We start from the raw sequence: 57,671 nt of genomic DNA, 5'->3' as shown, positions 1-57,671 counted from the left end.
CGCGCATTTCAAGATATTCCTGGTCATTAATGGTAAAAACCTGGGAAGAGTCACTTACTTGTTGAGCATAAGTGCTTAAAAAACAAAGAAAAATAAAGCTTTGTAAAACTGTTTTCATATTTCTAAAAATTTAGTGAATAAAACTATGGTAATGGCTAATGGAATGCTTAATACTTTTTTATCATTTTCGTATAGGAAATGATCAGAGGCATAAATAATGTCCTTATTATCCTATCTTTATTCTGAAAAATGAAATATATGAAATTTACGGCTTTTTTTGTTGTGGCGCTACTATCAATTTCAACTTGTGCCGCTCAGGAACAGGAAAAAAAAATAAATGATGAGCGCCTGATTAAAGGACTACGTTATGCGGCAAAAGAACAGCTTCTTGAAAAGTGGTACCCTTTAACTCTGGACAGGGAAGATGGTGGGTACTACAGTGAGATCACCCATAATTTTAAAGTGGGGGAGGAGCATAATAAAATGATTGTAACGCAGGCCCGTCATGTATGGACAAATGCCAGAGCTTCGGAAATTTTTTTAGAAAAAGAAAGATACCTGGAATATGCCAGGCATGGTTTTGAGTTTCTAAGGGATGTAATGTGGGATGCCGAAAATGGCGGTTTTCATCAATTGGTTACCAAGACCGGAGAACCTATTTTACAACAAGGGCAGGAGAAAACGGCTTACGGTAATTCTTTCGCAATTTATGGACTCGCAGCTTATTACAGAGCTTCAGGTAATGAAGAAGCTTTAGAATTGGCAAAAAGGGCGTTTCACTGGCTGGAGGAACATAGCCACGATCCTGAATATAAGGGATATTACCAGTCTTTGAACCTAAATGGTACACCAATTAAGCGTACACCTGATTTTCCGTCGACTTCAGATGTTGGTTATAAAGATCAAAACAGTTCTATTCATTTACTTGAAGCTTTTACCGAATTGTACCAGGTTTGGCCGGACGAATTACTGGCAGAACGCGTGGAGGAAATGCTGGTGCTCATTCGGGACACCATCACCACAGAAAAAGGATATATGAACCTGTTTTTTGAACCCGACTGGACGCCGGTGAGTTTCAGAAACAAGTCCAGGGAAGAAATTCAGCAGCATTATTACCTGGATCACGTTTCTTTTGGGCATGATGTTGAAACTGCTTATTTAATGCTGGAAGCTACCCACGCCCTGGGGCTGGATGAAGAATTAACACTTCGGAAAGGGAAAAAGATGGTAGATCACGCCCTAAGTACAGGTTGGGATAATGAAATTGGTGGTTTTTATGATGGTGGTTATTATTTTGAAGATGCTACAGAATTGGAAATTGTTAATGATGAAAAGAACTGGTGGTCGCAGGCTGAAGGTTTAAATACTTTATTAATTATGGAACACTATTTTCCAGAAGATGCTGTAGACTACAGAAAGTACTTTGATAAATTATGGGTCTACACTCAGCTTTTCTTTATGGATGAGCTTTATGGCGGCTGGTATGAGTGGGGGCTGGATGCTCAACCCGAAGTATGGGATGATTCTAAGGGGCATATCTGGAAAGCCGCGTACCATAACTTTAGGGCACTTACCAATTGCTTTTTAAAATTAGAAGAGGAGGAATAAAAAGAAAGGCGGTTCAAAAATGACCATTATCGTACCCTTAGTGCCGATAATTGTCTTTTTTGAACCGCCTCTTAAATAGTAATACCTGTGGGTGTTATTAACTCTTTTTGAGCCTTAATGTAAGCACATCGTGTGGTGCTACAGTAGCCTTTAATGTTTTTTTGGTATTTTTGAGTTCCTTTTCATTCCAAATATCCTCTATACTGTAAGTAACTTCACTAAAATCTACTGCATAGTCAAAATGAGGATCTTCAATTTTCTTTTCTTCCCAATCAAAACTTACTTTTCCTGGCTCATCTGAACGATTGAGGAAAGTAACGGCCCATTCCCCATTGCTTAGAGGCTTGAACCATGTTTCCAGTCCGTCTTCCGAATTATATTTAAAAGCCTGAACACCCAGAGAATCCTGGTTTATAGCGATCATTTTCTCATTGGTAAGAATTTCTACGGTTTCCGGAGTCATATTTCGTACATCGTTACCGGCAATAAGGGGAGCGGCCAACATGCTCCACATGGTAAAATGGGCACGATCCTCATTTTGGCTCATTCCGTTACCAACTTCCATCATATCGGGATCATTCCAGTGACCGGGACCGGCATATTCTCTTAGCCCATCCTGCATATCCAGAATTCTAAGAACACCCCAGGATGACCAGCTGCCGTGATCTTCTTCGCAATTCCAACAGTTATAAATGTCGCCGGTAGTTCTCCACATATGGGCAACATCTTCTGCCCACTCCCAGGGCTGATTGTCTCCCCATTCACACATTGCAAAAAGAACGGGCCTGCCGGCGCTGTATAGTGCATCACGCATGGTACTGTAAGCTCCAATGGGATTGATATTTTCAGTGTTGCACCAGTCGTATTTTAAATAATCAATACCCCATTCGGCGTACCGGATAGCGTCCTGATATTCATATCCGCGGCTTCCTGGTTCACCGGCACAGGTTTGGGTTCCTGCATCAGAATAAATGCCAATTTTCAGACCTTTGGAATGTACATAATCTGCAAGGGCTTTCATACCGGAAGGGAATCGTTCAGGATCTACCTGGATAAAGCCTTTTTCGTCACGTTCCCCGTGCCAGCAATCGTCAATAATAACATATTCATATCCGGCTTCTTTCATGCCGCTTGCCACTATGGCATCGGCTGTTTCTTTTATGAGGTCTTCATTAATATCACAGGCGAAGGTATTCCATGTATTCCAGCCCATAGGCGGAGTATCTGCCAGTCCTTCAAATTTCTGTGAATAACCGCTCATACCTATAAGGAGGCAGAGTAGTAGTAATATCTTATTCTTCATTTGGTTTTTTTTAATTAATTGGATATTTAATCTTTCATCTAAAAAATATTCCCTGTAAAAAAATAAATTTTTACAGGGAATATATTCTAGTGATTGGATCAAAAAGATTATTTCTCTTCGAACCTAACGTTATCTATTGCAAAGTTAAGCAGAACATCTGCATCCTGGAATGCCATTCCAAATTCAGCATTTACCTCGCTAAAATCAGGTTGACCTATTTCTGATAAGGGAATAGTAATCGTTACCCATTCACCTTCAGTATCAAAAGGTTCGCCTGTTTCCTGCCATGGAGCCCAGTCGTAAAAAGCGTCAACTCCGTTTGTTGTAGAATTGAACCTAAGCCTGAACCTTCCTTCAGATATCGGCTCTAAGGTCAAAATGTCGAATTTAAGAACGTAATCCTCAAGGTTGGATCCTACAACGTCTGCACCGTGGAAGGTACTGGCATCATTTCTCCAGAAGAGATCTGTAAAACCTGTTCCTCCGGTTTGGAAATTTGCTCTTCCGTAGCTGCTTCCGTCCAGTGATATTTCATCATTATTTTCTGGCGTTACATTACCCCACCATTGGAGATTTTCATCCCAATCGAAGAAGACCATTTCAGGATCTGCCACAGGATCTGGACCACCACAGCCGGGTGTGTCAAATCGTACGTTATCTATTGCAAAGTTAAGTAGTACATCTGCATCCTGAAATGCCATTCCAAACTCAGCATCAACAATACTAAAATCCGGAACACCAAGCTCAGTAAGTGGGATTTCTATTGTTTCCCAACCATCTGTTGAAAAAGGTTCTCCTGTTTCTTCCCACGGAGCCCAGTCGTAGAATACATCCTGACCAGTTGTGGCATTGAACCTTAACCTAAACCTACCTTCACTTATAGGTTCTACTATGTTAATGTCAAACTTAAGGGAATATCCTTCAAGATTGTCACCAACAACTTGAGCGCCACTAAAAGTAGAAGCATCATTCCTCCAGAAAAGATCTGTAAAACCTGTTCCACCTGTTTGGAAATTTGCTCTACCATAGCTACTACCATCAAGGCTTAGAGCTCCATCTTCAGGAGTTACATTACCCCACCATTGGTTTTTTCCGTCCCAATCGAAGAATACCAGAGATTCGTCTTTTACAGGACAAACGCCACCTTCATTGCTTTCTACAACAATACCAAGCGGTTCAACTAAATCTGCAGGGACAAGCACCCTGTTGATCGCATGTAAGATTCCGTTGCTGGCACCAACATTGGCATTAACAAACTGAGATGGTAATGCTTCTGGGAAAGTAGGCCTTAACCTTGCATTTTCACCACTTAGATCGGCAGTAATGTCATCACCATAAACAGTAGAGATAGTGCCACCATCTGTTAACTGGCTGGACATTATAATTCCCTCATGTAGGTGATAATTCAGAACACTCCTTAAAAGTTCTAACTCCTCCTCTGTTTCAAAATCACTCAAGCTTTCGAAATTAGTGATCAGGCTGAAAAAGCTTTCAAAAGCAGCATTATCTGGTACAAATACAGATAGTTCTTCTGCAGATGTTAGCTGGTCGCCTAAACCAACCATTTCTACAGCAGCAATAAAAGAAGTATAACCTCTGTCTTCAATTCTTTCTTTCAGGTTTAGTGTTTCGTCCAGAATGCTCTGGAAAACAGCATCAGGAAGAATAACTTTATCCACCCCATGAATAACACCGTTTGTAGCCTGAATATCCTGTATGGTAACATTACCATCTGTATAACTGGCGTCAGAAACCACACCTTGTGCACTTATAGAAAATACTTCTCCGGAAACCGGGGTCTGCTCGGTTCCAAAAGTTTCTGCAGAAAGTAGGTTGGATCCTGTTATCACGTGCTGTTCAAGAACGCTCCTTAGAACATCTGTTGGAATATCGGCTAAAGTAGACCATCCAAAAGCACCGTTTAAGTCGCCAAGGAAATTCTCAAATGCGGCATTAGTAGGAGCAAAAACTGTAAACGGGTAGTTAGGATTCTCAGCGTCTGTAGCTTCAGATACAGATAACATCTCTGTTAGTCCGGCCAGCTCAACTGCTTCCATAAACGTAGAAAACTGGTTATTTGCCTCTACGTGGTCCAGAATAGCAGGAGGAGTTAAAATTCCATCTACAACATGTAATACTCCGTTGGTAGCTCCTTTGTTTGAGGATTCGGTAACGAGAGATACCTCACCATTTAGAGTGGTTTCGCCTTCAGTATTAATATATAAGCTAAGGAAATTTCCGTTAGGTCCTGTAGCCATTGTAGGGCGATAACCTGTTGATAGGGTAGAAGCAAAATCTGCCGTAACCGTGCTCAACACATGGTTGCTTAACAGGTTTTCCATTTCTTCCTCATCTAATCCTGAAAGATCTGCTTGGTCAAAAGCTGCATTTCTGGGAGCAAAAACAGTGTAAGTCGTGGTTTCCCTCAAAAGCGAGTCCATCTCGGCCTCGACCAAAGACTGGTACAAGACTGATAAATCTGCAGTTTCAGCAAGGACCTCATTTATATTCCTGGGATCCTCACCCAATTGCGGATATAGATCGTCATCGTCCTCGCAGGAGCAAAGGCTCGTAATTACTGCGAGCACTAACAAGTAATATATTTTATTTAATTTCATCTGTTTTTCTTTTATTTATAATTGAGCATATCGATCTATAGAAAACCGAAATCGTCAACATAGAATATATACTGTGCCTTTCCTGTGTTGGATGCTTCCTGGAAATCTATTCTGTTGATTACCGCCGGCGCGCCACCGGTTGGAAAGAAACTACCCATTGGGATCACTACTTTATTCCATTGACCAGGTATAAGTTCCACACCTACTGTTCCGGCAAAGTCGTTTATTGCCACGTTTACCATGTCTCCGGGTTCTCCTGTACCGTATAGGGATACAGTAATAGCTTCATACTGGTTAAATGGTATTCCTGTTTCTGGAGTAAATGTTAATCCAGACCAGGCCTCCCTAACGCTTTGGATGGAGTATTGCCCCAAAGCAGGATCTGTTGCTTCTACGTCAAAAGTTCCACCCCACTGGCTCATTGACCACTCTGGGTTTAGCTGATCAATATAAACAGAATAAGTAAATCCATAGGAATCAGATCGGGCACTGGCACCCCGGGATGTTGTAAGGTCGATATAAGCCTGCTCCACTCCATCTGGTACTACCACTGTAACTTCTGTTTCAGAAACAGAAAGAATTTCAGCCGGACGCTCTACAAGGTTTCCTTCTTCTTCACTACCGGAAGTAAAAATAACTTCTGATGCATCTGTGAAATCCCCGCCTATAAGCGTCACGGTTTTGACTCCGTCCTCAGTAGTTCCTTCTGTAAAGTCCTCAATAGTTAAAAGAGAAAAATCGTAGGTTGTAGAACCATAAAGGTTTTCTAGCCTTAGAATATTGTCCTGCCCTACGTAAGGTGCGAATTCAGGAACTGATACAAAAGTCAGGTTATCTGTCGTTAAAGCTGGGTTAAAGCTAGTTCGGTAGCCGTTAAAATAGACAGCGACTAAACTGGCTAAATTTTCTCCTCTTATAATATAGGTATTTTGTAGTACCCCCTGGGTAACAGGAGCATCCTCCCTTGCCTCGCTTACACTATGTATCACTGGAGGAGCCACTGCGGTTCCGGGAGTTTTCACGTCAAAATCACTATCACAGGAGACTAAAGAGACTACTGTAAAGAGGATTAACAAGAACTGAGGTACAGCCTTTGTTTTAAAGTTTGTTCTTTTCATAATTAAATTTTTTAAATTAATTTTATTCACCGCTGTTAGCATCAAAATCATAAGGTACCGGGTCCTCTAACAATGCCGGGTTACTCTGGATCTCACTGGTAGGATAAGGGTAGAGTAAATCCTCTACAGTAGGAACATATATCTCTGAACTGACTGTAGGAGGGGTTGTGTCGTTATTGTATGGTCCCCTTTCCACGTTGCCAAGGAATTCTATGGCAAACTCAGGTCCGCGTCTAACTATGTCATACCAAAATTCCAGTTCCAACGCCAGTTCAATTCTTCTTTCGTGGAAAATGTCTTCGATATCCGGATTTTGAATTGGATCCAAACCTGCCCTTGTACGAACCTGGTTGAAAGATTCAACACCTTCACTAACCGGGCCTCCACCCATAATGGCTGCTTCAGCATTTATTAGTAATACTTCAGCATAACGTAAGATGTAGGTGTTGTTAGGATAACTCTGAGAAGCTCCGTTAGATGGATTTCCAATAACATACTTTTTAATACCTACATTGGTTCCCTGGTGGTTAATAGTTTCCGGAACCGTATATCCTCCGTTGATGCTAGGATAAAACGCTCCTGGTTCCATAATTGTCGCATAATAGCGTTCATCTCCAGTCTCATACGATTCCTGTAGGTCGATTGATGGCCCTAAAGCTGACCAACCGTCGGAAAATCCTGTAATCCCTGCTGAAGCATAAAATGATTGTAAGGCATTTCCTTCAGCATAAATCCCCGTGTTAGCCCATTGTAAAGCAAATACTGATTCGACATTGTTATCATTTTCTTCTAAAAACAACTCATTGTAATTTTCCAAAAGTGCGAACTCACCAGATTGAATTACTTCGTTGGAAAGCTGGTATGCCATTGACCAATTCTCTTCGTATAAATAGATTTTAGATAATGCGGCTTTAGCAGAGTTACTGGAAACCCTTCCGGCCTGGATGTCGGTATCTGTTGTCCTGTCGTATAGATTCTCAATAGCAAACTGGTAGTCACGCTTAATAAACTCATATACATCCTCTACAGGATTACGGGCTACAACAGGCTCCAAAACATAATCTGTGTTATCTGCAAGAATTGGAACAGATCCAAAGATACGTACCAGATAAAAATAAGCAGTGGCTCTTATGTAACGCGCTTCTGCTATGGAATTGTTGACTACAACTTCAGAAATATCTGGGCCTACAGCTGTTGGCAAAGTGTTTATTACTGAATTTGACTGGGCAATAACAGCATAAAGGGATTCCCAGGCCTGCGTTAAGGTACCATGAGCTCCGGTTATGGAGTAGTTTGAAAATTCCTGGTTCCTTGCATCCCATGTCCTGGCATTACCAGATGCGATTTCTCCAATTGGCCAGGCAACGTTACTGATAAAGTTAAACCACGGCTTAGAATATAAGTGGTTTGATGCAGAGGCTACCTGACGGTTAGTCTGATAAAAATTATCTACACTGTATGAATCCTCCGGTGGTCTGTCCAGGAAGTCCTCACTACAGGAAGGGAAAAATAGCACGGCTGAAAGAGCAACCAACACCAAGACCTTTGATTTAATTAAATTCTTCATTTATCTATTTTTTTATAATTCAACATTAAGTCCCAGGGTAAAGGTTCTGGGAGAAGGATAACGTCCGTTGTCAACACCCATTAAAAGAGCATTCTGATTAAATGTACCTACTTCAGGATCATATCCTGAATAGTTTGTAAAGGTAAACAGGTTCTGTACACTTCCGTAAATTTTTAACCTGTTTAATCCTATTTGATCAGCAGCGTCAGCAGGTAATGTATAACCTAAAGTAAGATTTTGAACTCTCAGGTAAGAACCATCCTCGATATACCTATCAGAAATTCTAATGTTGGGGTTACTTTCACTACCTCTCACCAATCTTGGCTGATTTCCATCCGGATTATTTACAGACCAGTAGTCCAGTACTATTGGATCCTGATTAACATAGTAACTACTTCCTGCAGTTAAAGTTCTTTTTACCCCATTAAAGATGTCATTACCATAAGAGCCCTGTAAGAATACAGAAAGATCAAATGCTTTATAGGTGAACGTATTCTGAAAACCAAAAGTGAAATCCGGATGTGGATTACCAATTTGTGTTCTGTCCTCAGTGTTTATCACACCGTCTCCGTTCACATCTCTATACTTAATATCTCCTAACCAGTTGGAGTCAAAAAGAGCATCTTCAAAAGGTCTTCCAAACTGAATTGGAGCACCCTGAATATCCGCTGTGGTCCTGAAAAGTCCCTCAACTTCATAACCATAGAACATACCAACCGGTTGGCCTACTTCTGTTCTTGTTATATTCTCATTGGAATCACTAATGTACAACTGGCCGTTAATTACAAGATCCCCCAGCAGTTCGGTCACTTCGTTTTGGTAGTGTGAAAAAGTTAACGTTGAGTTCCAGTTAAAATCATTATCTCCTAAAGTACGATAATTTAAAGTAACATCGACCCCTCTGTTTACCATCTCTCCAAGGTTAACCCATGGAGCGGCAATAGCTCCGGGAGAATTTCCACCGGTAACAAAATCTGTAACTGCGAGTTGGTATAAGAAATCTCTTGACACTTTGTTATATACTTCAATTGTGGCGCCTAATCTCCTGTTTAGCAAGGAAAAGTCAAGTCCCAGGTTTGTCTGTGTTGAAGATTCCCAGGTAAGGTCCGGATTTTCAAAGTTAGCATACTCAAATCCTGTACCTAAATCTGTATTCATCGTATTAAGTCGTACTCCATATGCGAAGTTTGGAATATTCTGGTTACCTACTTCTCCATAACCACCGTAAATTTTTATGTTCTGTAAAACATCAAAATCTTCCATAAAAGCTTCATTCGATAACCTCCATGATGCAGATATAGAAGGGAAATAACCCCATCTGTTTCCTTCTGCAAACTTTGAAGAACCATCTGCCCTGAATGAGGCAGTAACGTTGAACCTGTTATCAAATGAATAAATAGCCCGTCCAAAATAAGATTCCAAAGCAGAACTTGCCATATATTGATCTGCAATATCGGCTGCGTCCCCTGTACCTAGGATTGGTACTTCGTTACCTACAAAATCCCCGTCCTGTGCACTTATTCCTTGCCATGAAGATTCCTGAACTTCCTGCCCAAGCAACACTGTAAGGTCGTGATTATCGTCGTCTCCAAAGGAGTTATTATAAGTTAAAAGGTTTTTTATGATCCAGAAATCGTTGTTTTCCCTGCCTGAGTTTAAACGGTTTTGCCCTCTTTCCAGTACACCATAAGTAAAGGTAGGTTGAAACTGGTCCCGTAGGTTGTTTCCAAAGTCCCCACCAAATTCACTTCTGAAGTTAAGATTGTCATGAAGGGAAAATTCAACAAAGAGGTTACCAAAAACCCTGTTTCTTTGAATTGTATTCTGAATATTTAAAGCTTCAGCAATAGGGTTTCTTGTACCGAAGGCAATCTCATCAGCAGTAACGGGTCCCGCAAAAGATCCATCAGGATTGTAAACCGCAGTAGCCGGGTTGTTCAGTAACGACAGTGAAATAATACCATTGCTGGCGTTGTTTAAAGTTACCTGGTCATTAGTTCTACTGGCAGAAATGTTAATACCTGTTTTGATCCAGTCATTAACTTCGCCGTTTACGTTTGCACGAACTGTCATACGATCAAAACCGGAACCAATTACTGTACCTTCCTGGTCTGTGTAAGATGAGGAGATAAAATAGTTTATCTTTTCAGTTGCTCCGGAAAAAGATAATTCATGGTTTTGCTGAAGGGCATCATCAAATATTTGTGCCTGCCAGTCAGTTCCCGGGCCTAAAAGGTTTGGAAATAAAAATTCCATTTGCTCATTAAGACCATAGATCTCTGCAACATTGTTCTGGTGGATTGCATATTGCTGCAGGTTCATTACATCAATTTTGTTTGTAGGACGCTGAATTGCAGTGTACGTGTTGTAAGCTAACCTTCCCTGGCCAATTTTACCTTTTTTGGTGGTGATTAATACAACACCGTTAGATCCCCTGGACCCATAAATTGCAGTGGCTGAGGCATCTTTAAGAATGTTAATGTCTGCAATGTCGTTGGGGTTAAGTGCCGCTAAAGGACTTAAACCTTCTGCCCCTGCTTCACCGGAAACAGGTACACCATCAATAATATAAAGAGGTTCACTGGAACCGGTAATGGTGTTTACCCCACGAATCCTAACAGAAACAGCAGCACCCGGTTGCCCGGAGTTTTTGGTTACCATTACCCCGGAAGCACGACCCTGCATAAGCTGGTCCACACTTACCTGAGGGACATTCTCAAAAGCTTCTGAACCTATCTTAGATACAGATCCCGTAATATTTTCTTCTAATTGGGCTCCATACCCAATAACCACTACCTCCTGGAGACTTTGAGAATCTTCATCCAGAGTAACACTTATTTGTTCGCCTCCCTGAACCGTAATTTCCTGGGTCAGGAATCCAACAAAACTAAAAACGATTACACCACTTTCCCCAATGGTAAGCTCAAATTCACCATCAAAATTTGTGGTGGTTCCGTTATTGGTTCCTTTTTCAATAACGTTTACACCTAACAAAGGCATTCCCTGGGCGTCTGTTACATTCCCTGAAACAGTTTCCTGGGCAAAGCCTAGTTGGGTGATTAGACAAAATGCTGCGAATAGGAGCATCCTGCCTCTTCTGATTAAACAGCCTTTACTTTTAAGTAATTTAGTGTGCATAAGAATAAAATTGCTTGATTTGATTTAAACAATTATGGGTTTAGGATTTTTCTTGTTCCTATTTAAGAACATACTTGAAATACAGCCCCTTTTTTTAATAGTCTTCAAATTTAGTCGGAAAGTTAAGCGTTGGTTAATATTATTTTATCATTTAGTTGTGTTATTTTTCCGCTCTCTTTAGTGAATCTAAGGGTAATAAAATTTTAAGATACTGTTTTGTAGCGGGTTATATCTATAAATGTCGATAACTGTAATTTTCACACTAATTATGTTAAAATTTTTGCACTTGGCTATCAGGTCTTGTTAAATTTTCCGTCTATGCGCTGTGTTCCTTTTGCGTGCCTTATTGGTTTTTTAATGCTGCTTTAACCAATTTTCCCGACTCAGTTAATACTTCATCATTTTTAAGTTGATTGGCTGTTGTTCCGGGTTTTATAGCTGCAGACATCTCATCTTTGTCTGCAATAGACCAGTTACACCAGGAGATATTATTTTCTTCTGCAAAATCCCACCATTTATGGGCTTCTTCAGCGTTTATTTCGTCATCGCCATTAGCAAGGGTGGTTCCAAATTCTGTAATAAAGAGCGGTAGGTTCTTATCTAAGGCTTTTCTGGCAATAGCTCTCAGCTCTTCCTTGTGCGTGGCTGCATAATAATGGAGTGTGTAGGCAATATTATTTTCTTCTATAGGGTCTTCAGCTGCAAGGTCTACTCTTTGTGACCATCGCGGAGTTCCGCATATAATTATATTGTCAGGATCCTTTTCCCGTATTTCTGAAATTATTGTTTCATGATAAGGCTTTAAGACATTGCTCCAGGACACTTCCAGGGGTTCGTTGTAAATTTCATAGAGAAGATTTGGTTGATCTCCGTACTTAGTTGCCAGCTCCTTAAAAAATGTTTTTGATTCTTCGGTATGATCTTCGGCGTGGTGGTCGTGCCAGTCTACAATAACATAAATACCCAACTCGATAGCGGCATCGATAACCCGGTAAACTTTTTGTTTTTCCCTTTCAGGGTTCTGTAAATAGCCATCATGTTCAATAGCCATTGCTGCTCTTATTACATTTACATTCCAGCCCTCTTTCAGGTTTTTTACAGTTTCAAAATTATAAAATTCCGGTTCCCACTGGCTCCAGAAAAGCGACATTCCTCTTAGCTGAACGTTTTCGCCATTTTGGTTTACCAGGTTTTTTCCTTGTATGATGAGTTGCCCATGCAGTGCCACAGGTGTTTCATTCTCAATGTCCTCCTCAGCTTCTTCTTCTGTTTCTTCCTCTTGTTCCTCTTCAGGATTGGTGTCTTCTTCTGTTTCTGTTTCCTCACTGTCTAATGGGGCTTCTTCTTCCACGACGTTTTCTTCATCTTTAACAGGTTCCTGTGTTGGAGTGCAGTTAGTGAAGAGGGAAAATTGAATTAATAGTAGGAGTAAAAACGTTGTTTTCTTAATTGTCATGATAAAATAGTATAATAAAGGTTAAAGTACCCGCTTAATTCCGCTAAATTCTTCGCGGTATTGACTGGGTGTGCAACTTTTGGTTTTCTTAAAAACCCGGTTAAAATTGGCAATATTATTAAATCCGCAGTTAAACGCAATTTCAGCAATACTCATATCTTTTTCTATAAGCCATCTTGCTGCGTATCCTATTCTCGTGTCATTTACGTATTCAATAAAAGTTTTTCCGGTTCTCTTTTTTATAAAACGGTTAAAGGAGACCTGGCTCATGTTTACCAATTGCGACATTTCTTCCAGGCTTATTTTATTCTGATAGTTTTCCTGTACAAATTCATAAATTGTTTTTATTTTTTCGCTATTCTCAAAGTTTTTGTTCTCCGAAATGTATGTCGATAATAGCCTTTGCTTTCTGGAATTTGCCAGGTCGTGTAACACCGAAATAAATTCCAGGAAATAATCGATACTGTCAATTTTCGATAAGCGTTGGATCTTCGGTTTTATTTCTTCTGAAATCTTAGCTGAAAACAATATCCCATGAGCAGATCTTTCAAACATATCCTTTATAGGCTTCATTATTCTGCGACTCAATAGCTTGCTATCTAAAAGATCATTGTGGAAGTGAATGGTAACCTCGTGTATTGCTTTACTCTTGCAGTTATGCAGCTCCCAGCCATGCTGGAGGTTTGGTCCAACCAAAACCAGTTCGATTTCCTCAATTTCTTCCATGCTGTCACCAACGATTCTTCTCACCCCTTTACCGTTGGCGATAAAATTTAATTCAAATTCCGGATGAAAATGAATAGGAAAATCAAAATCGTCTTTTACTCTATCGAAAACCAGGAAGCTGTCTTCTGGTGAGAGTTGAGTAATTTCTCTGTGAATGTCTTTATGCATAATAAAATTGATAACAGTCAATTAGTAAATTTTAATTACAAAATGACAAAATGATATTGATATAATAGTCTCAATCGTTTTAATTTTGGGTTAACATAAATGTTAGCTTGTAAAAGTAATTTTTGGTGAAAAACGGAAAGGTTAAAGATACTATAAGCTTTTCTTAAAATGAAAATTATTTATCACTTCTATGCAGATTTAGAACAATAACATGAAAAATTTTGTCAGATTAGTTACAGTTTTTACATTTTCAACGTTCATATCATGTGGTCCGTTACGTAATTTTGATGCAGACACCATTGTTTTGGCCGATACAGATGCAACGAGGGAAACTAAAATTCTTTACCGGCGCGTTAGTGAAATTGGGAAGGAAGGAATTGCATTTGGACACCAGGATGCGACAGCTTATGGTATAGGTTGGAAGCATGAAGATAATCCACAGGAAATAAGAAGTGATATTAAGGACGTTACGGGAAAATTTCCTGCAGTTCATGGTTTTGACCTGGGGCATATAGAACTTGGTAAAAGTTATAACCTGGATACTGTCTCTTTTGCTCTTATGAAAGATCATATTCGGGAGATGCATAAAAAAGGGGCTGTTATTACTTTTAGCTGGCACCTGGATAATCCTGTAACAAATAAGAGTTCCTGGGACCCGTCTTCCGCTGTTTCAGAAATATTGACCGGTGGTTCGCAGCGGGAAAAATATGAGCTTTGGGTAAAGAGGATCTCTAACTTCTTTCTTTCTCTAAAGGACGATAATGGTAAATTTATACCTGTGATCTTTAGACCATATCACGAAATGAATGGCGGATGGTTCTGGTGGGGTGAAGGCAATGTTTCAAATTCAGATTATAAGCAGTTATGGAAGGAAACCCTGGAGCTCTTGCAATTTAATGGTGTTCACAACCTGCTTTATGCTTATTCTCCAAATATAGTTTCCAGTGAGGAGGAGTACGAGAAGTATTATCCCGGGGATGCGTATGTGGATATTCTTGGTGTGGATATCTACAATCACGGGGGAGACGAAGTATTTGTTAAAAATTTAAAGTCGAACCTGGAGATTGTAAAGAGAAAGGCAGGACTAACAAATAAGCCATATGCTCTTTCAGAAACAGGAAACAATAATTTTGGTAAAGGAGAGGACTGGTGGACACAGGTTCTTTATCCCGGAATAAAAAACTCCGGTATTTCCTGGGTTCTGCTTTGGAGAAATGATAGTCCTTCCCATTATTTTTCTACGTACAAAGGAGAAATTTCTGAAGAGGATTTTAAAGAATTTGAGTCTTTGGAAGAAATCCTATTTCTTGATGAAGTAGAAGACATTTTTAACTAAAAAAAGCATTAATGCTACAAGGTTTAGACATTGCCATAATTCTGGCATATCTCGTAGGAACTATATTAATAGGACTGGCATTACGAAAAAAAGCACAAAAGAGTAAAGATGATTACTTGCTTGGGGGGAAAAGTCTTCCCTGGTACATGCTGGGACTTTCTAATGCTTCCGGTATGTTTGATATCTCTGGTACGATGTGGCTGGTTACCTTAACCTTTGTCTATGGCTTTAAAAGTATATGGATCCCATGGCTTTGGCCGGTTTTTAACCAGGTTTTTCTTATGATATATTTGTCAGCCTGGCTTAGACGATCCAATGTGACCACAGGTGCCGAGTGGATTCTTTTTCGTTTTAGTAGTGGGAAAGGAGGGAGACGTTCTCACGCCATAATAGTAGTTTTTGCAATACTTAGTTGTCTCGGTTTCCTGGCGTATGGATTTATCGGGCTGGGGAAATTTGTAGAAATCTTTATTCCTTGGGAAATAGTTTCTGCATACATTCCTTTCGATATACCACCCGCTTACATACCACACTTTTATGGTACTATTTTTACATTATTTGCTGTATTTTATTCTGTTTTGGGGGGTATGTCTGGTATTGTATGGACAGACTTGCTTCAATATACAATAATGACCGTTTCTTCTATTGCTATTGCCGTAATCGCATGGCTTGCGGTAGGGGAGAACACGCTTAATGTTCCCGATGGTTGGCTTAATCCGTTTTTTAACTGGGAACTTAACCTGGATTGGAGCGGAATTATAGATGAAGTGAATACAAAAATTGTTTCTGATGGATATTCACTCTTCGGAATCTTTTTTATGCTCATGGTTTTTAAAGGAATACTGGCAAGCATCGCAGGGCCGGCACCTAATTATGATATGCAGAAGATACTTTCTACCAAATCTCCTCTTGAAGCTGCAAAAATGAGTGCTTTTTCAATTTTTGCCCTCATGCCTACCAGGTACTTAATGGTAGGTGGTTTCTCAATTTTGGCTGTTCTCTTCTATGATAGACTGGACCTTACAACTGCAGGGCTTCTTGATTTTGAAAAAGTCCTTCCTGCGTCCATAGAACAATTTGTGCCGGTAGGATTACTGGGTCTGCTTCTCGCAGGTCTGTTGGCCGCATTCATGTCTACCTTTGCAGGGACTTTAAACGCTGCCCAGGCTTATCTCGTAAACGACATCTATTTAAAATATAAAAATCCGCAGGCTTCGTCCTCGAAGGTTAAGATGATGAACTATAGTAGCGGGATCGTAGTGGTTATTATTAGTATTATTCTGGGGTTCTTTGTTCAGGATGTAAATTCCATATTGCAATGGATCGTCTCAGCATTATATGGAAGTTACGTGGTGTCTAATGTCTTAAAATGGCACTGGTGGAGGTTTAACGGTGAAGGCTACTTTTGGGGAATGCTATCGGGGATTATACCGGCCTTAGTTTTTCCAATTTTTACAGATACGCTGGACCTTTATTATTTCCCGGTGATTTTACTAATTTCAATTGCGGGTAGTATAATAGGAACTTATACTGCCGGACCAACAGATGATGATACGCTTATGGAATTTTATAAGAGAACAAGACCCTGGGGCTTTTGGAAGCCCATAAAAGAAAAAGTAAAGCAGGAGGATCCCGCATTTGAAGAAAATAATGCGTTTGGCAGAGATATGTTTAATGTGCTTATAGGTACTATAGCCCAAACCCTTCTTGTTGTAATCCCGTTTTACATAATTCTCAGAGAAAATGTACCTCTTATAATCTCATGTGTGATCTTGATCATCACTGTAGTTATTCTAAAGAAAAACTGGTGGGATAAAATTAAAACCGAACCAAATATTACCAGAAAAAATTAAGGAAGAATGGATTTTAAAGATGAAAATAAAACTATAAAGAAGCTTCCCGGCTTTCAGGAAGTTTTGGAAAGCCATCAAAAGCTAATTGAAAGAAAAAACAGCCCTGAGGAAATATCCAATGGGATCTATGAGAGGTATCAACATCCGGTTGTTACTGCGGCACATGCACCGCTGGAGTGGAGATATGACTTTAACCTTAAAACAAATCCGCTGGGTCTTGAGCGAATTGGGATTAACGCCACCTTTAATCCGGGTGCCATGAAATGGAAAGATGCTTATGTGCTGGCTGTAAGGGTGGAAGGGAATGACAGGAAATCCTTTTTTGCCATTGCAGAAAGTCCTAATGGTGTAGATAATTTTAAGTTTTGGGAAAAACCTGTAGTTCTTCCGCAAACAGACGAGCCCGATACTAACGTTTATGATATGCGGCTTACGCGTCATGAAGATGGTTGGATTTATGGAGTATTCTGTACAGAAAGAAAAGATAAAAGCCGTCCTGAAGATACTACTGCGGCGGTAGCCAATGCAGGGATTGCCCGTACTAAGGACCTTATAAACTGGGAACGTTTGCCCGATTTAATTTCGAATTCGGGACAACAGCGTAACGTTGTCCTGCATCCTGAATTTGTAGATGGAAAATATGCGCTGTACACCCGTCCGCAGGATGGATTTATAGAAGTGGGTAAAGGAGGGGGAATTGGTCTTGGGTACGTGAAGGACCTGAAGAACCCTGTGCTGGAAGACGAAAAAATCATTAATCATAAGGCATATCATACCATTTATGAGATGAAGAATGGTCTGGGGCCGGCACCTATTAAAACAAAAGAAGGCTGGCTGCACCTGGCACATGGTGTGCGTAACACGGCAGGAGGTCTAAGATATACGCTTTATATTTTTATGACGGCCCTGGAGGATATTTCTAAGGTGATCCACCAACCTGCAGGTTATTTTATGGCTCCAAATTATACAGAAACAGTAGGGGACGTTCCTAACGTTCTCTTCGGAAATGGCTGGATAAAAGATGAAGATGGTAAGATTTTTATCTACTATGCATCTTCAGATACACGCTCGCATGTGGCTGTATCTTCGGTAGAAAAACTTCTGGATTATGTAAAGAACACTCCTGAAGATGATTTCACCTCGGCTGCTTCTGTAGAAAAAATTATACAGCAGGCAGATAAAAATAAATCACTTTAAAATGCAGCTTAACTCCCGCAACATCTTAAAAAACGAATTATCGGCAGAACTGGACAATATCCTGGACTACTGGAAAACGTTTAGTAAGGATAATGAATACGGTGGCTTTGTAGGCCGGCGGGATCACTTCAATACGCTTGTTCCTGAAGCAAACAAAGGGATTATTTTAAACACCCGTCTTCTCTGGACATTCTCGGCAACAGGAAATTTCCGGCAGGACAAAAGTACTGTTGAAATTGCAACAAGAGCTTACGATTACCTAAAGGAATTCTTTCAGGACAGGAAAAACGGAGGTGTCTTTTGGGAGCTGGATTACCTCGGGAACCCGGTAAATACAAGGAAGCAGATTTACGCCCAGGCTTTTGCTGTTTATGCCTTGTCTGAATATTATAAACTAACTCAGAAAGAGGAAGCGAAAAATTGGGCTGTTTCCCTTTTCGAGCTTATTGAAAAACATGGAAGGGACAGAGAGAATAATGGATATTTGGAAGCTTTTCAGCAGGATTGGTCACCAATTGAGGATATGCGTCTAAGCGAGAAAGAAGATCATTCCGCTAAAACCATGAATACACATCTTCATATTCTGGAGGCCTATACTACCTTGTATCAAATTACCAAAAAGGAAAAAGTAAAGGAAGCCTTGCAGAACCTTTCAATTCTTTTTCTTGAAAAATTTTATGCTGAAGAAATTCAGCATTTTCATCTGTTTTTCGATGTAAATTGGAACAGAACAAACAATATTGTTTCCTATGGCCACGACATCGAAGCGGTTTGGCTTATAATTGAAGCGATAAAAACCTTACAGGATCCCGATCTTCTGGAAAAGGCAAATACGGTGGCTGTTGCTGTAGCAGAAACTTTTCTGAAAGAAGGTTACGTTAAAGGCTCGGGAGTAGTAAACGAGAAAAACCTGGAATCGGGAAAGTTGGATGCCGACAGGCATTGGTGGCCACAGGTAGAGGCGATGGTAGGGCTCGATTTTGCTTTCAGATTAACTAAAGAAAATAAATTTCAGGAGGCAATATTCGATATTTGGGAGTACACTAAATCGCAAATTATAGACCGGCAAAACGGGGAATGGCATTTCCGTGTAAATGAAAAAAATGAACCTTACACAAGCGAGGATAAATTAGGAATGTGGAAAGCGCCGTATCACAATTCAAGGGCGTGCATGATGTTAGTAAAATAAAAAAATATGAAAAAGCTTAGTTACTTATTGTTATTATTTGTCTTTGTAATCACTACTGCATGTAGTGAAGACGATAGTTTTGATGAACCGGACCCGGTTGAAGAAACACCCGAAGAAGTTCCGGAAGAGCCGGAAGAACCTACAGAACCTGAAGTTCCCGAAGAAACACCCGAAGAGGGGGATCCGCAGACTTATGCTTTTGCTCCCGGGGAGACCAGGGGCTATATAGTAGATGGATCGGCTTCAGAAGAAACTGTGGCATTATTTTATCACTTGAAAGCAATTTCCGATTCCCGTTTTATCATAGGCCAGCAGGATGCTTTTAATGCTTTTTATAATAGTGATTCCGGAGAATCCGATATGAAAAAACTAACCGGAAGCGATCCCGGGATGCTCGGTTCAGATTTCATGTTTATTACAGATGATTCCAATAACGGGGAGGCCGGTAACTGGTTCTATCAGCAGGAACAACAAATTACCCAGGATGCAATTGAAGCTTATGATAAAGGTATGGTGAATGCTTTTACGTGGCATTTACGCGAACCTTATGAAGGGGATGATTTTTACACCAGTGAAATGACAGCTTTTCAAAGAGAAAACGCATTTAGAAGTATTATGCCCGGAGGTGCTAACCACGATTATTATAGAGAAAAGCTACAAAAAGTGGCAGAGGTGGTAAAAAACCTCAGAGGAAGTGACGGCACACTTATACCGGTAATTTTCAGGCCTTTTCACGAATTCGATGGGGACTTCTTTTGGTGGGGTGCACCTTATTCCACTCCGGCAGAGTTCAAGGAAGTATGGAGATTTACCGTTACTTATCTTAGGGACGAGTTAGATGTGCACAATATTTTGTACGCATTTGCGCCAGATAATAGCTATACAAGCAAAAGCGCCTATTTAAGTAGATATCCGGGAGATGAATATGTGGATATCTTAGGTATGGACAATTACGGAGATTTTTCTTCACAAAGCGGCTCTGGTGTTGCAGCAGCTAATCAGAAGCTAAAAGTGGTTTCAGATCTTGCGAAGGAAAGGAATAAAGTGGCAGCATTAACCGAGACAGGTTATTTTGTAGACGCTCAAAATCCATTGCCGTCCAATTTTTATTCAGAAAATATATACAATGTCATCACAGAAAGTGATGTGAATATAGGTTTCATAATGTTCTGGCAAAATTATGCCGATTCTTATACGGTACCTGTTCCGGGAGTAGAAGGGGAAGATGATTTTATGGAATTTATCGAAAAGGAGGAAGCACTTCTATTAGAGGACCTGCCGTCGTTGTACGACATGCCGGCCAATTAAGCTAAAATGTAATGGAAGAGTGATCTATGGGAAGTAAAATGCTTTACAGGAAGCTAACTTAATACTATTTTGCCTGGAGGTAGCTCACCTGATAGCTTCAGGAAAAGTAACTAACTCTAACTAATATTAATAACAAATGAAAAGAACAGCATGTTTTTCCCTGATAATTGTCACCGCAATGGGGATGTTAAGTTTCAGCGGTAACGACAGAAGACTAAATCAATCTATGGAAACTTTAGAAATTGACAGCATTACCCAAAAAGTAGATTCATTGTTAAACCTTATGACCCTTGAAGAAAAAGTAGGGCAAATGAACCAATATAATGGCTTTTGGGAAGTAACCGGCCCGGCTCCCGAAGGTGGTAGTGCAGAACTCAAATATGAGCATTTGCGAAGCGGTCTGGTTGGCTCCATGCTAACCGTGCGCGGGGTGGAGCAGGTTAGAGCGGTTCAGAAAATTGTAGTTGAAGAAACCAGGCTCGGGATTCCGCTCATTATTGGGTTCGATGTTATTCACGGTTATAAAACCTTAAGCCCGATTCCATTGGCAGAATCGGCAAGCTGGGATCTTGAGGCGATCAGGAAATCTGCAGAGGTAGCTGCTTCAGAAGCGGCTGCTTCCGGAATAAACTGGACCTTTGCACCCATGGTCGATATTTCCAGGGATGCACGCTGGGGCCGCGTTATGGAAGGTGGAGGTGAAGATCCCTACCTGGGCAGCAAAATTGCCGTGGCAAGGGTTAAAGGCTTCCAGGGAGAAGATTTGTCTCACCCACTTACAATCGCTGCCACCGCCAAGCATTTTGCCGGCTATGGTTTTGCTGAAGCAGGACGGGAATACAACAAAGCAGATATTGGGACACTTACGTTACACAACATCGTTTTGCCTCCTTTTAAAGCTGCGGAAGAGGCCGGAGTAAAAACCTTTATGAATGGATTCAATGAATTGAACGGGGTGCCTGTTACCGGAAATGAATATTTATTAAGAGATATTCTGAAGCAAAAGTGGGGTTTTGAAGGTTTTGTTATTTCAGATTATGCCTCTATTGAAGAAATGGCTACTCACGGCTTTGTGAAAAACGAAAAGATGGCTGCTAAAAAAGCCGTACAGGCAGGCGTAGATATGGATATGGAATCCTATTCTTATGTAAACGAACTTGTTGCACTTGTGAATGAGGGCCAGGTGGACGAAGCACTTATTGATGATGCGGTTAGAAGGATACTGCGTGTTAAGTTCGAGCTTGGATTGTTTGAAGACCCATACAGGTATTTGGATGAAGAAAGAGAGCAAAATATTATAGGAAGTAAGGAGAATCATGAAGCAGTTCTTGATATGGCCAAAAAATCCATAGTCCTGCTTAAAAATGAGAACAATATTTTACCCCTGGAGAAAAAAGGTCAGAACATCGCTCTTATCGGTCCGCTTGCAGATGATAAAAACAGTCCGTTAGGAAGCTGGAGAATAGCATCAGATGATAATACTGCTGTTTCTGTTTTAGAAGGAATGCAAAAATACGAAGGCAATAACCTTGTTTTTGAAAAAGGAGCAGACCTCGTAAACGGAAGGGTAACTTTTATTAACGAACTCGAGTTTAATACCACCGACAAGAGCGGATTTGATGCAGCTCTGGAGGCAGCAAAAGATGCAGATGTAGTGGTAATGGTTCTTGGCGAGCATGGTTTCCAGAGTGGAGAGGGCAGGAGCCGTACAAATCTTGATCTTCCCGGCGTTCAACAGGAATTAATGGAAAAAGTTTATGAAGTAAATCAGAATATCGTTCTTGTTCTTAACAATGGACGTCCTTTGGCCATTGAATGGGCAGAAGAAAATATTCCGGCAATTGTTGAAGCATGGCATTTGGGAACAGAAACCGGCAATGCAGTTGCCCAGGTTCTTTATGGAGATTATAACCCCAGCGGAAAATTACCAATGACTTTCCCACGGAATGTCGGTCAGACACCAATCTACTATAATCATGGGAATACCGGAAGACCTGAAGCAACCGAAATGGTATTCTGGTCGCATTACATGGATGTTGAAAACACGCCACTTTATCCTTTTGGTTATGGACTAAGCTATACAGATTTTAGTTATGATAACCTGAAACTGGATAAAGAAGAAGTGAGTGTTTCCGGAGAACTTAATATCTCCGTTGAAGTTACCAATACTGGTAATTACGACGGAAAAGAGGTTATTCAGCTGTACATCAGGGACATGTATGCCAGCGTGATAAGACCGGTAAAAGAACTGAAAGGTTTTGAATTAGTCGAAATATCTAAAGGAGAAACAAAAACAGTAAATTTCACACTTACTGAGAAAGAACTGGGCTTCTATAATGCACAGGGAGAATATGTTGTAGAACCCGGAGAATTCCAGATCCTTGTAGGAGGAAGTTCTGTAGAAGGACTGCAGGCTTCTTTCAATTTAGTTGAATAACAGACTGTTCTATTTTTTTAAAAATAAACTCCTGTGTCAATCTGATGCAGGAGTTTTTTTATTTTGAAGCTTTACTTCGGCAGAAAAAATAGTAACAAGATTTTCTCTGAAAAATCAGACGCTATATCAGGTTTAGCCTGTCGAAGCCCATTAGAAGACTGGTTATATTGTAAAGCGCTGAAGGTCGAAAATTGGTCAATTTAAGGCTGATCTTTAGCCTGTTATTAAAGGAATGAAAAGACTTCACAGGTTTTCAAAACCTCTGAGGTCTGATGCCGATAATTGCCAAATTTTGATGCTCATTAAAAGTTTCCGATCAGAAATTAAACTCCTGGCGCTTATTTCCTGCAGCGCAGCGCTCTTTGCTCTTTTTAGGGGTCGGTAATTGTCAAATTTTATGCTGAACTTTAGGTAGATACCGGATTTACTTGGATCTGTCCTCCAATAGCTTTTAAAACTTTCATTATTGTAGAAAACTGTGGTTTTGCTCCGTCCGACAACGCTTTGTATAAACTGGGTCTGCTTAACCCTGTTTCTTCTGATATTTTGGTCATTCCTATCGCTTTTGCGATATGTCCAATGGCATTAATTACATCTGCATTATCTCCTTCTTGTAAAACAGTGTTAAGATACTCAGCAATCATTTCTTTACTATCTAAATATTCTGCTACGTCAAATTTCGAAGTTTTCATTTTTACTACTCTTTTAATTTTTTCCAGATTTCTTTTGCTTTAGCGATATCCTTTTGTTGAGAAGACTTACCTCCACCAACCAGGAGGACAATTATTTTTGCGTTTTTTTCTTTAAAGTACAAACGATATCCTTTTGCGAAATTAATTCGCATTTCTTTAATGCCGCGACCTACAGGTTTGCAGTCTCCAAAATGTCCATCCTTTTCTAGTTTCTGAATTCGAAATAGAATTTTTGCTTTGGCTTTCAAGTCTTTTAGCTTTCTAAACCATTTATCAAATTCATCGGTTTTTTCAATAAACAACATCACTGTATCTACTTGGATACAAATTTAAAGAAATTTCTTATTTAAACTTTATTTATTAATGCTTTCTTTTTAGTCTGATAGTAGTATTTCTCGCCAATAATTGCTGAATTTCAAAGTTGATTAAAAGCTATTTGATTGAAGACTGCACTTGCATCATGCTGAGGATCTTAATTTATGTTTCCTGAAGCGCAGCGTTATTCGTTTGATTGCAGATCGATAATTGCCAAATTTTGATGCTCATTAAAAGTTTCCGATCATAAAGTTAAACTCCTGGCTCTTATTTCCTGCAGCGTAGCGCTGTTGCTCTTTTTTAGGGATCGATAATTGTCAATTTTTGTGCTGAACGACCTGCCAGGTTTTTAGAACCCGGCAGGTCTGTAACCTCTGGAATTATGGATGGAGATTCTGACGTTTCTAATTTCTGAAGGTCGAAAATTGCCAAATTTAAGGCTGAACTTTTGCGCTGTTATTAATGGAATGAAAAGACCTCACAGGTTTTCAAAACTAGTGAGGTCTGATGCCGATAATTGCCAAATTTTGATGCTCATTAAAAGTTTCAGATCAGAGAATTAAACTCCTGACTCTTATTTCCTGCAGCGTAGCGCTCTTTGCTCTTTTTTTAAGCTACAATTCTGCTCTAAAACTGGACGCAGGCAGCCCCGCTTCATTTAAAACATTGGAAGTACTCGTACTTCCCCAGGAAAATCTTACTTTTTTGGGTTCTTTTACTTTTCCTGACCTTAAAATGATCACATTATCACTAATTTTGGCGATGGCAGGATGAAAATTGCCATTTTCACCGGCAAGCTCGAATTGCGATTCCTTATTGCTCTTGTCAAAATGCAATTCTTCAGCATGTTCAAAATAGATTCTTACTTTACTGCCATCTTTTTCCGCTTTTTCGAACTGTGGGGCATAAGCACCATCTATTTCTTTTCCGTAGTGATCTGCAAGTGCAAGTCTGGCAAATCTTAGCCCTACATCCAGTTTATTGCGGGGATGGATGTCTTTAATATTGCCAATATCGCTGGTCATGACCATGCCTGTTTTTGGCAATTTTCTTACCCGGCGCTGCGCATCCCGTATTTCCACACCAGAATAATTATCACCATAATCGTAAGGTGCTATTTGGGCATAATAAAAAGGAAATTCTGTTTCCCACTCGTCACGCCAGCTTTTAATAAGTGTAGAAAATAGCTGCTCATAATAAGCCGCATTACTTGTATTGGATTCGCCCTGGTACCACAAAATCCCCTGAATTTTAAACGGAACAAGAGGAGCAATCATCGCATTATAAATCAATCCCGGCTCATTTGGTCCCCAACGCTCGGCGGGTAGCATTTTGGCTGCTTTTGCAAGGCTGTCATTACTTATAATTGCTTCGGAAGGAACCCATACTTCAGCGGGAGTTCCACCCCAACTGGAATTGATAAGTCCCACGGGCACGCCAAGTTCTTCCTGAAGTTTTTTTCCGAAGAAGTAAGCTACAGCACTAAAGTTCTTCATCGTTTCCGGAGAACTCTGTACCCAGCTACCATCCAAATCCTGCTGCCTGTTTTCAGCAGTTCGATGTGCTACAGAAAAAAACCTGATCTGGTCGTTTTCTGCTTCCGAAATGGCTTCTTCAGCATTGGTAATGCCGGCGCCGGCACTCCATTCCATATTTGACTGTCCAGAAACCAACCACACTTCACCCAATAACAGGTTTTTCAGTTTAACTTCGTTGTATCCCGAAATGGTGATTTCCTGGCTGCCGCTTACATCTGGCGTAGAAAGGGTAATTTGCCAATTTCCGTTTCTATCACCTTTGGTGTTAAGCTGCTCATCACTCCAGCTAGTACTTAGCTTGATCTCTTCACCCGGCTTGGCCCATCCCCAGATTTTCACCTCGGCATTTCGTTGTAATACCATATTATCTGAAAATATTTCCGGAAGGCTGATATTTGCAAAAATTTGAGCACTACTCAGGATTAAAAGCAGGAAAAATGCAGAATTTAATTTCATCAGGAATTGTTTTGAAGTAGTTCTTTAAAAAACGGAATAAGTTGTTCTGCCATTAGTTCATGGTCTTCAATATCTGGATGATAGCCGCAGCCGTGCGGAGTTACAGCGTCAAATTCAAAGATATTTATTTCCTTCTCAGGAAAATTTTCTTTTACATTTTGAAGCGATTCCAGCAGTATCTCGTTGTTTTCCCCACTCACCATTGGGCTGGTTAAAAGGGCAATTTTCACCCCCGGATACTTTTGAAAGATCATTTTTACAAACTTTTTATAATTGGAAGTGAACTTTTCCTGATCAAAATCTGCTCGTGCTTTTTCACCGTCGCCCAGGGAAAGATCGTTGGTGCCCAGGGCAATACTTACCACCTCGGGAGCTTCCTCAAATTTGGCTTTTTTAGAATTGTCGTTATTGAGGTAAAGATTTTCATAAACATCGGGCATCACTGGTTGGTCTTCGTCATTCCAGTTGCGGTACATTCCCATTCCCGAAACGCAGGATAATTCAAAATCTGTATTTAGAGCCCTGGCGACCCTTGGGCCGTATGCGAGATACGCGTTATGCTGAAAATACCATTCCCCGGTATCGCACGGATATTCTTCTGTGTCGGCTCCCATTCCGCAAGTAATGGAATTACCGATAAACTCAATTTTTGGGCGATCTTCAATTTCCGGAGTACTTACTTCTTCTGCCGCTATTCCGTGGAAATAGAGCGTGCCGGTAGTAGCTTCGGTAGCTTTATAAATGCCCAGAGCATTGTTGCTGACGGAATCTGGTAAATCAATTTTTATAGCTTCGTCGGTCCGAAAACGTCCAAGGTAGCTTCCGTTAAGTTCAATATTTGCAAAAAGAGGCTGTTCATTTTCCCCGCTAAGGAAAATTTGGACGCTATCTCCTGAAACCTTCATTTTTACTGAAGCTCCGGAATTTATAAGTGCAACTGCAGTATCATTTATTTTTTCGATTCTTCCGGAATACTGGTAAGCATCGTTTTGAGCAGTAAAAGTTTGAGGTTCTTTTGTAGTCTCGCTACAGCCTATGCAAACCAGCAGGAGTAGCAGCAAAAGTTTCTGAATCATGGGAATTATTGTTTATACTTACGAAACTACAGGATTTCTTCAAAAAGCGGGGATAAATCTCTCTTTTTTATTGCTGCTGAAACATTACCTTTAACCGGGTCTTTTCCAATATCGACAGAGAACAATTTGAACAGTGTTTTATAGAGTGCTACAAACTCTGACGGCATTGCAGCCAAGAGAGGTGATTGCCATTAACAGTAAAACGATTAAGGGAGACCAAGGTCAGTGGCGGAAAATCCCCCGTTCATATGGTCAGTGCCTGGGCCAATGAAAACGACCTTGTTCTAGGACAGGTCAAAGTATCTGAAAAATCTAATGAAATTGCAGCCATTCCTAAACTATTGGAAGTCCTCTTCTTAGAAGACACCTTGGTGACCATTGATGCCACGGGTTGTAAAACTGAGATTGCCATAGAAATTACCAGCAGAAAAGCAGGTTATATTTTAGCAGTCAAGGAAAACCAACCCCAACTTTATAAAGATATAGAAGATGAATTTCGATTTGCCAAACAGATAGAAAAACAGGTGTCTGAAGATTTGGGGCACGGCAGGATAGAGACAAGGGTATGCCAGGTCATTAAGGATTTTCAATTTATGTCTGCTGAAACTACCCAAAAATGGGAAGGCTTAAAAGCAGCCATTAATATAGAGAGCGTTCGTAAATTTAAAAATAGCCACAAGCCAAAGGAGATGGCTACCTGGTACTATATCACCAGCTTGGAACCCAATGCAAAGGATTTTCAAAAAGCAATCCGTTCGCAATGGGGTATTGAAAACAAACTGCGCTGGACCTTGGATGTTGCCTTTTCAGAAGATGCATCGAGAAAACGGGCAAAAAATGCTTCCCAGAATTTTTCTATCCTAAATAAAATAGCCTTGAACCTGCTTAGAAATGAAAAAACAGCTAAGGTAGGGTTCAAAGGCAAGAGATTATAGCCGGCCACAAACCCAGGACCTGATTTAATGGAAAAAGCAAAATTCCCCTGAATAGTATTTCATACCCGAGTAAATAAAAGGACCATGACAAAAAATTACTTTCTACTAATTTCTGACTCCATAAAGATTTCCTTATTTGAGGGTAAACAAGTAAATTTTCGACCTTTTTTGCATTGAAATAAACCATTGGAATTATAAAAAGTAAGAGTAAAAATGCCGCAATAAGAAATGGATATGTCTCATCCAATTTAAATATTAACCCCAGGTCATTTATCCTTAAGGTAGGTATAAAACAATAAAGACTTAAAAAAGGCAAAATACCCATACAATTCCTCCCAGGTATCGTGTAAAAAGAATGAAATTTACATGACCCTTATCTTCTCCATATTTATTTTTAAAATGAAATTGAAGCTTTTCAGATTTAAAGGTAAACCAGTAAATAAGAAAAGTTAGGAGTCCGGTTAAAATGGCAATTGAAATAGTAAGATCTTTTAAGTTAAAACTCAGATCCATAGAAATGCTGATATTTAGAGGAAAATGTATCTATCCGACTGAAGAATAACTTAAAATTTCTTTTTGAAGTTTGTTTCCAATGACATTCATCTGGGTTTGTACAGGAACTAGTTTTTGGAAAATAACACTCAATTTATTGATTTTTCCGGGAATGATAACAAATTTTTTCTTTAAAAGTCTATTTATACTTATTTCTGCAACTTCTTTCGGAGTCAAAATTGATTTCTGAATAATCCCTTTATGGGAATTTATTCTTTTTGACACCTCTGAATTCGTTGCCAGACCTCCCGGACAGGTTACTGCAACATGTATATTTAAATCTTTTACTTCTCTGGAAAGTCCCATTGAGAATGACAAAACAAAAGACTTACTGGCAGGATATACAGTTTTATATGGCATAGGGGAAAAGGCCGCCAGACTTGCTACGTTTAAGATGTAATTCTGCTGATTTTTGCAAAAGAAAGGCAGCAACTGATGGGTTAATAATACCAGGCTTTGAATATTTAAGGAAATAATATTCTGAATATAATCTACAGAGGCTTCTTTGAATTTTTTCGTTCCCCCCATACCTGCATTATTAATTAACATGTTTATTTTATAAGGAGCAAGGTTTTTCACTAATTCATTGATCCTATTTATTTTAGTTAGATCGGTTTCAAAGTATAAAACCTTAATTTTATATTCCTCCTGCAAACTCCGGGCGGTGGTTTCAAGATTTTCATTTGGCAGGGAAACCAAAATAAGATCCCTTTTCCGCATGGCGCAGGATCGGGCAAAGGCATAACCCAAACCCTGACTTGCACCAGTGATGACGGTTAATTTATTATATGTCTCCATGGATTTTCAATTTTCGTTTGTAATATCTCAAAATACCATAATAGATTATTAGGGAGCTGGATAAACCTGTCACTAAACCCCCCATGAGCAGGGATAACATAACGTCTTTACCTGCCAGGAGAATAATTTTAAAAAAGCTAAAATCAATTTGATTAGGAAAAATGAAATCATTATCAATTCCTAAAAGTGTCTTTCCTAACCAATAATTAAAGGCAAAAATGAATACTCCAGTTATAGCATTGGTATTAAAAACAGCAAGACAGGCAGCTTTTTTATTTACCCCAAGAGATGAAGAAAAAAATAAGGCTATAAAAACCTGAAACCCCGGAACGGGCATCATCCCAATGAAAGAACCTAGGGCAAATCCCTTAGCTATGCTTTCAGGACTGCCACTTAAGGTAAAGATCTTAAGGCTTTTAATCTTTGCTATTAGTGTCTTCATTTTCAGCATTTTCTTTCAATAAATTAAGAGTTTTAATCAATCTGTCCTGTATAATCGGATCGGCAACAGCTCTTGGGAACTCGGGTTTGTCATGGCTAATACTTGTATAAACAACCTGCGTAATTCCACTGTTCAGGGGGATTAATTTCCATTCTGATTGGAGACTTTCAATGCGATTTACGTTGTCCTTTTTGGAAATAGAATTTGGCGAACTTTCAGACTTTATAATAAACTGCTTGTCTCCTTCTATTATTTTATTTATTGTAATTAAATCTTTTGATTTAAAAGGCCATGGTAATCTGAATTGCAAATATGTTTGCCAGAATTCTGGTCCGAGTATCTTGATAATACTTTCTTTAGAAATTTGCCGTTTTTTGAGTTTTTCAGAATTTTGAAATTGCTCAATTATTTCCGGAGGATTGGCATTAATAAAAAACTCTGCTTTCATTTCCCGCACCTTAATACCCTCTGTTGATGTAAGCCAACGGTAACTGATTTCAATTTCATTTTCTACTTTCTTAATCTCCCAGGTGGAAATATTTTGAGAATTTCCCTGAATAAAAAAGCAGTTCAGAATTAAAATGAAACAAATGTTATCTCTGGACATACAAACTTTTACTAAATTATTTTTTTAAATAAAAACTAAATTTAGTTTTTAAATACTTCCCTATCAATACCCATAAGTGGGTAGTTTTGAGGTTATGTTAGGTATTAGGAGACGGTCGTAACTTCTGGAGGTTAGCCGTAGTAATTTATATATAAAACCTGTAGATGAAGGCAAAGAAAGTCTGGATGTATATACTATTTGATTAAAGTGCTCAGCTTAATGAAAGTTTAATGCGTTTGCCCTGGTTGACAATGCATGCTTATGGCAGGTTGGCTACAGCTTTTGTATATTTAATATTATAACCCTTGAATCGCATTTATAATACATATCTGGATCAATGTGCACATCATTGATATTTTATGAATTTTAAAAAAGTTACGATTCCAATGGTGCTGAAAACTAGACGATTACAACTTCCCATTCTTCTGAAACCATGCAATAGCATTATCTATCGCCTGATCAATCGGTTGAAAATGAACACCTAGTTCTTCCTCTGCTTTTTTAGCAGAATAATAATTTTTAACACTTAAGATCTTCATGTTGGCAGATGAAACTGAAGTTTTTATAGCCATCTTTCTTATAAAATCCCCGCCGTAGCCAGCGACTAGAAGTAACTGTGTGGGCACTTTTATCATTACCGTTTTTGTTTCTGACCGTTGCACAATCTTGGTGAAAAACTCTTGATAGCTCAGGTTTTCCCCGGCCAAAAGGTAAGTTTCCCTGTTCTTTCCTTTTTCCAGTGCCGCACTAATCCCAAGTGCAACATCCCGCACATCTACAAAATTTTTTCCGCCGGGAGGATAAAAAATGAACTTTTTACCGTAGCCCATTAAAATAATTTCCCCGGAACTGGGTTTGCCGTCATAAGGACCGAGCATAAAAGTTGGATTTACGGTTATAACATTAATTTTATCAGCATAAGAAAGGAGCTTTTCCTGGCCTTCAAGCTTGCTTTTTGCATAAAGAGATTCGGTGAAAGGAGGTTTTAAAGGGGTCTTTTCTGTTCCCGGACTTTCTAAAGTTCCAAAACCCATCGTGTTTGCGGAACTTACGTAGATAAACCTTTTAAGCTGATGCTTTATAGCGGAATTGACAAGATTCTCACTTCCCAGGACATTTACTTTATAGTAGCTATCGTAATTTGGCAAATCTGGAGAAGTGAGGGCAGCGATGTGGATCACAGCATCACAACCGTTAACAGCATTTTCTACAGCAGAAACATCGGTAATATCCCCCTGCACAAGCTCCAGGTTTTTGTGTGGTGGCAGTAAAAATTTTTCTTTGCTTCTTAAAAGCCCTTTCACACTGTGGCCAAGCTCAAGAAAATGTTTTATAGTATTGGTTGCCAGTAAGCCGTTAGCTCCGGTAATAAGCAGCTTCATTAATCAGCGTTTTCTATTTCCTTCAGTGCATTATTGCTCAAAATTGACATTTTAACAGATACGGGTAAAACATGTAGTAAGAACCAGCCAAAGCGGTGCGCCCAGTTCAGTTTTATAACGTTTTTTCCGATGAAAAGTTGATCAATCGAAAGCCTGGCGATTTCTTCCGGCGGAAGAACAAATATTTTCGTCCGCATCCCTTGCTTGTCAATTCTCGAGGAAACATCTCCGTTTGTTTTGATGGGCCCCGGATTAAGTACGCTGAAAAAGACACCTTTATCTGAAAATTCATTCTGAAGACTTCGCGTAAAACTGTGTACAAAAGCCTTGGAAGCCGGATACACTGTTTTGTAAGCAATTGGGCACATCGCTGCCATACTGGAAACGTTCAGCACATAGGATTGTTCGCTTTTAAGCAGGTTGGGAAGGAGTTGGTGGGTGATTATGGAAGTAGCTTTTACATTAAGCTCAATCATCTTGTCAATATAATCTGCACCTGCTTCCAGAAATCTTTTGTTACCTCCAAATCCTGCATTGTTAATAAGAATATCGAGGCGAAAATTGTTATTTATCCATGCGGTAAGGTCCAGGACATTCTGTTTTATAGTAAGGTCTGTTTCGTAAAAATGAGCTTCACAGCCGGCTTTCCGGACTTCTTCTGCCACCTGTTCCAGGCCTTCTCCAGGTAAACTTACCAGGATTACGTTTCTTTGCCGTTTAGCGAGATCAAATGCAAAGGCTTTTCCAAGGCCTCTGCTAGCACCGGTGATTAGCGCGAAACGTCCCGGTTTTCCGTTTCTGGTTATATTCATTATTAGTTTATTAAAAGCAACAAATTTACTTTAAAACTTATCTTTTTCATAATTCATATCCTTATTAGTGCATTTAAATTTAAATGTATTTAACGATTTTCTCTAATTTGTGTAAAAACGATAAAAGCTGCAGATATAATTTTCTGAAGTGCTTATAAATGCGCTAAAAATCTTAGTTTTGGGGCTTATTATTAAAACCTGAAGAGAGTATTCTGCATGGAAAACAATAGGAATTACGTAATAGATTTTGACAGTACATTTACCCAGGTTGAAGCCCTGGATATTTTAGGTGAAATTTCATTGTCGGGAAAGCCAAACCGTGAGCAGCTCCTTGCTGATCTAAAATCGTTAACTGACAGAGGAATGGAGGGAGGTTTATCCCTAAGGGAATCTATCCAGAAACGTCTCGAATTACTGCAGGCAGAGAAAAGCCATCTTGAACCGCTTATTGAAAGCCTAAAAGGAAAAGTTTCTTCTTCTTTTGTACGAAATGAAGATTTTTTCCAGGAAAACAAAGATCACATCTTTATTCTTTCGAATGGTTTTAAGGAATTTATTGTACCTATCGTTTCCCAATATGGGATAAAAGAGGAAAATGTATTTGCCAACAGTTTTGTATTTGATGACGAGGGTAAAATTATAGGTTTTGATAAAGACAATGTGCTCTCTTCCAATAACGGTAAAGTGGAGCAGTTAAAAGCACTGGAGCTTAAGGGTGATGTGTATGTGATTGGCGATGGATACACAGATTATGAAATAAAAGCGGCAGGTCTTGCCAATAAATTTTACGCATTTACTGAAAACGTTTCGCGGGAAAAAGTGACTGCAAAGGCAGATCATATTACCCCGAGTCTTGATGAATTTTTATATCTACATAAAATGAATAAAGCTATTTCTTACCCTAAAAACCGAATTAAAGTTTTACTTCTTGAAAACGTGCATGAAGATGCTGTAGCCATCATGAAAAAAGAAGGTTACAATGTCTCGACGTATGCCGGGGGAATGGATGAAGATGAATTAGCTGAAAAAATTAAGGACGTTTCTGTTTTGGGAATCCGTTCCAAAACTCAACTTACCAAAAAGGTGCTGGATAATGCACAACGTCTTATTGCAGTTGGTGCTTTTTGTATTGGGACCAACCAGATAGACCTGGAGGAATGTCTTAAAAAGGGAGTTGCCGTTTTTAACGCTCCTTACAGTAACACGAGATCTGTTGTAGAGTTGGCAATTGGTGAGATTATCCTTCTTATGCGAAATCTTCCAGATCGTATTGCTGAAATGCACCAGGGAAAATGGAATAAATCCGCTTCCGGAAGTTATGAAATTCGTGGTAAAAAGCTGGGAATTGTTGGCTACGGAAATATTGGAGCTCAACTTTCTGTTGTGGCAGAGGCAATAGGTTTTGATGTTTATTATTATGATCTTGTAGAAAGACTTGCTTTGGGAAATGCCACTAAATGCAGCAGCCTTCAGGAACTTCTGGAAACTGCAGAAATTGTCACGCTTCATGTAGACGGAAGAGCAGCAAATCAAAATCTTATAGGAGAAGAGCAATTTCAGCAAATGCAAGAAGGTTCTATTCTTCTTAATTTGAGTAGGGGGCAGGTTGTTGATGTGAAAGCTCTTAAGAAGCATATTTCTTCAGGAAAAATTAAAGGAGCGGGAATAGATGTATTTCCGAAGGAGCCAAAAACGAACAATGAAGAATTTGAATCTGAACTGCGCGGATTGCCAAATGTTATTTTAACTCCGCATATTGGCGGTAGTACACAGGAAGCTCAGGAAAATATCGGAAATTTTGTTCCGGGAAAAATCATCGATTACATCAATACCGGTGGAACAACAAATTCTGTTAACTTCCCTAACCTGCAGTTGCCAAGTCTTGAAAATGCACACAGGCTTATTCATATTCATCATAATAAACCGGGCATTATCGCGCATATCAATAAGATTCTTGCTGCAAACGACATTAACATTGTTGGGCAGTATCTTAAGACCAACGAGACTGTGGGTTACGTGATTACAGATATTGACAAGGCTTACGATGCCGATGTGATTAAGGAATTAAAAGGCATAGAAGGCACAATTAAATTCAGGGTGCTTTATTAAATGTTATCTTTAAGCAAAAGAGGTTGACAATCTTCAGAATATGCGATAAATTTATTCTGAAGATCGTTTAAACTTTTTTGCTGTGGATCAGAACCCGAACACTTATCCGCCTTTCGAGGAGAAACTGAATGTGATTTCCCATGCCTTCGGTTTTGGATTAAGCATCTTTGGATTAGTGCTTCTAATCCTGCGCGCCGACGATTACGGAGAAACCGTTCATTTGGTAAGTATCCTTATTTTTGGAGCAAGTATGGTGCTTTTGTATGCAGCTTCCACGCTCTATCACAGCGCAAAAAAACACAGGCTACGGGTAAGACTTAATATCCTCGACCACTCTGCCATTTACGTACTTATTGCAGGGACTTACACGCCTTTTGCACTGGTTACCTTACAGGGAACATCCGGCTGGATTATCTTTGGTGTGGTTTGGGGAATGGCTTTGGCGGGAATTATACTTAAGTTTTTTTTCACCGGAAAATACCAGACCCTTTCTACAATTATGTATGTGGTAATGGGCTGGATCATCGTTTTTGCCGTAAAACCATTGGTAGAAAACCTTAGCTTTAACGGACTAATGTGGCTCGTCGCCGGCGGAATTTCATATACTATTGGTGCAGTACTTTTTAGCCTGGACAGGATAAAATTTAACCATGCAATATTTCACATGTTCGTGCTATTCGGAACGTTTTGCCACTTTATTTCTATCTACTATTATGTACTTCCCGCGGAATAAATATAATTTTGAATGATGAATTTTAAATTCTGAAGTAAGAAGAAAGAACAGAGAGAAAAAGATTAAAAATAGCCAAAGAGGAAAAGAGTGAAGGGGGAATTCGAAGTTAAAAGTATGAAGGCGAGCTACAAAAGTGCATTGCGGGGTTTCTGCGCTTATCTGCGGGATCTGCTGGAAACTATTCTTGAGAATTATTCGTGCATTCGAGGTCCGGAAAGGGAAGAGTTAAAGAGCGAAAAAGGAAAAAGAACATTCAAAATTCAGATTTCAAAATTTAAAATATCTTTTTTCTATCGACTATGGTCTACAGCCTACCAACTAATTCACCTCCAAACTACTATATCCCTGTCCGTTTCGGGTTAATTTGATTTGAGTGGCAATTCGTTCTTTTAGCGAATCCACATGACTAATTATTCCGATAGTTTTTGAAGATTCCGCCTGCAGTTTTTCCAAAGTATCGAGTGTTTGATCGAGCGTTTCAGGATCGAGCGTTCCAAAACCTTCATCGATAAACAGGCTGTTTATTTCCACATTTTTAGAAGCAAGGTCAGAAAGCGCCAAAGCCATAGAAAGGCTCAGGATAAAAGTTTCTCCTCCTGAAAGTGTTTTTACCGAACGTCGCTGCCCGCCCATATGTTCGTCAATAGCAACGAGTCCATCGTCTTCCTCTTCTTCGGGTTTATCGATGTGGTAACGGTCGCTGAGGTCTTTAAGGCGTACGTTGGCCAGCTGCAGTAACTGACTTAGACTTAAATCCTGGGCGAAATCGTTGAAATTTTTACCTTTCGAATCACCTATTAGCTCATTCAGTAAACGCCACCTTTTGGTCTGTTTCTCTTTTTCAGCAATTTCGGACTTTAATTCTCTTAGACGCTCCAGGTTTTCATCATGATTTTTGATAATCCAGTGAATTTCTTTGCACTCGTCACTTATATTCTGAAACTTTACTTTTTGATCTTCCAGCTCCTCCAGTAAAATCGACTTTTCCTTCTCTACATCCAGTTTTTCTGAAGTTTCCAGCTGTTGATTGAGAATTTTTAGAGAGGCAACAGAATTATCTATTTGCTTCTGAATCGTTTCCCGTTTAGAACGCAACGCATTACATTCTGAATCTGTCATTACTGCTTTAAAAGCATCTTCAATAGCTGCAAAACCTTGTTCTGCGCTTTTTCCGGAAAGATTTTCTTCTGTTTTTGACTTTACAGCCGCTTTTTCTTCGGAAGTTTTCTCAAGTTCTTCATGTTTTGAAACTAAAGCTTTCTTTTCTTCCTGGTTACTTATCCAGCGATTTTGAAACTGCTGACTGTCCCGAAAAATATCGTCTCCTTTATACAATTCGTCCAGTTTTTGCTTCAGTTCTTTTCCTTCTTCCAATATTTCCTGAAGTTTTCCCAGGGCAGGAATCCCGGCAGAAATGGCCGACGTTGTTTTTTGCCATTTTTCGTACTGCTCAAGCTGTTGGAGCTGATTTTCATAAGAGTTGCAGTTGTTTTCCCATTCTGTACTGGTTTCAGCTTTAGGAAGCATTGCATACTTTTCCGAAAATTGCAATTTTTGATGACCAGCCTTTTTTTCGGCATCTTGAAGATTTTTATCCAGCTCCTGCAAACGTTCCTGCAGATTTTTAAAATTAAGGCTCGCATTATTCAGTTTCCGGTTCCATTCCTGCAATTCATGCTGAATTTTGCCAATTTCCCTGTCCAGAGAATCATCTTTTTCGGGTAAATCCTGTGCATAAGGATGTTCGAGAGCACCACAGAGCGGACAGGCTTCTCCATTTTTTAAATTTAATCGGTGTTCTTCCAAACTTGCCCGCAATAGCTGGTTTTCCTTCTTTAAATTGAGATTTTCAAGCCGATTTTTATACTTTTCTGAAGTGTTTTCTGCTTTCTCTATCTCTTCCGGAAGAGTATCAAGCTTTGGAGTAATGACTTCTTTCTCAGCAGTCAGTTTTTCTATTTCTTCTGAAATTTTTTCTATCCTGAAGAAATCTCGTGTTGCTTCACGGGCCAGTTTTAAGTGCTTTTGAATATTTTCCTTTTCTTTCTGAGGATTCTGAAGGTCCAGTGTTTTAAGGTCGTCACTCAAATTTGCCAATTTTCGATCAGCTTCAAATTTTAGCTCTTTTAATTGCTGTAAACTTTCCGGAAGATCCTTTTCATTGAGCTGAAACGGAACTTCTCTTAATTCTGATAAAAACTGAGACTTCTGATAAGAATATGCACTTAGTTTTTCCTTTTTTTGCTCCTGTAACCCTTGAATTTTCCTCGTAAATGCCTGCAGTTTTTCAGGAAGATCTTCAGTATTGACTTCAGTATGAATAAAGGTCGATACTTGTCTTTTTAGAGCATTGGCTTTTTCTGAATTTTCCTGCTTCTTCTTTTTAATGTTTTTAATTTCCTCCTGGAGATTCAGAATCTCTTTTTTAAGCTGATTCCAGCTCCTTAAATCATCAGAAAAATCCTGGACTTTTTCGTGTTGCTTTAAAGGAAAACCGTGTTCTTTTTCAAAGGTTTTTAGCTTCTCTAAAGCTTCACTTTTCTGAAATTCTAACTTTCTAATTTCCTTTTTCTGACTTTCAATATTGCCTTTTAGCTCTAATGCCTTATTTAAAGCCTCAATTTCCTTCTGAAAATTCTCGCAGGCACTCGTTTTCTCCTGAAACTGTTCCTGATGGTTTTTCAGGATTTCTTCCTTAAGCAACTTCTGCTGAATAATCTTTATTTCATTCTGCTGTTCCTGGATATCTTGGTTTACGGCACGGTTTTTTTCAAATGCTTTTATTCCCAGTTTTCGGTAAATTCCGGTGCCGGTAATTTTCTCCAGTAATTCCCCACGTTCTTCTTTCTTTGCCTTTAGAAACTGTGCAAATTCGCCCTGCGCCAGCAAAACTGACTTTATAAACTGGTTATAATTGAGCCCGATTAAATCTTCATTTTTCGCCGGAACTTCAGATTTTTTTAGGTCGATAATTTCTCCGGTTTCCGCATTGCTTAGCTGCATATCATATTCCCGAAGATTCCCGGTTCTTGCAGTAGAAATACTCCAGAGGGAGCTGAATTCCCCACTTTTACTCTGGTAAGTGACACGCGCAAAAGCTTCCTTTTGGTTGCGGGTAAGAATTGCTCCTTTGGCGATAATTTCATTTTTGGTGATCTTGCCCAATCTCGGCACCTGGTTAAATAATGCGAGGGAAATTACATCTAAAATGGTACTTTTTCCACTACCTGTTGGGCCGGTGATCGCGAACAACGAACTGGCGGTAAAAGGAGCAGCGGTAAAGTCAATTTTATGTTCGCCTTTAAGTGAATTTATATTCTGAAATTCTATTTTTAGGATCTTCATTTTTAATCGTTTTCGCTATTTTCAACTTCTTCCAAAAGTTCATCAAACGCGGCAAGAATTTCGTTCCTGGTTTCTTCGTCATAGTGATGCTCATTTATGAGTTTTGAAAAAACCTCTTTTGGCTTTAAATCTTCGAGCTGCTGAGAATTTTTGTAAAGATCACCGGCAGATTTTACCTGATTTTGGAAGGTTGCCCGGTGTTTTACAATTTCGTAACCCGGAGTTTTGAAATTGGTAACCAGTTCGTCGAGTAAATAGATTTTTGTAGCGTCGTAATGCTCTTCCTTCAGTTCTATTTCAATTAAAGAATCCAGGTGATTATGCTTTTCAAGTGCGCCAAGTTTTAATTGTAACTCTTCAATGCTGCCGCTAATTTTCAGCAATTTTCGGAAAGACGGAACAGGAATATTCTCCGGAAGCCAGTTTTTATCAGTATCTATAAGCAACACGCGTTTATCATCTTTTCTTTCGCTGAAGGAAAGCTGAAGAGGCGAACCGCTGTAATAGGTAGGCACGGCAGCAGAAACTTTTTGCGGTTTATGGATGTGTCCCAAAGCAATATAGCTGAAATAATCCCCAAACTGAAGCGCATTAAAAGCCGCCTGATTCCCAATCTGGATATCCCTTTCACTTTCTGAAGTTTCTGAACCTGCAGCAAACAAATGCCCCATGGCGAGCGCCGGAACAGCCGGGTGCTTTTTTTGGCAAATATCGGCTGCCAGATTAAATGTCCGCTGAATTCCTCTTCTGATGGCCTCAAGCCTGTCATTATAAGAATGGCCGTCGTTGGCGCTGCGTAAATCAGAATCGCGCAAATAGGGCAGGGCAGCGATTACCATTTCTGTTTTACCGTTTTTTCCGGAAACAGGAATAATTGCGTCCTCAAGATTTTCAGGTAAACCGCCAATTACGTGCATATCCAGCTCCTTCAGGATTTCCTTTGGCGCATCCAACATTGCCGGGGAATCGTGGTTGCCGCCGGTAAGGATAATTTTGCAGTCCAGTTTCCGCAGTTGCATTAAGGCTCTATAATATTGTTTACGTGCTTCGGAAGAGGGATTGGCGAGATCAAAAACGTCACCGGAAACCAACAGGACATCAACTTTATTTTCTTCAATGCAATTCGTCAGCCACTCGACAAAAAGTTCAAAGTCTGTGAAAAGTTCATGTTTATGGAGTTTTTTACCAATATGCCAGTCGGCAGTATGAAGGATTTTCATATAATTTTCAGCTTAATTCCAGGGGAAATTCAGAAGTTGAAAGATATTATTTATATGTTGTTCTGTAAAGAAATGAACTTGATTCTTCCGCGGGATTTCCCTACTATAGAAGAAAGGAAATTTAACTGCAGAACTTTTTCTTCCGAAGAAATTTCTAGTATAAGTGTAATTTAATACAATTACAACAAAGTATTATTAAGCATTTAACTGATACGGGAGTTAATCGTAGCTAATTTTACTCTGTAAGCAATAATTAAATAAATAGTTATGAAAAATCTAAAAGATTTATTTGAACACCAACTAAAAGACCTGTATAGTGCGGAAAGTCAGTTAATTGAAGCTTTGCCAAAAATGGCGAAAACTGCCAAAGATTCTAAATTGAAGAAAGCTTTTGAAAGCCATTTGGAAGAAACCAAAGAACATCAGAAACGTATTAAGGAAATTTGTGATGAGCTTGGGATCAAGCCTACCGGAGAAGAGTGTAAAGCTATGAAGGGACTTATTAAAGAAGCTGAAGAGTTTATTAAGGAAGATGCAGAGGAAGATGTAAAAGATGCGGGATTAGTAGCCGAAGCACAACGCGTTGAACATTACGAAATTTCAGGATATGGCACAGCTGTGCGGTATGCCAAAGAATTAGGCCATGATGATATTGCAAAAAAATTAAAGAAAACTTTAGACCAGGAATATGGAGCTGATCAAAAGCTAAATGAACTGGCAGAAGGACGTCTTAATAAAGAGGCAAAATAAAATCCTGATACATAATTGTATAAAACGCCTGTGAAAGCAGGCTTTTTTTCTGCCAATCCACAACGTAACTTATGTTGTGTGGAAAGCTATCATGTTGAACATAAGCCGACAACAAGTGAAGATTTTTAACAAAAATTAACTTTTTAATTATGGGTACAAAAAGCCGCTTTTTTTATTAGTAAATGCTGTAAACCCACTAAGTATTTAAGGCTTTGAGCTTTTTTGTTTCAGAAGAAACGTTGTGCCAAAAGAACGGGAGTTCCTTCAATGAGGTTAAAAAAGTTAAATCAAACTAATTCAAACCATTTCGTTATTAACTTGAACTACTGAAGAATGCATTTCCCCACCATTTAAATCACAAAAACACCTTTAAATAAAAGCCATGAACTCCCGCGAAAAAAATTTAAGAATTCTAAGATCCCTGAAGTACAAGAATCTTGCTCATCAGAAAGATTATCAGCAAATCACTCAACATGCAGATAGGTTGTTGATAAAGTCATTTTTTCTAAACCTTTCCAATCAGAAAGAAAATTTTGCTGCTAAACTTCAGCAGGAAATTGAAAGGACAGAAAAGGAATTACTACAAGATTCCATACCGGTTTTTTCAAAAGCCCCTTCAGAAGAAAAAACTATTCCTTTACTTAAAACTTCCCGGCATGAAAGGCATGGTCTTATTAAAGAGTGCTATAGAAGAGAGAAAAGAAACGTGCTATTATACAATTATGCTCTTTCTCATATAAGTGAAAGCGGTTTAAGGGAGGTTCTAACATTTCAGAAGAACAAAACAAAATCGTGGCTTAGGGAAATTAAGTGCATGGGAATAAGGGTTTACGAAGATATTGAAGGAGCGCTTGAGCCTTCTCCATTTGAATTTAATACCAAAATAAAGACTTAATCCAGGTCTGTTAAAAAAACAAATATTATTACTGGCCTGTCTCATTTTTTGGCACAGGCCATTGTAATTCCAACCAAAAAAAGAATATTACATGTTAAAAAAATCATTATGGAGTTCTTTTGCTACAGATCCTGAAAAGTATCCAAAACTCAATAAAGATATTGCTGTTGATGTGGCGATAATTGGCGGAGGCATTACCGGAATTACTACTGCGCAGGTGTTAACAGAAAGAGGCTATACAGTAGCTGTTCTGGAAGCAAGGAGTGTGGGTCACGGCACCACCGGGCATAGTACAGGAAACCTTTATATTATTATTGATGAACTTTTATCCTCTTTAAAATCTAAGTACAACAAGGATGTGGTGATTAGGGTCATCGAATCCAGAAAAGCTGCATTGGAGAAAATTGAGGAGAATGTGGAAAAATTTGGTATTGACTGTGACTTTAGCAGACAACCTCTTTTTTTATATGAAGATGTCAATAACATTAAAATCCTTGAGGAGATCAAAGCTGCGAAAGAAATCAATTTAGCATTTACAGAGCTTGCAGAAGATTTTCCGTTTGAACAGGACAACGGAATCAAGTTTGATCATCAGGCGCAATTTAATCCGTTATTGTATGTTCTGGGACTGGCAGCATCTATTGATAAAGAAAAATGTTCGATTTACGAAAATACCGCAGTACGTTCTGTAGAGGAGCAAAAAGACAGGGTGCTGGTAAATACATCTGAAGCAATTGTTGCCGCAAAATATGCAGTACACGCTACCCATACTCCAAAAGGTCTGGAGTTGCAGTACCATACCACGTTAGGACCCTACAGAGAATATGGAGTCGCGGCAAAACTTGAATCGACATCTCATCCGCAGGGAATATTTTGGGGATATTATAAAGATCAGAAATATTCTATAAGGTCCTACAGTCGTGGTGATGAGAATTATTTAATTGCTGTTGGAAGTCCGCACAAAGTGGGCCAGGCAGAAAACAACCAAAAGCATGTAGAGGATCTTGTTGCCTTTATACAGGAGCAGTTTATTGTGGGGCAGATTACCCATACCTGGGGTGGACAAAATTATAAGCCTGCAGATCTCCTACCATTTATAGGTAGAAAAACCAAGAACTCCCGGGAGTTTATCGCTACAGGTTTTTCTACAGACGGACTTATCTACGGAACACTTTCGGCGAATATAATTGCAGATAAAGTTGAAGATAAATTTAATCGCTTCGAGGATTTATATGAGGCTGCACGACACCAACCCGCTAAATCTGCTAAAAAATTCGTAAAGGAAAATGTAAACGTTGCAGGAGAGTTCTTAAAGGATCTTAGCTTTAAAGGAGATGATAAGGATTTGATGGAAATTCCACCAGGTGAGGCTGCTATAATTACAAGAGACGGAGAGAAAGTCGCTGTCTACAGAGAACCGAACGGAGAATTCAAAATTGTTTCGGCATTATGCACCCATATGGCCTGCATGGTTCATTGGAACAACGCAGAAGAGAGCTGGGATTGCCCCTGCCACGGTAGCAGATTTGACACCTCTGGAGAGGTTATAGAAGGTCCCGCTTATAATGCACTGCCGAAAAAAATTATAGAATAAGCAACAAAATATGAAGGAGGATATGAAGCAGAGTGATGATGACAAATTTATTCCTATGACTTCTTTTAGAAGTGGAAAGGGAAGTGAAGTGAGAAGTGACGTTTACTACTATACCAATCAGGTTGTAAATGTAATAATGATTGGTAAACCGGGTAGCAAAGACTGGATCCTGATAGATGCAGGAATGCCAAAATCTGGTCCTGAAATACAGGAAGTAGCCGAAAAACGGTTTGGGAAAGGTAATAAACCTGCAGCTATTATTCTGACTCATGGGCATTTTGACCATGTCGGCGGAATAGTGCACTTAATAAATGAATGGAATTGTCCGGTTTATGCACACCATTTGGAGACCTTGTACTTAACAGGAGAGAAAAAATATCCTGAACCCGATACCTCTGTAGAAGGCGGATTACTGGCAAAAATATCTTCAGTTTATCCGCATGAGCCAATAAATATAAAATGTGCTCTAAAGGAATTGCCTGAAGATGGAGAGGTGCCGGAGTTACCAGAATGGAGATGGATTCACGTCCCGGGGCATGCTCCGGGCCAGATAGCACTTTTCAGGGAAAGCGACAGGACCTTAATTGCAGCAGATGCTTTTGTTACTGTTAAGCAGGACTCTTTTTACAAGGTACTTGTTCAGAAAACAGAAATAAATGGGCCACCGGTGTATCTCACCACTAACTGGGAGCATAGTCGTGAATCTGTTCAAAAGCTTGAGGCCCTGAAACCTGAAGTTGCCGTTACGGGGCATGGTGAGGCGGTAGAAGGAGAAGAACTGAGGGAAGGGCTGGAAAAGCTTAGCAATAACTTTGATGAAGTTGCAGTTCCAGATCATGGGAAGTGGGTGCGGAATGAGGACAAAGTTTAACCGGCCTACGGAAGAAAAAGGATATTTATTAAACCAAGGGAAATGACCAATGGGAAAGGACCGGATTGCTGTGTAGATGCAGTAGGGGCTGAAGCTCATGGTGATTCCATATTGGTAAGGTAATAGACAAGACAAAAGAGGTAATGCAGTTACCTATGTCAAGACCATATGTTCTACAACAAATAATGATAAGCTGTAAAAAAGCAGGTACTGTTTCTATTCCCGGAGTATATATAGGAATATTAAATGAAGTTCCTTTTAGAGCTGCAATGAATAAGGACTTTACATTTAAAATGGAAACCGCTGTATAACGTTACCTTAAACCACTTCTCGAGAAGGTAGAAAAGGGTTTAATCGATCCGTCATTTATAATTACCCATAGACTAAAACTGGATGAAGCTCCAGAGGCTTATAAAACTTTTAAAGAGAAAAAAGACGGATGTATTAAAGTGGTACTAACACCATAAACAGCGATTGTTCTACGCAGAATGGAACGGCTGCCTGGCAGCCGTTTTTTAGTTGTTTTGATCCAAAATTACAGTTTTTACGGCGTGTATTAACAGCTATTTAACAAGCAAAAAAGGAGCTATGACTTCTGCAGCTACCGTCTACTCTGAATATTTCCTCTTAAAACCATTTCTATAACAATTACTTATATTAAGAAATGTTTATGCCGTCTTTAGGAGTATTTAGTAATCATCTGCTATAAATTTGGTTGTCATAGAAGGTTAATAAAACAGAGTACCCCAGACTCAGTTTATTCACCATTAGTCCAGAGTTCGTAAAACACTTTTTGCAACTCAAAATTTGATCGGGCGTAGCCCAGTAATTAGAAAAAATTGTGAATGCAGACTGGAAATATTTCAAGGAAAGCATTAATAACCGGCGGGACTAACGGGATTGGTCGTGCCATAGCGAAAAAATTTTCCGAAGAAAATTTTAAAACAGTTATAGCCGATGTTGATAATACTAAAAAACGGGATGAGAATATCTTTTTCTGTAGTACAGATGTTACCAGGTCTTCAGATATAGATCATCTTTTTAACTATACCACCGAGACTATAGGAAATCCAGATATTCTGGTAATCAACGCAGGAATTGGTATCCGGGAATCTTTAACAGAAGGGGATCCTGAAAAATGGCAAAAAGTGATGGACACTAATTTCATGGGTGCCTTGCGCTGCATTAGGGCATTTGTTCCTGCAATGTTGGAAAAAGGAGAAGGCAATGTTGTTTTTATTTCATCAGTTTCAGCTAACCAGCCACACCCTTCGGGAGGAATCTACAGTGCCTCAAAAACTGCTCTTGAAGTAATTGCTGAAACCCTTAGGTTGGAAACCATTCCGTATATAAATGTGACAGTAATAAGCCCCGGAATAACAGATACTAAGTTTTTTAAAAATCAAATTTCCGGACACACGAGTGTGGAGGGACTGGATATGGGATTTATTTCACCAGAAGATTTAGCCGAAGATGTTTTTTACGCAATCAGTAGAAAAAATAACAGAAGTATAAATAAAATTATAACCAGACCTCTTAAACAAAATTTCTAATTAATCAAAAACAGCTTAAATGAATAAGAGAATTTTAATTACCGGAGGAGCAGGATTTATTGGTTCTCACCTGGCCGATGAACTCTTAAATGAGGGATATCAGGTGAGGGTACTGGATAATCTTTCTGAACAGGTTCATGGAAAAGAGAGGAAAAAACCTTCTTACCTAAACCCGAAAGTAGAACTTCTGGTAGGAGATGTTAGAGATAAAGAAGCAGTTGAAAAAGCGCTCGATGGCGTCCACGCTATTTTCCATCTTGCCGCAATGGTGGGAGTGGGGCAAAGTATGTACCAGATAAGGGACTATACTGCGGTGAACAACCTGGGAACTGCAACTCTTCTTGAAGCACTTATAAATCATCCCGTAGAAAAACTTGTAGTGGCTTCCAGTATGAGCATTTATGGGGAAGGCTTATATAAAGATTCTAATGGCAACATGGAAATGGAGTGTGAAAGGAAACTTTCAGACTTAAAGGAAGATCGCTGGGAGATGTATAAAGATGGAGAGGAGCTGGAACCAATTGCTACTCCCGAAGAGAAAAAACCAAATCTGGCTTCTGTCTATGCCTTATCAAAATACGATCAGGAGCGATTAAGCCTTATAACAGGGAAGGCATATAATATTCCCACTACCGCGTTGAGATTCTTCAATGTTTACGGAACCAGGCAGGCCTTATCGAATCCATACACGGGAGTTCTCGCCATATTTGCTTCGAGACTGCTGAATGATAATGCACCTATGATTTTTGAGGATGGTTTACAAAAGAGGGATTTTATTCATGTTAAGGATGTCACAAGGGCTTGCAGATTGGCAATGGAAAAATCTGAAGCCAATGGTGAAGTTCTGAATATAGGTAGTGGTAACCAGTATACGATAACCCATATTGCTGATAAGCTGGCGGGAGTAATGGGTAAGGATATCTCTCCCGAAATTACCGGAAAATACAGGATAGGGGATATTCGCCACTGCTTTGCAGATACAGATAAAACAAAGAGAATTTTAGGTTTTGAGCCTCAGATGAAATTTGAAGATGGTCTTTTTGAACTTGCAGAATGGTTGAAGGGCCAGATTGCCATAGATAATGTGGGCAAGGCAAGTAATGAACTTTCTTCCAGAGGATTAACCGTTTAAACCGACCCGCTATGCAAAATGAGAATAAAAGCAATACTCCTGTAATTGGTATTCTTGAATGGTTTAGGCCGGGAGAATACCAGGAGGTAGAAAATACTATAAAGGATCTTAAAAATTTAGGGATCACCCATTTGCGCACAGGAGTTTCCTGGGCAGATTGGTATGTAGAAGGGACAGAAGAATGGTATGACTGGCTTTTTGCCGAACTTGGCAAACACGTAGAAATTCTTCCTTGTTTCCTGTATACCCCACCTTCTTTGGGAGAAACAGCAAAAACTTCTTCGCCTCCAAAGTATTTAAAATCATATGCAGATTTTCTGGATCTGATGATCAATAAATACGGAGAATATTTTGATTGGGTAGAATTATGGAACGAGCCGAATAACAAAGTGGAGTACGACTTCACAATGGATTATTCGTGGCACAAGTTTTCAAAAATGATAGACATGGCATCTTATTGGGCCAAAGAGAAAGGTAAAAAAACCTTGCTTGGCGGGATGAGCCCTATAGATCCAAACTGGCTGCATATGATGGCTGAAAATGGAACTTTGGAAAATATTGATGCTATTGGTATTCACGGTTTTCCACATGTTTTTGATCAGCAATGGGAAGGATGGGAAGAGAATATCAAGCAGGTAAAGCGGGTTCTTAAACGCTTTGATCTTGAAAAAGAACTTTGGATTTCGGAGGTGGGATTTTCTACATGGCAAAATGATGAGGTAAAGCAGTATGAGGAATTTAAGAAAGTAATAAATACTTCAGCAGATAGGGTATATTGGTACAGTTTAAAAGACCTACATCCTAAAAACCCAACGGTGGGAGGTTTGCATTTGGATGAACGGGAATATTTCTTCGGATTAAAAAAGACAGACGGTACAAAGAAGTTACTGTACAAACTTTTGGAAAATGGTGGAATAGAGAATATTCAAAATCATTCCTATATCCGGAAACAATATGTTCTTAAAGACGAAGAGCAGTACAGTCTTATAACGGGAGGAGCCGGTTTTGTGGGGACAAATCTTGCTGCAAGATTGCTGAGTGCAGGGAAAAAGGTAATGATCTATGACAGCCTTTTTAGGGAAGGTGTTGAAAAGAACCTCCAGTGGCTCCAGGAGAAATATGGAGATCAACTTATTATCCAGATTGCAGATATCCGGGAAAAGAGAATACTCGAAGAGAGTGTCAGGAACGCCTCAGAGGTTTACCACTTCTCTTCACAGGTCGCCGTTACTACATCCCTCACTAATCCTCTGCTGGATTTTCAGGTTAACCTTCAGGGGACATTTGATCTTTTGGAAACCATCCGAAAATCTGAACATCAGCCACCGCTTCTTTTTACTTCTACCAACAAGGTTTATGGTAATCTCAACGATCTTGAGATGAAACCTAATGAAACCAGGTATTATCCTTCAGATAAAACAATAGAAGAAAATGGTATAAGCGAAGACAGAGCACTGGATTTTCATAGTCCTTACGGTTGCTCGAAGGGTGGTGCAGATCAATATATCCTGGACTACTCGCGCTCCTACGGATTAAAAACCGCAGTTTTCAGGATGAGTTGTATTTATGGTCCACATCAGTTTGGGACAGAAGATCAGGGCTGGGTTGCTCACTTTCTAATCAGCGCGCTGGAAGATCATCCTGTAGTGATCTATGGAAATGGAAAACAGGTTCGCGATATACTTTTTGTTGAAGACCTGGTGGATGCTTTTGTACTGGCAAGGAAAAATATCGACAAGATATCAGGTGAAGTGTACAATATTGGAGGGGGACCAAAAAATACTGTTAGCCTTATTGAGATTCTGAACCTTATAAAGGAAAAAGCGGGAAAAGAAATGGATATTTCTTTTGAAGACTGGAGAACAGGTGATCAGCTTTATTATGTATCTGATACTTCTAAATTTCAGCAGGCCACTGGTTGGTCACCAAAGCATTCTGTAGATGCAGGAATGGAAGAATTACTCCAATGGCTGTGCAAAACCAGAAATATTCAATTAAAAGATAATCCAAGATCATCAGCTAAAGCAATGGCTCTATGAGAATGACCAGAACACTACAGGAAATAGGATCACTTCCTGAAGAGGAAGAAATATATAAAGCTGCCATAGTCGAAAGCCCCGGCAAAGTGGTTGTTAAAGAATCTGACAAACCAGAACCAGGCAAAGAAGAAGTCAGAATAAAATTGCAGGGAAGCGGAGTATGCGCCTCCAATATTCCCGTTTGGGAAGGGCGAGACTGGTTCGCCTATCCGGTAGAAAAAGGAAATCCGGGGCATGAAGGCTGGGGGATTATAGACGCTGTGGGAGAAGATGTGAAAGGATTTGCGGTAGGAGAAAGAGTTACAGGCTTAACCTATAATGCTTACGCTACTTATGATATTGCCAAACCGGAAAATCTTGTGAAATTACCGGACTTCCTTGATAATAAACCGTTTCCCGGTGAACCTCTTGGTTGTGCCATGAATATTTTTTTCAGGGCAGATATCAAGAGCGGACAGACTGTAGCGATTGTTGGTTGCGGTTTTTTAGGGTTGCTTTTAATACAGTTGGCAAAATCCAAAGGAGCAAAAATTATCGCGATCTCCAGAAGGCAATTTTCGCTTGATGCGGCTAAAGAAGCCGGGGCAGATGAGACCGTTAAGATGGATGATCACTATAAAATTATTGAGCGGGTTAAGGAATTAACAGGTGGAAATTTCTGTGAACGTGTAGTGGAAGCTACCGGAAAAGAATGGCCACTAAACCTTTCTATAGAACTCACCGGCGAAAGAGGGAAGCTCATTGTCGCAGGATTTCACCAGGACGGGATGCGCAGTTTAAATGTGCAAATGCTGAACTGGCGCGGGATAGACATGATAAGTGCTCACGAACGTGATCCTCAGAAATATGTCGACGGAATAAAAGCCGCAGTTGTGGCTATTCAGAAGAAGGAAATGGATCCTTTTCCTCTTTTCACTCATATGTTTTCACTCGATGAAATGGAAAGTGCCTACAGGAATCTAACTGAAAGACCGGACGGATTTATTAAAGCGCTGGTATTAAATCCGCAGTAAAAAACTAACCAACTAAAAATCAAAATGATTACAACTTTACCAACTGAAAACCTTAATAAAACACTTGCTCTTGGCTTTATCGGCGTTGGCTGGATTGGCAGGAACAGGATGGAAGTTCTTCTAAAAGATTCTAATGCTGAAGCGCTTGCCATAGCAGAACCATCAAAAGATAATGCCGACGAAGCATTGAAGAGTGCAACAAACGCGATAATTGCCAATTCACCTTCAGAACTTTATGAAAATGGTGATTTAGACGGGATTGTAATTGCTACTCCCAGTGCGATGCATGCGCAGCAATCCATTGAAGCATTAAAAGCTGGAAAATCGGTTTTTTGTCAGAAGCCTTTAGGACGCACTGCTTCTGAAGTTTCAGAAGTGGTGGAGGTGGCCGAAAAAGCCAATAAACTTCTTGCGGTAGATTTATCTTACAGGTATACAAAAGCATTTAGGGCAGTTTACGATGTAATTCAGAATGGTGAAATTGGCGAAATTTATGCTGCTGATCTTGTTTTTCACAATGCGTACGGTCCGGATAAGGAATGGTTTTATGATATCAAAAAATCTGGCGGGGGTTGTGTCATGGATCTTGGAATTCATTTAATTGATCTTGCACTTTGGACGCTCAATTTTCCGGAAATAAATGAGGTGAGAAGTAACCTTTATAAGCACGGAAAAAAATTAACTTCTTGTAACGAGCATGTGGAAGATTTTGCCAGTGTTGCCATGACTTCAGAAAAAGATACCACCATAAATCTGCAATGTTCCTGGAACCTTTCCGCAGGACAAGAAGCTGTAATTGAAGCGCGTTTCTATGGAACCAAAGGTGGGGCTGCTTTTAAAAATGTAAATGGATCTTTTTATGATTTTAAAGCAGAAAAATACAAAGGAACGCAAACAGAAACTCTTGTAACACCTCCGGATGACTGGAGTGGTCGTGCCGGGGTAGTTTGGGCAGATGCTCTTTCTTCTGGACAGGATTTTGACCGGAAATCAGCAGAAGAATTTATAAAAACCAGTGAAATAATTGACCGTATTTATGGAAGATAGTAAGATGAAAATATTAATGACTACAGATACGGTCGGCGGTGTATGGACCTATTCGCTGGAACTATGCAAAGCACTAAATAAACATGATATAGAAGTTCATCTGGCCGCAATGGGTGCGTGGCCCACAGCAGAGCAGGAAAAAGAGGCATCAAAAATGGCAAATATCGTCCTGTATAAAAGTGATTACAAATTAGAATGGATGCAGGATCCCTGGGAGGACCTGGAGAAGGCGCATAAGTGGATCGCTTCCATATATCAGACAATACATCCCGACGTTGTCCATTTCAACAATTATGCGCAGATAGAAAATTTCTGGTCCTGCCCGATTGTTACTGTTTACCATTCCTGTGTACAGACCTGGTGGCAGGCGGTGAAAGGCACTTCAGCACCTTCTGCATGGAGTCGATATACAGCACTGGTAAAAGATTCATTGAATACTTCAGATATGGTGGTGAGTCCTACAAAAGCAATTCTGGAAAAGGCAGTCGGGGTCCACGAAGTAAAATCACCGACGGACGTGATCCATAACGGAAGAGAGATGTGCTTTTCTAAAGATGTAGAAAAAGAAAATTTTATTCTGTGTATGGGAAGAATTTGGGACGAAGCTAAGAACCTAAGGGCGCTGTCGGGAATTGCCAAAAATCTGCCGTGGCCGGTATATATTGCCGGAAACAATGTAAATCCCAATACCGGTACAGAAGTGGATATTGAGAATGTTCATTTTGTTGGAGAATTATCTTCTGAAGAGGTAAAGGAAATGATGCAGCGCGCATCTATTTTTGCCAGCCCCACGAAATATGAGCCATTCGGACTTGCAATTCTGGAAGCAGCCAAAGCAGGATGTGCCCTTGCCTTAAGCGATATCGATACACTTAATGAGCTTTGGTCTTCGTCTGCTTCTTTCTTTGATCCTGAAAATCCTGAAGATACACAGAAAAAAATCCTTCAGTTAATAGAAGATAAAGAATACCGGGAAGCAATGGCTAAAAATGCCCAATCTCAGTCTGAAGCTTATAATCTTCAAAAAATGGGTTCAGAATATGCCGCTTTATATAAGCGACTTATCGTATCCAGAAAAACTGATATTAACCAATTAACCCCAAGCTTATGAATTTTGTGATGTTTTATCATTCGTTATACTCTGACTGGAACCACGGAAATGCTCATTTCCTCCGAGGTATTGTAAAGGAACTAAGGAAAAGAGGGCATGAAGTGGATGTGTATGAGCCGGAGGGTGGATGGAGTTTAAACAATCTTATCAAAGATCATGGAGCAGAAAAACTGGATGAGTTCAGGAAATATTATCCAACTTTAAATCCACAATTTTATAATCCGCAGAAAAAGCTGAATTATCAGAACATTTTAGGTGAGGCAGATGTGGTAATTGTGCACGAGTGGAACAGTCCCGAACTGGTTGCTGAAATCGGTGAAAAGAAAAAGGAGTATGGCTACAAACTTCTGTTTCATGATACCCATCACCGTGCGGTTTCTGATGAAGAAAGCATAACCAAATATGATTTCAGTAGTTATGATGGAGCTCTGGTTTTTGGAGAAGTAATTAGGAAAATTTATCAGGAGAAGAAATGGGTAAACCAGGTGTGGACCTGGCATGAAGCTGCAGATGCAGATCTTTTTAAACCAAATCGCAATGAAGACAAAGAAGGTGATTTGGTATGGATTGGAAACTGGGGTGATAATGAACGTACCGAGGAATTAATGGAATTTCTTATAGAGCCGGTAAAAGAATTGGGTATAAAAGCGAAGGTGTATGGCGTAAGATACCCCGAGAAAGCTCAGCAGGCACTAAAAGATGCTGGAATTGAATATGGTGGCTGGCTTCCAAATTATAAAGTACCGGAAGTTTTTTCAAAGTACAAAGTTACTGTACACGTTCCCAGAAGGCCATACGTGGAGATGTTGCCGGGAATTCCAACGATTAGGCCGTTCGAAGCGCTTGCCTGTGGAATTCCGCTTATCTGCTCGCCCTGGGAAGATGCAGAAAACCTCTTTATTCCGGGTGAAGATTATCTCATGGCCAAAGATGGAAACGCAATGAGCTACAGAATAGCTGAAGTTTTAAAAAGCGCCCAGCTGGCGCAAAGCCTTTCAGAAAATGGGAGACAAACTATTTTAGAAAAACATACCTGTGCACATAGAGTAGACGAACTTGAGCAGATAATAGATGAAATTGAATCTCCTTTAGCGGACGAAATGAAGATCAACAATGGAAAATAAACTCAACATAGCCTTTTTTGGATCCAGTATCGTTTCTGCTTACTGGAACGGTGCCGCAACTTATTACCGCGGGATCGTAAAAGCACTGCATAAAATGGGGCACGACGTCACTTTTTATGAACCGGATATTTTCGAGCGGCAGGAACATCGGGATATAGATGATCCCGACTGGTGCAATGTAATTGTTTATAAAAAGGATAAACTCAGCTTAAGAGGATTACTTCGGAAGGCTCAGGAAGAGTCAGATGTGATCATCAAAGCGAGTGGCGTAGGTGCTTACGACGATTTTTTGGAGTCCGAAGTCGCAAAAATGAAAAGCAAGAAGAATCTCATCATTTTTTGGGATGTAGATGCTCCCGCCACGTTGGACAGGATAGAGAATGATGAAAATGATCCTTTTAGAGACCTCATTCCGAAGTACGATTTTGTACTCACTTACGGCGGCGGGCAACCGGTTATTGACGCTTACGAAAAGAACGGAGCAAAAAAATGTATTCCGATTTATAACGCGCTGGATACCGATACCCATTTTTCTGTAGATCCTGAATCAAAATTTGAGGGAAGCCTGGCCTTTCTTGGTAATCGGTTACCAGACAGAGAAAAGCGGGTAGAAGAATTCTTTATAAAACCTGCAAAAGAACTGCCCGATCATAAATTCCTGATTGGCGGTAGCGGCTGGGGAGATAAAAAAATGTCCGATAATGTGGATTATTTGGGGCACGTCTATACAAAAGATCATAATGCCTTTAACTGTACACCAATGGCGGTTTTAAATATAAGTCGGGACAGTATGGCTAAGTACGGATTTTCACCGGCAACCCGGATTTTTGAAGCCGCCGGGGCAGGAGCCTGTATTATCACCGATTACTGGAAAGGGATTTCCACTTTCTTTGAACCCGATGAAGAAATAATAGTAGTAAAAAGCGGGGAAGAAGTAAAAAAAGTAATTTCAGAATTAACTCCGGAAAGGGCGAAGAAAATAGGCGAAGCAGCTTATAAAAAAGTTCTTGAAAAACATACCTACGAGCATCGCGCAGCGCTCCTGGAGTCGGTAATATCAAGGAAATTGTACGGCGAAGCAAAATCTTTAGATTAATATAAAGAACTGGATATGAGATTTGTAATTATAGGACTATCTGTAACTTCTTCCTGGGGAAATGGCCACGCCACAACCTATAGGGCTTTGCTAAAGGAACTTAAAGCTCTGGGCCATGATATTCTTTTTCTTGAAAAAGATGTACCGTATTATGCCAACAACCGGGACTTACCTAAACCTGAATTCTGTAAGCTTGGCTTGTACAAAACCAACGAAGAATTAAAAGAAGATTATAAAGAGGACGTTGCCAATGCAGATGTTGTAATTGTCGGTTCTTACGTTCAGCAGGGCGTTGAGGTTGGAAACTGGGCGATAAGCACTGCAAAAGGTATTACCGCATTTTATGATATAGATACACCTGTAACCCTGGCAAAACTGGAACGGAAAGATTTTGAATATCTTGATCCGGAACTTATCAGCAAATACGATATGTATTTGTCTTTTTCCGGTGGTTCTATTCTTAATCATTTGGAGAAACATTACGACTCGCCAAATGCTAAAGCTCTATACTGCTCTGTAGATCCCGAATTATATTATCCTGAAGATGTAGAAAATAAATGGCAAATGGGCTATTTGGGAACTTATAGTCCAGATCGTCAGCCAACTGTAAGCGAATTACTGAACAAACCTGCGGCACAATTTCCGCAGAAGAATTTTGTGGTTGCAGGTCCAAATTATCCTGAAGATTTTAAATGGTCGCCAAATGTACAGCGAATCGATCATTTGCCACCTGCACAGCATCGTGGATTTTACAATTCTCAGAAGTACACACTTAACGTAACACGGGAAGATATGATAAGGGCGGGATATTCGCCAAGTGTTCGTTTGTTCGAAGCCGCTGCGTGTGGTGTGCCCATAATTTCCGATTTCTGGAATGGGATAGACAGTATTTTTAAAGTTAATACAGAAATTTTGATTGCCGGAAGTGCTGCAGATGTAAAACAATGTTTTGAATCCATAACAGAAGAAGAAAGAAGGCAAATTGGCGAAAATGCAAGAAAAAAAGTTCTTAAACACCATACCGCTAAAGCACGGGCCAAAGAACTGGAGACTTACGTAGTAGAGGCTCTTGAAACTTCAAAAATTTAAACAGTAGTAAAATGTCAACCGAAACTGAAATAAAACAACTGGAACCCTGGTTCCATAATATTCATCTTCCTGACGGAAATCAGACGGCAACAGATCATTTTTTGGGGGATTTTCCGGCATTTAAATGGAAGAATATAAAAGATGCTATTCCGGAAGATCTGACCGGTTGGAAGGTGCTGGACATTGGCTGCAATGCGGGATTTTATTCCGTAGAACTTGCGAAAAGAGGAGCAGAGGTCACAGGAATAGATCTTGATGAACATTATCTTAAACAGGCGCGATGGACTGCAAAACAATTTGGTTTAGAAGATCAGATTACTTTTAGGCAAATGCAGGTTTATGATTTTGCCCATTCTGAAGAAAAGTTTGACCTGGTTTGGTTTATGGGAGTTTTTTATCATTTAAGATATCCGCTTCTGGCAATGGATATTTTATCTCAGAAAACTACCAGGATGATGGTTTTTCAAACATTGTCCCTTCCCGGAAAAGAAGAAATGGGAGTGCCGGAAGATGTGGAATTTCACAAAAGGGAAATCATGAAATCTGATGCATGGCCAAAAATGGCATTTATCGAGAATAAACTGGCAGGAGACCCTACCAATTGGTGGGCGCCAAATCATCAGGGAATAATTTCGATGCTTAGAAGTTGCGGCTTCAAAGTAACCGCAATGCCAGAAGATGAAACATATATTGCTGAAAAAGATGAAAAACTGAAATCCACTCTCGAAACCTGGAATTTTTCAGAATATCTTTCTGCAGTAGGAAAGGACTGGAAGAAAGAAGTGGAAAAGAAAACTAAGAAATAACAATTAAAACAAAGAACTATGGCAACTCAAGATTCAAAAACAACAAAAGATCACAAAACTATTCAAAAATGGGCTGAAGAGCGGGATGGAAAACCTGCTATAGTTAAAGGAACAGGTGACAGCGGCAAAGCCGGCGGACTCCTGAGAATAGATTTCCCGGGGGGAGCCGAGGAGAGCCTCGAAGAACTTTCCTGGGATAAATTTTTCACTATTTTTGATGAAAACAACCTGCAGTTTCTTTATCAGGAAGAGACGAAAGATGGTAGTAAAAGCCGTTTCAATAAATTTGTAAATAAAGACTAAACAGGAGCTGGTAAGTTTAAAAGTTTCAGGTTTTTAAAGACAACATATGGGTAGAGTACTTATAACAGGGGCCGCCGGTTTCCTGGGGTCGCATTTATGTGATAGATTTATTAAGGAAGGTTTTGATGTTGTGGCGATGGATAACCTTATTACAGGTGATTTAAAGAATATCGAACACTTGTTTGCCCTGCCGAATTTTCAGTTTTATCATCACGATGTAACCACCTTTGTACATGTGCCCGGCGAGTTGGATTATATTCTCCACTTTGCTTCGCCGGCCAGTCCCATAGATTACCTTAAAATACCTATCCAGACTTTAAAAGTTGGGGCTATGGGCACCCACAATCTTCTTGGTCTTGCAAAAGAAAAGAAAGCACGTATCCTTATAGCTTCTACTTCAGAAGTTTATGGAGATCCCCTGGTTCACCCTCAAACCGAAGAGTATTATGGCAATGTGAATACGATTGGCCCACGCGGAGTTTACGACGAGGCCAAAAGGTTTATGGAATCTATTACAATGGCTTATCACCGTTTTCACGATCTGGATACGAGAATTGTACGTATTTTTAATACCTATGGTCCCAGGATGAGGTTAAATGACGGGCGTGTAATCCCGGCATTTATCGGTCAGGCTTTGCGCGGTGAAGATCTTACAATTTTTGGCGACGGGAGCCAGACCCGTTCTTTTTGCTATGTAGACGATCAGATAGAAGGGATTTATAAGCTTTTGATGAGTGATTATGTTTATCCTGTAAACATTGGGAATCCAAAAGAAATTACCATAAACCAATTGGCTCATGAAATTCTTGAACTTACCGGCAGCGATCAGAAGGTGGTTAATAAACCGCTTCCAAAAGATGATCCTTCACAAAGGAAACCAGATATTACTAAAGCCAACGAAATTCTGGATTGGTTTCCCGTAGTTTCAAGAAAAGAAGGTTTCGCTAAAACTTATGAATATTTCAAAAATTTAAGTGATGAGGAACTCTTCAAAAAAGAACATAAAGACTTCCAGCAATATAATAAAGTCTAAAGCCGGCAGGATATTTTTGATTATTCTGCTGCTTGTTCTCGTTTATCCGGTTTTTTTCTTTTTTCAGCTTACAGGGTTAGAAGAAGAAAGTGGAGCTATGGAGGAATTTCAGTCTTCGCTTCAGAATTGCCTTGTTAGTATATGGATAACCTGGATTCTAATGGTCGCTTTTGCGGTCTAC

At 39.7% G+C, this 57,671-nt stretch carries 48 protein-coding genes (1 of these 48 running past the window's edge); 27 read left to right on the top strand and 21 right to left on the bottom strand.

The window, feature by feature from the left end; genetic code table 11:
* Positions 1-118, bottom strand: the 5' end (the start) of a protein-coding gene (locus RM545_RS00240) for a glycoside hydrolase family 9 protein (RefSeq protein WP_311493256.1). The gene continues 2,381 nt to the left of window position 1, outside the view; 118 of the gene's 2,499 nt are visible here — the first part of the coding sequence; the start codon lies at positions 116-118; its stop codon lies beyond the left edge, outside the window.
* A gap of 140 nt (positions 119-258) precedes the next feature.
* On the opposite strand from RM545_RS00240, the gene RM545_RS00235 reads away from it, so the two are divergent.
* The gene (locus RM545_RS00235) at positions 259-1,608 is read left to right on the top strand and encodes an AGE family epimerase/isomerase (RefSeq protein ID WP_311493255.1); all 1,350 of its coding nucleotides are present in this window, start codon (positions 259-261) and stop codon (positions 1,606-1,608) included.
* A gap of 97 nt (positions 1,609-1,705) precedes the next feature.
* Here the strand turns inward: RM545_RS00235 and RM545_RS00230 are convergent, their stop codons facing one another.
* The 7 genes from RM545_RS00230 to RM545_RS00200 form a co-directional block, all read right to left on the bottom strand.
* Complete coding sequence (locus RM545_RS00230) at positions 1,706-2,911, bottom strand: glycoside hydrolase family 27 protein (protein ID WP_311493254.1); 1,206 nt, start codon at positions 2,909-2,911, stop codon at positions 1,706-1,708.
* Between the two features lie 107 nt (positions 2,912-3,018).
* Positions 3,019-5,529, bottom strand: coding sequence for a glycan-binding surface protein (locus tag RM545_RS00225; protein WP_311493253.1), 2,511 nt, complete (start codon positions 5,527-5,529; stop codon positions 3,019-3,021).
* A gap of 35 nt (positions 5,530-5,564) precedes the next feature.
* Complete coding sequence (locus tag RM545_RS00220) at positions 5,565-6,647, bottom strand: hypothetical protein (protein WP_311493252.1); 1,083 nt, start codon at positions 6,645-6,647, stop codon at positions 5,565-5,567.
* 22 nt (positions 6,648-6,669) lie between these two features.
* The gene (locus RM545_RS00215) at positions 6,670-8,214 is read right to left on the bottom strand and encodes a RagB/SusD family nutrient uptake outer membrane protein (protein WP_311493251.1); all 1,545 of its coding nucleotides are present in this window, start codon (positions 8,212-8,214) and stop codon (positions 6,670-6,672) included.
* Between the two features lie 12 nt (positions 8,215-8,226).
* Entirely contained in the window at positions 8,227-11,352 is a 3,126-nt protein-coding gene (locus RM545_RS00210; RefSeq protein WP_311493250.1) for a SusC/RagA family TonB-linked outer membrane protein, read from the bottom strand.
* 343 nt (positions 11,353-11,695) lie between these two features.
* A complete protein-coding gene (locus RM545_RS00205) occupies positions 11,696-12,808 on the bottom strand; it encodes a glycoside hydrolase family 5 protein (protein ID WP_311493249.1) in 1,113 nt (370 codons plus the stop codon).
* 21 nt (positions 12,809-12,829) lie between these two features.
* Positions 12,830-13,702 (bottom strand): AraC family transcriptional regulator, encoded by an 873-nt coding sequence (locus tag RM545_RS00200; protein WP_311493442.1) that lies wholly within the window; start codon positions 13,700-13,702, stop codon positions 12,830-12,832.
* Between the two features lie 211 nt (positions 13,703-13,913).
* On the opposite strand from RM545_RS00200, the gene RM545_RS00195 reads away from it, so the two are divergent.
* From RM545_RS00195 to bglX, 6 genes are all read left to right on the top strand, one after another.
* Positions 13,914-15,038, top strand: coding sequence for a glycoside hydrolase family 26 protein (locus RM545_RS00195; RefSeq protein ID WP_311493248.1), 1,125 nt, complete (start codon positions 13,914-13,916; stop codon positions 15,036-15,038).
* Positions 15,039-15,049: 11 nt separating this feature from the next.
* Complete coding sequence (locus tag RM545_RS00190; RefSeq protein ID WP_311493247.1) at positions 15,050-16,891, top strand: sodium:solute symporter family protein; 1,842 nt, start codon at positions 15,050-15,052, stop codon at positions 16,889-16,891.
* A gap of 6 nt (positions 16,892-16,897) precedes the next feature.
* Positions 16,898-18,088, top strand: a complete 1,191-nt coding sequence (locus RM545_RS00185) for a glycoside hydrolase family 130 protein (RefSeq protein ID WP_311493246.1) — start codon at positions 16,898-16,900, stop codon at positions 18,086-18,088.
* Position 18,089: 1 nt separating this feature from the next.
* Positions 18,090-19,277: an AGE family epimerase/isomerase gene (locus RM545_RS00180; RefSeq protein ID WP_311493245.1), complete on the top strand. Its 1,188-nt coding sequence runs from the start codon at positions 18,090-18,092 to the stop codon at positions 19,275-19,277.
* A gap of 6 nt (positions 19,278-19,283) precedes the next feature.
* A complete protein-coding gene (locus RM545_RS00175; RefSeq protein ID WP_311493244.1) occupies positions 19,284-20,585 on the top strand; it encodes a glycoside hydrolase family 26 protein in 1,302 nt (433 codons plus the stop codon).
* Between the two features lie 136 nt (positions 20,586-20,721).
* Positions 20,722-23,022 carry a beta-glucosidase BglX gene (bglX, locus tag RM545_RS00170; RefSeq protein ID WP_311493243.1) on the top strand — a complete coding sequence of 767 codons (2,301 nt, stop codon included), beginning with the start codon at positions 20,722-20,724 and terminating at the stop codon, positions 23,020-23,022.
* A gap of 407 nt (positions 23,023-23,429) precedes the next feature.
* Here bglX and RM545_RS00165 read toward each other — a convergent pair whose 3' ends face one another.
* The 5 genes from RM545_RS00165 to RM545_RS00145 form a co-directional block, all read right to left on the bottom strand.
* Entirely contained in the window at positions 23,430-23,714 is a 285-nt protein-coding gene (locus RM545_RS00165) for an addiction module antidote protein (RefSeq protein ID WP_311493242.1), read from the bottom strand.
* A gap of 5 nt (positions 23,715-23,719) precedes the next feature.
* Positions 23,720-24,019 carry a type II toxin-antitoxin system RelE/ParE family toxin gene (locus RM545_RS00160; RefSeq protein ID WP_311493241.1) on the bottom strand — a complete coding sequence of 100 codons (300 nt, stop codon included), beginning with the start codon at positions 24,017-24,019 and terminating at the stop codon, positions 23,720-23,722.
* Between the two features lie 310 nt (positions 24,020-24,329).
* On the bottom strand, positions 24,330-24,461 hold the full coding sequence (locus tag RM545_RS00155; protein ID WP_311493240.1) for a hypothetical protein: 132 nt from the start codon (positions 24,459-24,461) through the stop codon (positions 24,330-24,332).
* A gap of 182 nt (positions 24,462-24,643) precedes the next feature.
* Positions 24,644-26,023 carry a sialate O-acetylesterase gene (locus RM545_RS00150; RefSeq protein ID WP_311493239.1) on the bottom strand — a complete coding sequence of 460 codons (1,380 nt, stop codon included), beginning with the start codon at positions 26,021-26,023 and terminating at the stop codon, positions 24,644-24,646.
* Positions 26,023-27,099 carry an SGNH/GDSL hydrolase family protein gene (locus tag RM545_RS00145; protein ID WP_311493238.1) on the bottom strand — a complete coding sequence of 359 codons (1,077 nt, stop codon included), beginning with the start codon at positions 27,097-27,099 and terminating at the stop codon, positions 26,023-26,025. The genes RM545_RS00150 and RM545_RS00145 overlap by 1 nt, the downstream gene beginning before the upstream one ends.
* Positions 27,100-27,284: 185 nt before the next feature.
* Here RM545_RS00145 and RM545_RS00140 point away from each other — a divergent pair, with 185 nt between their 5' ends.
* Positions 27,285-28,034 (top strand): ISAs1 family transposase, encoded by a 750-nt coding sequence (locus tag RM545_RS00140; RefSeq protein WP_311493237.1) that lies wholly within the window; start codon positions 27,285-27,287, stop codon positions 28,032-28,034.
* Between the two features lie 303 nt (positions 28,035-28,337).
* Here RM545_RS00140 and RM545_RS00135 read toward each other — a convergent pair whose 3' ends face one another.
* From RM545_RS00135 to RM545_RS00110, 6 genes are all read right to left on the bottom strand, one after another.
* A complete protein-coding gene (locus RM545_RS00135) occupies positions 28,338-28,547 on the bottom strand; it encodes a hypothetical protein (protein WP_311493236.1) in 210 nt (69 codons plus the stop codon).
* Between the two features lie 30 nt (positions 28,548-28,577).
* The gene (locus RM545_RS00130; RefSeq protein WP_311493235.1) at positions 28,578-29,384 is read right to left on the bottom strand and encodes an SDR family NAD(P)-dependent oxidoreductase; all 807 of its coding nucleotides are present in this window, start codon (positions 29,382-29,384) and stop codon (positions 28,578-28,580) included.
* Entirely contained in the window at positions 29,371-29,835 is a 465-nt protein-coding gene (locus RM545_RS00125; protein WP_311493234.1) for a DUF2062 domain-containing protein, read from the bottom strand. Before RM545_RS00125 ends, RM545_RS00130 begins: the two co-directional genes overlap by 14 nt.
* Positions 29,801-30,433, bottom strand: a complete 633-nt coding sequence (locus RM545_RS00120) for an SRPBCC family protein (protein ID WP_311493233.1) — start codon at positions 30,431-30,433, stop codon at positions 29,801-29,803. Before RM545_RS00120 ends, RM545_RS00125 begins: the two co-directional genes overlap by 35 nt.
* Positions 30,434-30,840: 407 nt before the next feature.
* The gene (locus tag RM545_RS00115) at positions 30,841-31,815 is read right to left on the bottom strand and encodes an NAD-dependent epimerase/dehydratase family protein (protein ID WP_311493232.1); all 975 of its coding nucleotides are present in this window, start codon (positions 31,813-31,815) and stop codon (positions 30,841-30,843) included.
* On the bottom strand, positions 31,815-32,627 hold the full coding sequence (locus RM545_RS00110) for an SDR family NAD(P)-dependent oxidoreductase (protein ID WP_311493231.1): 813 nt from the start codon (positions 32,625-32,627) through the stop codon (positions 31,815-31,817). Before RM545_RS00110 ends, RM545_RS00115 begins: the two co-directional genes overlap by 1 nt.
* 216 nt (positions 32,628-32,843) lie before the next feature.
* Here RM545_RS00110 and serA point away from each other — a divergent pair, with 216 nt between their 5' ends.
* Both serA and trhA read left to right on the top strand, forming a co-directional pair.
* A complete protein-coding gene (serA, locus tag RM545_RS00105; RefSeq protein ID WP_311493230.1) occupies positions 32,844-34,736 on the top strand; it encodes a phosphoglycerate dehydrogenase in 1,893 nt (630 codons plus the stop codon).
* An 82-nt stretch (positions 34,737-34,818) separates the two neighbouring features.
* Entirely contained in the window at positions 34,819-35,469 is a 651-nt protein-coding gene (gene trhA / locus RM545_RS00100) for a PAQR family membrane homeostasis protein TrhA (RefSeq protein WP_311493229.1), read from the top strand.
* A gap of 318 nt (positions 35,470-35,787) precedes the next feature.
* On the opposite strand, the gene RM545_RS00095 is transcribed toward trhA, so the two are convergent.
* Together RM545_RS00095 and RM545_RS00090 are read right to left on the bottom strand one after the other, a co-directional pair.
* Positions 35,788-38,814 carry an AAA family ATPase gene (locus tag RM545_RS00095; RefSeq protein WP_311493228.1) on the bottom strand — a complete coding sequence of 1,009 codons (3,027 nt, stop codon included), beginning with the start codon at positions 38,812-38,814 and terminating at the stop codon, positions 35,788-35,790.
* 2 nt (positions 38,815-38,816) lie between these two features.
* A complete protein-coding gene (locus tag RM545_RS00090; protein ID WP_311493227.1) occupies positions 38,817-40,034 on the bottom strand; it encodes an exonuclease SbcCD subunit D C-terminal domain-containing protein in 1,218 nt (405 codons plus the stop codon).
* 267 nt (positions 40,035-40,301) lie between these two features.
* Between RM545_RS00090 and RM545_RS00085 the strand changes: the two genes are divergently transcribed.
* The 17 genes from RM545_RS00085 to RM545_RS00005 all read left to right on the top strand — a co-directional run bounded on the left by RM545_RS00085 (position 40,302) and on the right by RM545_RS00005 (position 57,490).
* Complete coding sequence (locus RM545_RS00085) at positions 40,302-40,784, top strand: YciE/YciF ferroxidase family protein (protein ID WP_311493226.1); 483 nt, start codon at positions 40,302-40,304, stop codon at positions 40,782-40,784.
* Positions 40,785-41,166: 382 nt separating this feature from the next.
* Entirely contained in the window at positions 41,167-41,679 is a 513-nt protein-coding gene (locus tag RM545_RS00080) for a hypothetical protein (protein WP_311493225.1), read from the top strand.
* Positions 41,680-41,770: 91 nt separating this feature from the next.
* Entirely contained in the window at positions 41,771-43,273 is a 1,503-nt protein-coding gene (locus RM545_RS00075) for an FAD-dependent oxidoreductase (RefSeq protein ID WP_311493224.1), read from the top strand.
* A 10-nt stretch (positions 43,274-43,283) separates the two neighbouring features.
* Positions 43,284-44,144 carry an MBL fold metallo-hydrolase gene (locus RM545_RS00070; RefSeq protein WP_311493223.1) on the top strand — a complete coding sequence of 287 codons (861 nt, stop codon included), beginning with the start codon at positions 43,284-43,286 and terminating at the stop codon, positions 44,142-44,144.
* Between the two features lie 143 nt (positions 44,145-44,287).
* Positions 44,288-44,455, top strand: coding sequence for a hypothetical protein (locus RM545_RS00065; RefSeq protein WP_311493222.1), 168 nt, complete (start codon positions 44,288-44,290; stop codon positions 44,453-44,455).
* Positions 44,456-44,989: 534 nt separating this feature from the next.
* Positions 44,990-45,697, top strand: coding sequence for an SDR family oxidoreductase (locus RM545_RS00060; protein WP_311493221.1), 708 nt, complete (start codon positions 44,990-44,992; stop codon positions 45,695-45,697).
* Positions 45,698-45,716: 19 nt separating this feature from the next.
* Positions 45,717-46,829, top strand: a complete 1,113-nt coding sequence (locus RM545_RS00055; RefSeq protein ID WP_311493220.1) for an SDR family NAD(P)-dependent oxidoreductase — start codon at positions 45,717-45,719, stop codon at positions 46,827-46,829.
* Between the two features lie 11 nt (positions 46,830-46,840).
* Positions 46,841-48,868 carry a GDP-mannose 4,6-dehydratase gene (locus RM545_RS00050; protein ID WP_311493219.1) on the top strand — a complete coding sequence of 676 codons (2,028 nt, stop codon included), beginning with the start codon at positions 46,841-46,843 and terminating at the stop codon, positions 48,866-48,868.
* Complete coding sequence (locus RM545_RS00045; protein WP_311493218.1) at positions 48,865-49,881, top strand: zinc-binding dehydrogenase; 1,017 nt, start codon at positions 48,865-48,867, stop codon at positions 49,879-49,881. The genes RM545_RS00050 and RM545_RS00045 overlap by 4 nt, the downstream gene beginning before the upstream one ends.
* A gap of 24 nt (positions 49,882-49,905) precedes the next feature.
* Complete coding sequence (locus RM545_RS00040; RefSeq protein WP_311493217.1) at positions 49,906-50,928, top strand: Gfo/Idh/MocA family protein; 1,023 nt, start codon at positions 49,906-49,908, stop codon at positions 50,926-50,928.
* Complete coding sequence (locus RM545_RS00035; RefSeq protein WP_311493216.1) at positions 50,918-52,039, top strand: glycosyltransferase family 4 protein; 1,122 nt, start codon at positions 50,918-50,920, stop codon at positions 52,037-52,039. Before RM545_RS00040 ends, RM545_RS00035 begins: the two co-directional genes overlap by 11 nt.
* Entirely contained in the window at positions 52,036-53,163 is a 1,128-nt protein-coding gene (locus RM545_RS00030; RefSeq protein ID WP_311493215.1) for a CgeB family protein, read from the top strand. Before RM545_RS00035 ends, RM545_RS00030 begins: the two co-directional genes overlap by 4 nt.
* Positions 53,153-54,259 carry a CgeB family protein gene (locus RM545_RS00025; RefSeq protein ID WP_311493214.1) on the top strand — a complete coding sequence of 369 codons (1,107 nt, stop codon included), beginning with the start codon at positions 53,153-53,155 and terminating at the stop codon, positions 54,257-54,259. Before RM545_RS00030 ends, RM545_RS00025 begins: the two co-directional genes overlap by 11 nt.
* A 15-nt stretch (positions 54,260-54,274) precedes the next feature.
* The gene (locus RM545_RS00020; protein WP_311493213.1) at positions 54,275-55,348 is read left to right on the top strand and encodes a CgeB family protein; all 1,074 of its coding nucleotides are present in this window, start codon (positions 54,275-54,277) and stop codon (positions 55,346-55,348) included.
* An 11-nt stretch (positions 55,349-55,359) separates the two neighbouring features.
* Positions 55,360-56,154, top strand: a complete 795-nt coding sequence (locus RM545_RS00015; RefSeq protein WP_311493212.1) for a TIGR04290 family methyltransferase — start codon at positions 55,360-55,362, stop codon at positions 56,152-56,154.
* 18 nt (positions 56,155-56,172) lie between these two features.
* Positions 56,173-56,457: a hypothetical protein gene (locus tag RM545_RS00010; RefSeq protein WP_311493211.1), complete on the top strand. Its 285-nt coding sequence runs from the start codon at positions 56,173-56,175 to the stop codon at positions 56,455-56,457.
* A 46-nt stretch (positions 56,458-56,503) separates the two neighbouring features.
* The gene (locus tag RM545_RS00005; protein ID WP_311493210.1) at positions 56,504-57,490 is read left to right on the top strand and encodes a UDP-glucuronic acid decarboxylase family protein; all 987 of its coding nucleotides are present in this window, start codon (positions 56,504-56,506) and stop codon (positions 57,488-57,490) included.
* The last annotated feature ends 181 nt before the right edge of the window (positions 57,491-57,671 follow it).

The organism is Autumnicola lenta, assembly GCF_031846515.1.
Classification (GTDB): Bacteria; Bacteroidota; Bacteroidia; order Flavobacteriales; family Flavobacteriaceae; genus Autumnicola; species Autumnicola lenta.
Note: the sequence above shows the minus strand (reverse complement) of the source record. Positions and strands in the feature narration are given on the sequence as shown.

What these genes read in the sequence shown, in the direction of transcription:
- RM545_RS00120 (WP_311493233.1), bottom strand. Translation starts at nt 30,433, where the DNA reads ATGTCCAGAGATAACATTTGTTTCATTTTAATTCTGAACTGCTTTTTT.
- RM545_RS00110 (WP_311493231.1), bottom strand. Translation starts at nt 32,627, where the DNA reads ATGAATATAACCAGAAACGGAAAACCGGGACGTTTCGCGCTAATCACC.
- RM545_RS00165 (WP_311493242.1), bottom strand. Translation starts at nt 23,714, where the DNA reads ATGAAAACTTCGAAATTTGACGTAGCAGAATATTTAGATAGTAAAGAA.
- RM545_RS00195 (WP_311493248.1), top strand. Translation starts at nt 13,914, where the DNA reads ATGAAAAATTTTGTCAGATTAGTTACAGTTTTTACATTTTCAACGTTC.
- RM545_RS00185 (WP_311493246.1), top strand. Translation starts at nt 16,898, where the DNA reads ATGGATTTTAAAGATGAAAATAAAACTATAAAGAAGCTTCCCGGCTTT.
- RM545_RS00190 (WP_311493247.1), top strand. Translation starts at nt 15,050, where the DNA reads ATGCTACAAGGTTTAGACATTGCCATAATTCTGGCATATCTCGTAGGA.
- RM545_RS00160 (WP_311493241.1), bottom strand. Translation starts at nt 24,019, where the DNA reads ATGTTGTTTATTGAAAAAACCGATGAATTTGATAAATGGTTTAGAAAG.
- RM545_RS00045 (WP_311493218.1), top strand. Translation starts at nt 48,865, where the DNA reads ATGAGAATGACCAGAACACTACAGGAAATAGGATCACTTCCTGAAGAG.
- RM545_RS00130 (WP_311493235.1), bottom strand. Translation starts at nt 29,384, where the DNA reads ATGGAGACATATAATAAATTAACCGTCATCACTGGTGCAAGTCAGGGT.
- RM545_RS00030 (WP_311493215.1), top strand. Translation starts at nt 52,036, where the DNA reads ATGAATTTTGTGATGTTTTATCATTCGTTATACTCTGACTGGAACCAC.
- RM545_RS00225 (WP_311493253.1), bottom strand. Translation starts at nt 5,529, where the DNA reads ATGAAATTAAATAAAATATATTACTTGTTAGTGCTCGCAGTAATTACG.
- RM545_RS00150 (WP_311493239.1), bottom strand. Translation starts at nt 26,023, where the DNA reads ATGAAATTAAATTCTGCATTTTTCCTGCTTTTAATCCTGAGTAGTGCT.
- RM545_RS00180 (WP_311493245.1), top strand. Translation starts at nt 18,090, where the DNA reads ATGCAGCTTAACTCCCGCAACATCTTAAAAAACGAATTATCGGCAGAA.
- RM545_RS00095 (WP_311493228.1), bottom strand. Translation starts at nt 38,814, where the DNA reads ATGAAGATCCTAAAAATAGAATTTCAGAATATAAATTCACTTAAAGGC.
- RM545_RS00135 (WP_311493236.1), bottom strand. Translation starts at nt 28,547, where the DNA reads ATGGATCTGAGTTTTAACTTAAAAGATCTTACTATTTCAATTGCCATT.
- RM545_RS00125 (WP_311493234.1), bottom strand. Translation starts at nt 29,835, where the DNA reads ATGCTGAAAATGAAGACACTAATAGCAAAGATTAAAAGCCTTAAGATC.
- RM545_RS00015 (WP_311493212.1), top strand. Translation starts at nt 55,360, where the DNA reads ATGTCAACCGAAACTGAAATAAAACAACTGGAACCCTGGTTCCATAAT.
- RM545_RS00070 (WP_311493223.1), top strand. Translation starts at nt 43,284, where the DNA reads ATGAAGGAGGATATGAAGCAGAGTGATGATGACAAATTTATTCCTATG.
- RM545_RS00075 (WP_311493224.1), top strand. Translation starts at nt 41,771, where the DNA reads ATGTTAAAAAAATCATTATGGAGTTCTTTTGCTACAGATCCTGAAAAG.
- RM545_RS00025 (WP_311493214.1), top strand. Translation starts at nt 53,153, where the DNA reads ATGGAAAATAAACTCAACATAGCCTTTTTTGGATCCAGTATCGTTTCT.
- RM545_RS00175 (WP_311493244.1), top strand. Translation starts at nt 19,284, where the DNA reads ATGAAAAAGCTTAGTTACTTATTGTTATTATTTGTCTTTGTAATCACT.
- RM545_RS00050 (WP_311493219.1), top strand. Translation starts at nt 46,841, where the DNA reads ATGCAAAATGAGAATAAAAGCAATACTCCTGTAATTGGTATTCTTGAA.
- RM545_RS00210 (WP_311493250.1), bottom strand. Translation starts at nt 11,352, where the DNA reads ATGCACACTAAATTACTTAAAAGTAAAGGCTGTTTAATCAGAAGAGGC.
- RM545_RS00090 (WP_311493227.1), bottom strand. Translation starts at nt 40,034, where the DNA reads ATGAAAATCCTTCATACTGCCGACTGGCATATTGGTAAAAAACTCCAT.
- RM545_RS00065 (WP_311493222.1), top strand. Translation starts at nt 44,288, where the DNA reads ATGCAGTTACCTATGTCAAGACCATATGTTCTACAACAAATAATGATA.
- RM545_RS00115 (WP_311493232.1), bottom strand. Translation starts at nt 31,815, where the DNA reads ATGAAGCTGCTTATTACCGGAGCTAACGGCTTACTGGCAACCAATACT.
- RM545_RS00200 (WP_311493442.1), bottom strand. Translation starts at nt 13,702, where the DNA reads ATGCATAAAGACATTCACAGAGAAATTACTCAACTCTCACCAGAAGAC.
- RM545_RS00085 (WP_311493226.1), top strand. Translation starts at nt 40,302, where the DNA reads ATGAAAAATCTAAAAGATTTATTTGAACACCAACTAAAAGACCTGTAT.
- RM545_RS00055 (WP_311493220.1), top strand. Translation starts at nt 45,717, where the DNA reads ATGAATAAGAGAATTTTAATTACCGGAGGAGCAGGATTTATTGGTTCT.
- RM545_RS00205 (WP_311493249.1), bottom strand. Translation starts at nt 12,808, where the DNA reads ATGACAATTAAGAAAACAACGTTTTTACTCCTACTATTAATTCAATTT.
- RM545_RS00010 (WP_311493211.1), top strand. Translation starts at nt 56,173, where the DNA reads ATGGCAACTCAAGATTCAAAAACAACAAAAGATCACAAAACTATTCAA.
- RM545_RS00230 (WP_311493254.1), bottom strand. Translation starts at nt 2,911, where the DNA reads ATGAAGAATAAGATATTACTACTACTCTGCCTCCTTATAGGTATGAGC.
- bglX (WP_311493243.1), top strand. Translation starts at nt 20,722, where the DNA reads ATGAAAAGAACAGCATGTTTTTCCCTGATAATTGTCACCGCAATGGGG.
- RM545_RS00235 (WP_311493255.1), top strand. Translation starts at nt 259, where the DNA reads ATGAAATTTACGGCTTTTTTTGTTGTGGCGCTACTATCAATTTCAACT.
- RM545_RS00040 (WP_311493217.1), top strand. Translation starts at nt 49,906, where the DNA reads ATGATTACAACTTTACCAACTGAAAACCTTAATAAAACACTTGCTCTT.
- RM545_RS00020 (WP_311493213.1), top strand. Translation starts at nt 54,275, where the DNA reads ATGAGATTTGTAATTATAGGACTATCTGTAACTTCTTCCTGGGGAAAT.
- RM545_RS00145 (WP_311493238.1), bottom strand. Translation starts at nt 27,099, where the DNA reads ATGATTCAGAAACTTTTGCTGCTACTCCTGCTGGTTTGCATAGGCTGT.
- RM545_RS00080 (WP_311493225.1), top strand. Translation starts at nt 41,167, where the DNA reads ATGAACTCCCGCGAAAAAAATTTAAGAATTCTAAGATCCCTGAAGTAC.
- RM545_RS00060 (WP_311493221.1), top strand. Translation starts at nt 44,990, where the DNA reads ATGCAGACTGGAAATATTTCAAGGAAAGCATTAATAACCGGCGGGACT.
- RM545_RS00215 (WP_311493251.1), bottom strand. Translation starts at nt 8,214, where the DNA reads ATGAAGAATTTAATTAAATCAAAGGTCTTGGTGTTGGTTGCTCTTTCA.
- RM545_RS00220 (WP_311493252.1), bottom strand. Translation starts at nt 6,647, where the DNA reads ATGAAAAGAACAAACTTTAAAACAAAGGCTGTACCTCAGTTCTTGTTA.
- RM545_RS00035 (WP_311493216.1), top strand. Translation starts at nt 50,918, where the DNA reads ATGGAAGATAGTAAGATGAAAATATTAATGACTACAGATACGGTCGGC.
- RM545_RS00005 (WP_311493210.1), top strand. Translation starts at nt 56,504, where the DNA reads ATGGGTAGAGTACTTATAACAGGGGCCGCCGGTTTCCTGGGGTCGCAT.
- serA (WP_311493230.1), top strand. Translation starts at nt 32,844, where the DNA reads ATGGAAAACAATAGGAATTACGTAATAGATTTTGACAGTACATTTACC.